The organism is Acinetobacter sp. Q85-2, assembly GCF_013420555.1.
Classification (GTDB): Bacteria; Pseudomonadota; Gammaproteobacteria; order Pseudomonadales; family Moraxellaceae; genus Acinetobacter; species Acinetobacter indicus.
Genome location: NZ_VOXW01000005.1, coordinates 57,672 through 115,342 on the forward strand (window position 1 = coordinate 57,672; position 57,671 = coordinate 115,342).

45 protein-coding genes, 6 tRNA genes and 2 pseudogenes (2 of these 53 cut by a window edge) are annotated in these 57,671 nt (G+C 48.6%); 28 read left to right on the top strand and 25 right to left on the bottom strand.

Translation table 11 applies throughout. The annotated features are described in order from the left end of the window. From ubiH to FTT68_RS03780, 3 genes are all read left to right on the top strand, one after another. A protein-coding gene (ubiH, locus tag FTT68_RS03770; protein ID WP_180056491.1) for a 2-octaprenyl-6-methoxyphenyl hydroxylase crosses the window boundary here: on the top strand, nucleotides 1–185 show its end. 1,024 nt of this gene lie to the left of the window's left edge; the window shows 185 of its 1,209 coding nt (coding positions 1,025–1,209); its start codon lies beyond the left edge, outside the window; the stop codon is at nucleotides 183–185. Continuing rightward, nucleotides 182–1,423 (top strand): FAD-dependent monooxygenase, encoded by a 1,242-nt coding sequence (locus tag FTT68_RS03775; protein WP_180175217.1) that lies wholly within the window; start codon nucleotides 182–184, stop codon nucleotides 1,421–1,423. Before ubiH ends, FTT68_RS03775 begins: the two co-directional genes overlap by 4 nt. A gap of 176 nt (nucleotides 1,424–1,599) precedes the next feature. Further along, nucleotides 1,600–1,848: a hypothetical protein gene (locus FTT68_RS03780; protein WP_005179228.1), complete on the top strand. Its 249-nt coding sequence runs from the start codon at nucleotides 1,600–1,602 to the stop codon at nucleotides 1,846–1,848. A gap of 53 nt (nucleotides 1,849–1,901) precedes the next feature. On the opposite strand, the gene rsmI is transcribed toward FTT68_RS03780, so the two are convergent. After that, nucleotides 1,902–2,747 (bottom strand): 16S rRNA (cytidine(1402)-2'-O)-methyltransferase, encoded by an 846-nt coding sequence (rsmI, locus tag FTT68_RS03785; protein ID WP_104470024.1) that lies wholly within the window; start codon nucleotides 2,745–2,747, stop codon nucleotides 1,902–1,904. 11 nt (nucleotides 2,748–2,758) lie between these two features. On the opposite strand from rsmI, the gene FTT68_RS03790 reads away from it, so the two are divergent. The 4 genes from FTT68_RS03790 (at nucleotide 2,759) to FTT68_RS03805 (ending at nucleotide 5,769) form a co-directional block, all read left to right on the top strand. Further along, the gene (locus FTT68_RS03790) at nucleotides 2,759–3,727 is read left to right on the top strand and encodes a penicillin-binding protein activator (protein WP_160242956.1); all 969 of its coding nucleotides are present in this window, start codon (nucleotides 2,759–2,761) and stop codon (nucleotides 3,725–3,727) included. Next, nucleotides 3,728–4,150: a YraN family protein gene (locus FTT68_RS03795; protein ID WP_075167708.1), complete on the top strand. Its 423-nt coding sequence runs from the start codon at nucleotides 3,728–3,730 to the stop codon at nucleotides 4,148–4,150. Nucleotides 4,151–4,211: 61 nt separating this feature from the next. Then, nucleotides 4,212–4,895, top strand: coding sequence for a BON domain-containing protein (locus FTT68_RS03800; RefSeq protein ID WP_016659235.1), 684 nt, complete (start codon nucleotides 4,212–4,214; stop codon nucleotides 4,893–4,895). Further along, nucleotides 4,885–5,769: an alpha/beta hydrolase gene (locus FTT68_RS03805; RefSeq protein WP_104470026.1), complete on the top strand. Its 885-nt coding sequence runs from the start codon at nucleotides 4,885–4,887 to the stop codon at nucleotides 5,767–5,769. The genes FTT68_RS03800 and FTT68_RS03805 overlap by 11 nt, the downstream gene beginning before the upstream one ends. Nucleotides 5,770–5,780: 11 nt before the next feature. Here the strand turns inward: FTT68_RS03805 and nudC are convergent, their stop codons facing one another. The 3 genes from nudC to dnaQ form a co-directional block, all read right to left on the bottom strand. Beyond that, entirely contained in the window at nucleotides 5,781–6,548 is a 768-nt protein-coding gene (gene nudC / locus FTT68_RS03810; protein ID WP_075167710.1) for an NAD(+) diphosphatase, read from the bottom strand. Next, nucleotides 6,548–8,191, bottom strand: a complete 1,644-nt coding sequence (locus FTT68_RS03815; protein ID WP_005179216.1) for a hypothetical protein — start codon at nucleotides 8,189–8,191, stop codon at nucleotides 6,548–6,550. The genes nudC and FTT68_RS03815 overlap by 1 nt, the downstream gene beginning before the upstream one ends. 125 nt (nucleotides 8,192–8,316) lie before the next feature. Continuing rightward, complete coding sequence (gene dnaQ, locus FTT68_RS03820; RefSeq protein ID WP_005179215.1) at nucleotides 8,317–9,804, bottom strand: DNA polymerase III subunit epsilon; 1,488 nt, start codon at nucleotides 9,802–9,804, stop codon at nucleotides 8,317–8,319. 206 nt (nucleotides 9,805–10,010) lie between these two features. Here dnaQ and FTT68_RS03825 point away from each other — a divergent pair, with 206 nt between their 5' ends. From FTT68_RS03825 to FTT68_RS03850, 6 genes are all read left to right on the top strand, one after another. Continuing rightward, complete coding sequence (locus FTT68_RS03825) at nucleotides 10,011–13,220, top strand: LysM peptidoglycan-binding domain-containing protein (protein ID WP_180175218.1); 3,210 nt, start codon at nucleotides 10,011–10,013, stop codon at nucleotides 13,218–13,220. Between the two features lie 27 nt (nucleotides 13,221–13,247). After that, complete coding sequence (locus tag FTT68_RS03830) at nucleotides 13,248–15,086, top strand: extracellular solute-binding protein (RefSeq protein WP_005179213.1); 1,839 nt, start codon at nucleotides 13,248–13,250, stop codon at nucleotides 15,084–15,086. Nucleotides 15,087–15,115: 29 nt separating this feature from the next. Next, complete coding sequence (locus FTT68_RS03835; protein WP_180056499.1) at nucleotides 15,116–16,186, top strand: microcin C ABC transporter permease YejB; 1,071 nt, start codon at nucleotides 15,116–15,118, stop codon at nucleotides 16,184–16,186. Continuing rightward, nucleotides 16,186–17,199: an ABC transporter permease gene (locus FTT68_RS03840; protein WP_180056501.1), complete on the top strand. Its 1,014-nt coding sequence runs from the start codon at nucleotides 16,186–16,188 to the stop codon at nucleotides 17,197–17,199. Before FTT68_RS03835 ends, FTT68_RS03840 begins: the two co-directional genes overlap by 1 nt. After that, nucleotides 17,174–18,760 (top strand): ABC transporter ATP-binding protein, encoded by a 1,587-nt coding sequence (locus FTT68_RS03845; RefSeq protein ID WP_180175221.1) that lies wholly within the window; start codon nucleotides 17,174–17,176, stop codon nucleotides 18,758–18,760. The genes FTT68_RS03840 and FTT68_RS03845 overlap by 26 nt, the downstream gene beginning before the upstream one ends. 100 nt (nucleotides 18,761–18,860) lie before the next feature. Further along, nucleotides 18,861–20,105, top strand: coding sequence for an NADH:flavin oxidoreductase/NADH oxidase family protein (locus FTT68_RS03850; protein ID WP_075174999.1), 1,245 nt, complete (start codon nucleotides 18,861–18,863; stop codon nucleotides 20,103–20,105). A gap of 256 nt (nucleotides 20,106–20,361) precedes the next feature. On the opposite strand, the gene FTT68_RS03855 is transcribed toward FTT68_RS03850, so the two are convergent. From FTT68_RS03855 to pyrC, 11 genes and pseudogenes are all read right to left on the bottom strand, one after another. Then, nucleotides 20,362–20,437 (bottom strand) — tRNA-Glu (locus FTT68_RS03855). A 44-nt stretch (nucleotides 20,438–20,481) separates the two neighbouring features. After that, nucleotides 20,482–20,557 (bottom strand) — tRNA-Glu (locus tag FTT68_RS03860). A 24-nt stretch (nucleotides 20,558–20,581) separates the two neighbouring features. After that, a tRNA-Glu gene (locus FTT68_RS03865) sits at nucleotides 20,582–20,657 on the bottom strand. Between the two features lie 133 nt (nucleotides 20,658–20,790). Continuing rightward, a pseudogene (locus FTT68_RS03870) lies at nucleotides 20,791–21,695 on the bottom strand (alpha/beta hydrolase). Between the two features lie 90 nt (nucleotides 21,696–21,785). Then, complete coding sequence (locus tag FTT68_RS03875) at nucleotides 21,786–23,204, bottom strand: amino acid permease (protein ID WP_005179201.1); 1,419 nt, start codon at nucleotides 23,202–23,204, stop codon at nucleotides 21,786–21,788. A 113-nt stretch (nucleotides 23,205–23,317) separates the two neighbouring features. Further along, nucleotides 23,318–23,393 (bottom strand) — tRNA-Glu (locus tag FTT68_RS03880). A 229-nt stretch (nucleotides 23,394–23,622) separates the two neighbouring features. Continuing rightward, the gene (locus FTT68_RS03885; RefSeq protein ID WP_168382599.1) at nucleotides 23,623–23,781 is read right to left on the bottom strand and encodes a hypothetical protein; all 159 of its coding nucleotides are present in this window, start codon (nucleotides 23,779–23,781) and stop codon (nucleotides 23,623–23,625) included. Between the two features lie 83 nt (nucleotides 23,782–23,864). Beyond that, the gene (locus tag FTT68_RS03890; protein WP_180175219.1) at nucleotides 23,865–26,360 is read right to left on the bottom strand and encodes a TonB-dependent siderophore receptor; all 2,496 of its coding nucleotides are present in this window, start codon (nucleotides 26,358–26,360) and stop codon (nucleotides 23,865–23,867) included. Between the two features lie 155 nt (nucleotides 26,361–26,515). Beyond that, a tRNA-Glu gene (locus FTT68_RS03895) sits at nucleotides 26,516–26,591 on the bottom strand. A 20-nt stretch (nucleotides 26,592–26,611) separates the two neighbouring features. Further along, nucleotides 26,612–27,271 carry a ribonuclease T gene (rnt, locus tag FTT68_RS03900; RefSeq protein WP_075167718.1) on the bottom strand — a complete coding sequence of 220 codons (660 nt, stop codon included), beginning with the start codon at nucleotides 27,269–27,271 and terminating at the stop codon, nucleotides 26,612–26,614. Then, the gene (gene pyrC, locus FTT68_RS03905) at nucleotides 27,256–28,290 is read right to left on the bottom strand and encodes a dihydroorotase (protein WP_034597856.1); all 1,035 of its coding nucleotides are present in this window, start codon (nucleotides 28,288–28,290) and stop codon (nucleotides 27,256–27,258) included. Before pyrC ends, rnt begins: the two co-directional genes overlap by 16 nt. 148 nt (nucleotides 28,291–28,438) lie before the next feature. On the opposite strand from pyrC, the gene FTT68_RS03910 reads away from it, so the two are divergent. Further along, a complete protein-coding gene (locus FTT68_RS03910; protein WP_005179187.1) occupies nucleotides 28,439–29,710 on the top strand; it encodes a GGDEF domain-containing protein in 1,272 nt (423 codons plus the stop codon). 58 nt (nucleotides 29,711–29,768) lie between these two features. On the opposite strand, the gene argG is transcribed toward FTT68_RS03910, so the two are convergent. Next, nucleotides 29,769–31,109 (bottom strand): argininosuccinate synthase, encoded by a 1,341-nt coding sequence (gene argG, locus FTT68_RS03915; protein WP_005179184.1) that lies wholly within the window; start codon nucleotides 31,107–31,109, stop codon nucleotides 29,769–29,771. A gap of 221 nt (nucleotides 31,110–31,330) precedes the next feature. On the opposite strand from argG, the gene FTT68_RS03920 reads away from it, so the two are divergent. From FTT68_RS03920 to FTT68_RS03935, 4 genes and pseudogenes are all read left to right on the top strand, one after another. Further along, the gene (locus FTT68_RS03920) at nucleotides 31,331–31,684 is read left to right on the top strand and encodes a hypothetical protein (protein ID WP_005179182.1); all 354 of its coding nucleotides are present in this window, start codon (nucleotides 31,331–31,333) and stop codon (nucleotides 31,682–31,684) included. Between the two features lie 104 nt (nucleotides 31,685–31,788). After that, nucleotides 31,789–33,825, top strand: a complete 2,037-nt coding sequence (locus FTT68_RS03925) for an NADPH-dependent 2,4-dienoyl-CoA reductase (RefSeq protein WP_180036460.1) — start codon at nucleotides 31,789–31,791, stop codon at nucleotides 33,823–33,825. Between the two features lie 87 nt (nucleotides 33,826–33,912). After that, nucleotides 33,913–34,002, top strand: a tRNA-Ser gene (locus tag FTT68_RS03930). A gap of 173 nt (nucleotides 34,003–34,175) precedes the next feature. Next, nucleotides 34,176–34,583 (top strand): annotated as a pseudogene (locus FTT68_RS03935) (Arm DNA-binding domain-containing protein); the annotation flags it as partial. 228 nt (nucleotides 34,584–34,811) lie between these two features. Here FTT68_RS03935 and mobR read toward each other — a convergent pair. After that, nucleotides 34,812–36,485 carry a phenol degradation transcriptional regulator MobR gene (mobR, locus tag FTT68_RS03940; RefSeq protein ID WP_180056511.1) on the bottom strand — a complete coding sequence of 558 codons (1,674 nt, stop codon included), beginning with the start codon at nucleotides 36,483–36,485 and terminating at the stop codon, nucleotides 34,812–34,814. Nucleotides 36,486–36,879: 394 nt separating this feature from the next. Here mobR and FTT68_RS03945 point away from each other — a divergent pair, with 394 nt between their 5' ends. Genes FTT68_RS03945 through FTT68_RS03970 form a run of 6 tightly spaced genes read left to right on the top strand, consistent with a single transcriptional unit; the run spans nucleotide 36,880 to nucleotide 41,553 of the window. Continuing rightward, on the top strand, nucleotides 36,880–37,170 hold the full coding sequence (locus tag FTT68_RS03945; protein ID WP_104489758.1) for a phenol hydroxylase subunit: 291 nt from the start codon (nucleotides 36,880–36,882) through the stop codon (nucleotides 37,168–37,170). Nucleotides 37,171–37,188: 18 nt separating this feature from the next. Then, nucleotides 37,189–38,193: an aromatic/alkene monooxygenase hydroxylase subunit beta gene (locus FTT68_RS03950; protein ID WP_168384574.1), complete on the top strand. Its 1,005-nt coding sequence runs from the start codon at nucleotides 37,189–37,191 to the stop codon at nucleotides 38,191–38,193. Between the two features lie 11 nt (nucleotides 38,194–38,204). Continuing rightward, the gene (locus tag FTT68_RS03955) at nucleotides 38,205–38,474 is read left to right on the top strand and encodes an MmoB/DmpM family protein (RefSeq protein ID WP_075168171.1); all 270 of its coding nucleotides are present in this window, start codon (nucleotides 38,205–38,207) and stop codon (nucleotides 38,472–38,474) included. Between the two features lie 59 nt (nucleotides 38,475–38,533). Then, a complete protein-coding gene (locus FTT68_RS03960) occupies nucleotides 38,534–40,060 on the top strand; it encodes an aromatic/alkene/methane monooxygenase hydroxylase/oxygenase subunit alpha (RefSeq protein ID WP_075168172.1) in 1,527 nt (508 codons plus the stop codon). Between the two features lie 57 nt (nucleotides 40,061–40,117). Further along, nucleotides 40,118–40,480 (top strand): phenol hydroxylase subunit P4, encoded by a 363-nt coding sequence (locus FTT68_RS03965; RefSeq protein ID WP_075168173.1) that lies wholly within the window; start codon nucleotides 40,118–40,120, stop codon nucleotides 40,478–40,480. Between the two features lie 11 nt (nucleotides 40,481–40,491). Beyond that, nucleotides 40,492–41,553: an NADH:ubiquinone reductase (Na(+)-transporting) subunit F gene (locus FTT68_RS03970; RefSeq protein ID WP_180056513.1), complete on the top strand. Its 1,062-nt coding sequence runs from the start codon at nucleotides 40,492–40,494 to the stop codon at nucleotides 41,551–41,553. 170 nt (nucleotides 41,554–41,723) lie between these two features. On the opposite strand, the gene FTT68_RS03975 is transcribed toward FTT68_RS03970, so the two are convergent. Beyond that, nucleotides 41,724–41,918, bottom strand: coding sequence for a heavy-metal-associated domain-containing protein (locus FTT68_RS03975; RefSeq protein WP_005179178.1), 195 nt, complete (start codon nucleotides 41,916–41,918; stop codon nucleotides 41,724–41,726). A 152-nt stretch (nucleotides 41,919–42,070) separates the two neighbouring features. Between FTT68_RS03975 and FTT68_RS03980 the strand changes: the two genes are divergently transcribed. Both FTT68_RS03980 and cueR read left to right on the top strand, forming a co-directional pair. Continuing rightward, nucleotides 42,071–44,539, top strand: coding sequence for a heavy metal translocating P-type ATPase (locus FTT68_RS03980; RefSeq protein ID WP_104473198.1), 2,469 nt, complete (start codon nucleotides 42,071–42,073; stop codon nucleotides 44,537–44,539). A gap of 72 nt (nucleotides 44,540–44,611) precedes the next feature. Next, nucleotides 44,612–45,004, top strand: a complete 393-nt coding sequence (gene cueR / locus FTT68_RS03985; protein WP_005179173.1) for a Cu(I)-responsive transcriptional regulator — start codon at nucleotides 44,612–44,614, stop codon at nucleotides 45,002–45,004. 69 nt (nucleotides 45,005–45,073) lie between these two features. Here cueR and FTT68_RS03990 read toward each other — a convergent pair whose 3' ends face one another. Next, the gene (locus FTT68_RS03990) at nucleotides 45,074–45,706 is read right to left on the bottom strand and encodes a class I SAM-dependent methyltransferase (RefSeq protein WP_180056515.1); all 633 of its coding nucleotides are present in this window, start codon (nucleotides 45,704–45,706) and stop codon (nucleotides 45,074–45,076) included. A gap of 233 nt (nucleotides 45,707–45,939) precedes the next feature. On the opposite strand from FTT68_RS03990, the gene FTT68_RS03995 reads away from it, so the two are divergent. Both FTT68_RS03995 and epmA read left to right on the top strand, forming a co-directional pair. Beyond that, on the top strand, nucleotides 45,940–47,007 hold the full coding sequence (locus FTT68_RS03995; protein WP_180056517.1) for a 4-phosphoerythronate dehydrogenase: 1,068 nt from the start codon (nucleotides 45,940–45,942) through the stop codon (nucleotides 47,005–47,007). Further along, the gene (gene epmA, locus FTT68_RS04000; protein ID WP_180056519.1) at nucleotides 47,004–47,978 is read left to right on the top strand and encodes an EF-P lysine aminoacylase EpmA; all 975 of its coding nucleotides are present in this window, start codon (nucleotides 47,004–47,006) and stop codon (nucleotides 47,976–47,978) included. The genes FTT68_RS03995 and epmA overlap by 4 nt, the downstream gene beginning before the upstream one ends. A 97-nt stretch (nucleotides 47,979–48,075) precedes the next feature. On the opposite strand, the gene FTT68_RS04005 is transcribed toward epmA, so the two are convergent. The 6 genes from FTT68_RS04005 to ahcY all read right to left on the bottom strand — a co-directional run. Then, nucleotides 48,076–49,308: a multifunctional CCA addition/repair protein gene (locus FTT68_RS04005; protein ID WP_104488290.1), complete on the bottom strand. Its 1,233-nt coding sequence runs from the start codon at nucleotides 49,306–49,308 to the stop codon at nucleotides 48,076–48,078. Between the two features lie 89 nt (nucleotides 49,309–49,397). Beyond that, complete coding sequence (locus tag FTT68_RS04010) at nucleotides 49,398–51,677, bottom strand: NADP-dependent malic enzyme (RefSeq protein ID WP_104488292.1); 2,280 nt, start codon at nucleotides 51,675–51,677, stop codon at nucleotides 49,398–49,400. A gap of 135 nt (nucleotides 51,678–51,812) precedes the next feature. Further along, complete coding sequence (locus FTT68_RS04015; RefSeq protein ID WP_035363240.1) at nucleotides 51,813–54,689, bottom strand: EAL domain-containing protein; 2,877 nt, start codon at nucleotides 54,687–54,689, stop codon at nucleotides 51,813–51,815. Nucleotides 54,690–54,849: 160 nt separating this feature from the next. Next, nucleotides 54,850–55,566 (bottom strand): 16S rRNA (uracil(1498)-N(3))-methyltransferase, encoded by a 717-nt coding sequence (locus FTT68_RS04020; RefSeq protein WP_180056521.1) that lies wholly within the window; start codon nucleotides 55,564–55,566, stop codon nucleotides 54,850–54,852. Nucleotides 55,567–55,590: 24 nt separating this feature from the next. After that, complete coding sequence (metF, locus tag FTT68_RS04025; RefSeq protein WP_016659212.1) at nucleotides 55,591–56,427, bottom strand: methylenetetrahydrofolate reductase [NAD(P)H]; 837 nt, start codon at nucleotides 56,425–56,427, stop codon at nucleotides 55,591–55,593. A gap of 190 nt (nucleotides 56,428–56,617) precedes the next feature. Beyond that, nucleotides 56,618–57,671 carry the 3' portion of an adenosylhomocysteinase gene (ahcY, locus tag FTT68_RS04030; RefSeq protein WP_005179150.1) on the bottom strand. It continues 329 nt past the right edge of the window, so only the last 1,054 of its 1,383 coding nucleotides appear in the window; its start codon lies off the right edge, out of view; the stop codon is at nucleotides 56,618–56,620.

The following is a 57,671-nucleotide window of genomic DNA, read 5'->3' on the forward strand; positions in this document are numbered from 1 at the left end:
ATTATGAAAAATCCCGTCTGACCGATCAGCAGCGCGTGATCAAATTCTGTGACAGCGTGGTGCGTGGCTTTAGTAACCAGAATCCGGTGCTGAAACTGCTCAGAAATACCGGTCTGATTGCCTTTGATACCATTCCGGGAATTAAACCACTTGTTGCCAACTATGCCATGGGACTAAAAGCATGAACCAGACAGCACACGTATTAGATGCCGTTATTGTGGGTGGTGGTTTGGTCGGTGGCTTAACTGCATTATTACTGGCCCAAGGTGGGGTGCAAGCCACGGTGCTGGATGCCGCCCCAATTCTGGATGCAGAAAAAACCTTAAGTATGGCCAATCCGCGCGTACTGGCTTTAAGTCAGGCCACCATCCATCTGCTAAAAACCGTCGGTGTTTGGGACAGACTGGCGCGTCAGCAGTCTTATACTGGCATGCAGGTCTGGAATAAAAATGGCTATGGCGAAATCAATTTTGGTCAGCCGGCAGAAAAAACACCCGGAGTAGACCAGGCGCTGGGTTCGATGGTGGAGCCCAGCATTTTAAATCTGGCCATTCAGCAAACCATGCTGACGCAGATTCAGGATTATCGTACCCAGGTCAAAGTGACCCGGATTGAGCAGGGCATTGGCGTCTGGCATATTTTCCTGGCCGATGGCACAAAACTGACGACCACACTGTTAATTGGCGCAGATGGGGCCAATTCCTTTGTCCGCGAACAGGCCTTTATTGATCTGGATGTGCTGGATTATCAGCAGGCAGGCATCAGTTGTGCCATCCGAACTGCCCAGCCGCATCAGCATGTGGCGCGCCAGATTTTTCTGGAAACCGGTCCGCTGGCATACCTGCCGATGAGCAGCCTCAAGCCTGAACAGGATGGCCATTGGCAATCTATTGTCTGGACGCTACCAGAGGATTATGCAGAAGAATATACTGCATTATCCGATCAGGAATTTACCCAGCTGTTGACCCGTGAAAGCCATCATATGTTGGGTGAAGTACTGGAAGCTACACCACGTGCCCGTTTCCCTTTAAAAGCCCGTGCTGCGCAGCACTATGTCGAGCCGGGACTGGCACTCATTGGCGATGCGGCGCATGTGATTCATCCACTGGCCGGGCAGGGCGTCAATATTGGCTGTCTGGATGCCGCAGTCTTGTGTGATGTTCTGCTGCATGACCGGGCACGTGGGGTCTGGGCGCATGAGCAGACCTTGAAGCGTTATGAGCATCGTCGTAAAGGTCAAAATGATGCAATGATGCACAGCATGTCTGCAATAGGCTGGCTGGAAACCACCCAGTTATTCCCGCTGGTCTGGGGACGTAATTTTGGCTTGAAGCAGGTTGAACAGCTGCCGGTGTTAAAGGATGCTTTTATGGCGCAGGCCAATGGTTTGCATCTGCTGAAAGACACGCGGTATGCGGTCTAGCTAGAAATAGTTATTTTTTAAACATTCATTAATACATGATTACGAATTTGGTTAAAAAAGACACGATTTTTTTGTCTTTACCTCTAGGCGAAAGGCGCAGAGATTGATAAATTTCTTCCTAATTGCATGACAACGTTCACCAGGACTCAATTGAGGTCATTTGCGGGGAGATTAAAATGACGGATATGAACGATTATGATGATGTAGAAGATACCACCGTCGATGACGATGAGGCAAAAGCGGCTGAAAAAGGTGCACTGGACAGCGAAGATGCCGTAAACGATGGTGATGTGGCGGAAGCAGAAACCTTAACCGTAACCGCTAAACAGAAGCAACGCCAAGCGTTAGAAGATGAAATTGCGGCCTTCTTGGCACGTGGGGGAAAAATTACTGAAGTCCCACCAGATGAGGCTGCACGCCAATAAGAAAAAAGCATCACTCCGGTGATGCTTTTTTTATTGCGAATCAACAGCCAGAATCAGTCATCATTGTTCTGGTTCAGTTCCAGCGCACGCTGATAGGCCACTTTTTTCTTGATTCCGGTTAAATCGGCGGCCAGTTGTGACGCTGCTTTCACCGATAAATCCTGCAATAGTCGGGTCAGCAGCTGATCCAGCTTTTCCTGCTCCAGATCTTTTTCCGCGGTTGCACCACCAACCACCAGTACAATTTCACCTTTTTGCTGATGATGATCAGCTTCAATAAAACTGACCAGCTCACCCAGTGTCATCTTCTTGATGGTTTCAAAGGTTTTGGTAATTTCACGGGCAAAACCGACCGGGCGCTCGGCCCCGAAAATATTGGCCATATCTTTAACGCTGTCCAGAATCCGGTGTGGCGCTTCATAAAAAATCAGGGTCGCAGTCTGGTCTTTAAGTTTTTCCAGACTCAAGATACGCTGTGACTGTTTTGACGGTAAAAAGCCTTCAAAGCTAAAGCGGTCACTCGGTAAACCAACCGCACTCAGCGCTGCAATTGCGGCACAGGCTCCCGGAACCGGAATCACCCGGATATTGTGTTCTTGGGCGGCGCGGACCAGTTTAAAACCGGGGTCGCTAATTAGCGGAGTACCGGCATCACTAATCAGGGCCATATTTTCGCCGTTCAGCAGGCGCTGAACCAATATATCAATTTTGTTACTTTCATTATGTTCATGGCACGCCGTTAACGGAGTTGATATATTATAGTGCTTTAATAATTGAGCGGAGGTCCGAGTATCCTCTGCCGCAATAATATTTACAGACTTTAGAACATCAATCGCCCGATAGGTCATGTCGTCTAAGTGCCCAATTGGGGTGGCTACAACAAATAACTGAGCACTCATTAGGTTTCTCCATGTTTAGGCAAATTATTAATAACAATAAAAGACAGCTTCAAAAAGTAATTATCACCACGGCGCTGTTGGGCGCAGGACTTTCAGTTGCCCAGGCCGAGATTCTGGTCATTCTACCTGAATCGGGTCCTATGGCGCGAGCCGGTTTCAGTATTCAGCAGGGTTTTATGCACGCTTATCAGGCATCGGGTGAGAAAATGCCGGTTAAATTGATTAATTCCGAGCAGCGCAAAATTGGTCCCTTGCTGCGTCAGCATGTCAATGCCAAGACCCGGGTGGTGATTGGACCTTTGGCACGTGCCGATGTCGAACAGTTAGTTGCACTGCGGCCCAAAGTGCGTACACTGGCTTTAAACGAGGTGATTCAGCAGCATCCACGGGTGTTACAGTTTAGCCTGTCAAAAAAAGATGATGCGCAGACCTTAAAACAGCTGTTCCAGAAAGATCAGATCAATCATTTGTATATTCTGCGTGAACCCGGCACCGAAGCTGAACATGAGCTGTTATTGATGTCTCTGGTGTCGCAGCTGGATTATCCGGTGGAGGTGGTAGACAGTCCGCCGAGGTGGCTGAAACGTCAGCAGGGGGTGTTATTGCTGGGTTCGAATGGCTGGATCAATCGCCAGAACAGGTTGCCCAAAAAGCGCTTATACAGTCTGGCCAATGCCGTCGAGTCACAGCAGCAGTTACCGCAAGGCCTGCAGTTTTGTGATGCGCCGGCTTTATATCAGTCCCAATGGGCAGATGTACAGGCCGGGATTCAGGCGGCCAAGGCGGAACACTTTTCTTTTCAGCGGCTGGTGGCCTTTGGTGGAGATGCCTGGCAGATCGCCAATTATTATCTGAAACAGCCACAATTAAACCGCATCGAGTTTGAAGGGCGAACCGGTTTAATCCGGATTCAGGACAACCAGATTCAGCGTATTCCGAAATGTTATGTGCAGCAGAAACAGCTGGTGCAGATCCTGTAAATGGCCAGTCAGCGCGCGCGTCTAGGCCAGTGGGCCGAACAGCAGGCTGCAATGTTATTAGAGCAGCAGGGTTATCAGATTCTGGCGGCCAATTACCATTGCCGTTATGGTGAAATCGACCTGATTGCCCGGCAGGATCAGCAGCTGGTGTTTGTGGAGGTAAAGGCGCGATCTTTTAGCGATTATGGCCGGGCGGTGGAGGTGGTTTCCATCTCCAAGCAGCAAAAGCTGATAAAAACTGCGCTGACCTATTTGAGCAATTCTGCACAATTACAGGATTTTTATTGTCGATTTGATGTGATTTGTTTTGATTTTACTGAACAAATTGCAAAAACAGTACAGCAAGATTTTTCCAATTTCACGTATGATCTGCAATGGATTGAAAATGCTTTTACTTTTGATTCAGAGTTCATTAATCTTTGAAGAGAATTGAAGCAAAGATGCTTGAAAACAGAAATGAATAAGTAATGAGGAGTCTTGCTGAGTGTTAAATCGTATCGCAATCACAGTGCTGTGTGTGGCAAGTTTATCCGGCTGTGCAAGTTTTATTTCCAGTGGTACGGGTTCTGCACCTGTAGGAACGGAAAGTGGCGCACGCTCACTTGGCCAGGTCTTTATTGATAACTCCATTGAACGTACAGCAAAAATTAATTTATATAAGCTGGATGCCCGTTTTAAACAGTCACGCGTTAATATTGAAAGTTTCCACGGCAATGTATTGCTGACCGGTCAGGTGCCAGATGCACATCTGAAGCAGTTGGCGGAAGACAATGTACGCGCCATGAGCGATGTCAAAACCGTACACAACTATATTACCGTGGGCAACCAGATTGGTTATAGCACCATCATGCAGGACACCACCGTGACCGCCAATACCCGTGGCCTGATTATGAAAGCGCCGGTGGTTTCTGACAGTAAAGTGCGAATTCACACCGAAGATGGCGTGCTGTATGTGATGGGCCGTTTGAATAATGCGGAAATCGCCGATTTAAATCAGGTGTTACAGCAGGTTGGTAATGTCACCAAAATTGTGACCTTAATTGATAATATTGAAGCCTCACAGGCCACATCTTCTGGTTTTGCCAGTCCGATGATGAATGTGCAGCCAGATGTACAAACCCCGGTCGCCATTGATCCGGACCAGATCGAGCCAACGAATGCGCTCTAAGTTGTTCCAGTTTAAAACGCAGCTGCAATATCGTCTGGTTCAGGCCAAAAGTGTATATCAGGAATTCCGTCTGTATGATTTTGGCAGTTATGCCCTGAACCGTTTGACTCCACGACAGGGCTATACGGTAGAGAACGATCTGGCTTATGGAGCGAATGAACGCCATCAGCTGGATTTGTACCGGACTGCCCAGCCACGTCCCCAGCAGCCGTTAATTGTTTTTGTCCATGGTGGTGCCTGGTCACGGGGTGATAAAAAAGATTATCGCTTTGTTGGAGAAGCTTTTGCCCAACAAGGTTTTGATGTTGCCGTCATTAATTATCAACTGGCGCCGCAGAATATTTTTCCGGTCTATATTGATGACCTGACTTTGGCACTGAACTATCTGCATGATCAGCAGGCAGAGTTAAGGATTAACACTGATCAGATTATCCTAATGGGGCACTCGGCCGGTGCGTTTAATATCATGTCGGTGCTGTATCATCCGCAGCCTTATGCGCTGAACTGCCGAGACAATATTCGGGCTGCGATTGGCTTGGCTGGTCCCTATCATTTTGACTATAAAGATGATCCGCTTTGTGCCGATGCATTTGATCAGACCATTCCTTATCATGATGTGATGCCGTATTACTTTGTGGAAAGTAATCACATTCGTCACTATTTGCTGGTGGCTGAGAATGACCAGATTGTGCATTTGAGTAATGCGGTTGATTTTGATCATGTGCTAAACAAGCATGGCAATCATAGTCAGCTGATCACCATTTCACGCACCGGGCATGTCAGTATTATGGGCTCGGTATCGAGTCTGTTTAGCCGTTATTTCAAGACCAAGCACACGATTATGCAGGCGTTGGAAGAAACGCTAAATTCCTGAGTAGTGTCTCTTTAGAGCCAGGCTTTGCTGTCGTCGGCGACGGCAGAGCCTTCGGTCACGTGTTTGATCATGGCATGGGCGATACTGCCTTTGAATGGAATATTCGGCAGCTGATCAAATTTAAAGAATTGTGCGTCGCTGATTTCTTCTTCCTGTAACTGCAGTTCACCACCGGCATATTCGGCTTTAAAGGCAATCATCAGGTTGCTTGGAAAAGGCCAGGGCTGACTGGCCAGATACTGAATATTCTTTAGCTGGATACCGACTTCTTCCGCGGTTTCACGGCGTACCGCTTCTTCCAAGGTTTCTCCCACCTCAACAAAACCGGCAATCAGGCCATACATATTGGTGGTGTTTCGCGCATTTTTGGCCAGTAGAATTTCATCTTCACCACGGGTAATGACGGTAATGACACAGGGTTGTACACGTGGATATTGGCGATACTGGCAGACCGGGCAAACCATGGCATATTCGGTGGCATGCGCTTCGGTTGGATGGCCGCAGTGGCTGCAAAAACGGTGATTACGACGCCATTCTAGCAACTGGATTGCACGGCTGGCCTGTTCAAATTCGGCACTGTTCCAGAACTGTAACAGCTGGCGAATTGGCAATAATTGATAGCCTTCAGGAATGGGCTCATCGGGGAGTAAGTCGCGGGCAATCACCTGATTGCCCGTAGACAGGTCACTTGCTAATTTTTCAACTCGGGGCAGTTGAAACTGTTCATCGACCAGCAGTTGCTGTTGGTGAAAAATATAGGCAAGTGAGAGTTCAGACATTAGGCTACAGCTTTCAGTTTTTCGCTACTTGCCAATGCTACATCAAACATCGACTGTAAAACAGGCTGTTTGTTTTTTAAATTGTCAATCAGCATGTCGGCACCGGCCAAGGTGTCTAACACGGCATTCAGCTCGTCACTACTGAGCGTTTCACCGGCTTCGCATTTACGATAGATAAAGTCAGCGGCAGTCAGCAGCGCCTGCTGGCCTTTTTCTTCATTCAGGAACAGCAGGGCACCGGCCACTTCACGCAGCTGGGTACAGGTGTTTTCCAATAAACGCACATCCTGATCCTGAACGTGCTGCACCAGAATCTGCTGAGCCAGATCAATTAAGGTTTTGGTTTCGCTCAGCAATACTTCATGCGCTTCATCTAAACGGTCCAGCGAAATGTGCATGTTGTTAACGCGCAGCTGTAAACGGCTAGAGGTATGATGACGCTCCAGCACCCCAATCGAGTTCATCGCTGATAAAATGGTGTTCATCAGCTGCTGGGCAAAGCTTTCTTCTTTGAGCACTTCGGCCTGACTCAAGGCGTCGGCCTGAACCAGCAGATCACGGTGGGCTTCATTCAGGTTCAGTACTTTAAAGATGTTGGCCAGATCTTTGAGCTTGGCTTGCAACTCCTGGGTTTTTTCAGGGGTCATGTTCTGGTAGTTGTATTCGATGTCATTGCGAATCTGCGCCATTTCGCTGGTCGCCAGAGCACTGATGGTCTGCATGGTTTCAAAATCCGGACCATACAGATGACGGCTGAAGACCTGTAACTGGGTGTCAGTCAGCAGGTCTTCACCAATATTCAGCTGTTCGCGGATGTGCTGGGCCACCTGATCTTCCTGGCTAATGCACAGGCTCAGGATGTTGGCCAGATCACTTAACTGGGCCTGGAAGCTGTCTGGTGCGGCAAAGTATTGACGCATATTCAGTTCAATACTGATTAAGGTGCGTAAACGTGGTTCATTCAGCAGCAGGTTATCAATCTGGTTTAACGCCACATAGACCAGATTCCAGTATTGTTGGCTTGGATGCTGGGCGGATAGACCGGCTAAATAGGTGCCGACCAGTTTCATGGCTTGCAGATCCAGCTCGGATTCTTCCTGCTTCAGCAGTTTGTACAGTGACAGTTTATACAGCTGATGCACATAGCCTGATTTTTCCAGACCGGGTGCTTGTGGCAATTTGAATTCCGGGTGAATACAGTCCAGCAGAGATTCAATATGCTGGCCTTCCTGGGTGAGTGGTTTACCCAAGGCACGTTCCAGACGGTTTAAGGTATCGAGCAGGAACTGTGGAATTTTAACTTCGCGCAGACAAATAAATTCGATGTAGCGCTTGAGCATGGTGGTGCCTTCACTTAAGGCAATTACGTCTTCAGTTTTAATTTGCGCCGGATTCCCCATAATCTTGCGCATTAATTCTGCTGAATATTGGGCAATTTTTGCCAGGCTCGACATATCAATCAGGGCCAGTACCTGGGCACATTGCTCAAACTGGTTAAGGGCATCATCAATCCCGAAAGGTAAAGTCTGATCTTCTGCCAAGGTGCTGACTGCGGATTCCACCAATTTGATTGAATTATCAACCTCATTTTTTATTATCAGTAACGCAGTCGGATCAAAATGAATAGAGGTTTGGTAAGACATGTATCTGCACCTTTCCTAGTGTTTTATCTGTTTATGGGCCTGCTGCAAAAACAGCAGACCTGTTTATCTTAACTATAACTGAACTAGGAACAGATTAAATACAAAAAATTACAATCGTCGGTTTTTTATTTGGCAAAAAAGCAGGGCTGTCCATGCTTTTCTTCAAATTGTTTGACCCAATTCTCATGTGCTTCCAGCTCTGCGGCGGAAGGCAGAATCACCGGCAATTCCACTTCAATGCTGCGACGACCCGATTCACCGCTTTGTTCTTCATGATGAGCTGACAGGGCATCCATATCAAAGGATACCTGGCCACCGGTCATGGCTAGATAGACATCGGCCAAAATTTCAGCATCGAGCAAGGCGCCGTGGAAGGTACGGTCACGCGCCGGAATTTCATAACGCTTCACTAAGGCATCGAGCGAGTTCTTTTGTCCCGGATGCTTGTTTTTGGCCATTACCAGGGTATCGGTGACTTCACACACCGCCGATAAATCGCCTAGACCACAGCGGTTAAACTCCATATCCAGGAAGTTCATATCGAAGGTGGCGTTATGCGCAATAATTTCCGCGCCTTTTAAATAGTCATACAGCACTGCAGCAATTTCGGCATACTTCGGCTTGTCTTTTAAAAACTCATCCGAAATACCGTGCACCACTTCCGATTCACCGACCGGTTTTTCCGGGTTGATATAAATATGAATCGAGCTGCCGGTCAGTTTGCGGTTGACCATTTCAATCGCGCCGACTTCAATAATCCGGTCACCATCCTGATAATAAAAACCGGTGGTTTCCGTATCCAGAATCAGCTGGCGTGGACCATAAGCCTGAACCGTGGCCGGGGTAATCACAATATGGGGATGCGATGACGTGTTTGCTGGCGCTGTTGCACTCTGGTTCTGGGTTTCATCTTGGATCAGGACTTCGTTCTGATTCGGGCTGTCATTTTGACTGAGGGTTTGCGTCACGGTAATGCTGTGCTGGGTCAGACTGAGATGATCCTCCTGCACCATTAGCAGTTCTTCTTCGACTTCAACGTCTAGTTGGCTGTCGTCTAGATCGAAGCCAAAAGGGTCGTCGAGCAACCAGTCAGATTCTGCTTTTTTTTTAGCCGTGCCCGGCGGGATGACTTCAGACTCAGCGCTTTTATCTTCAGTAATGATTTGTACCGGCGTCACTTTGACCTGCTGTGCAAATACCAGATCGGCCCCTTTGTTGGCCAGCTGATCGGCCATTTCATTGCCAGCATGGCCAGCGTGACCTTTAATCCAGTGCCATTCAATTTCACGACCCTGACAGATGGCATCCAGTTTTTGCCATAGGTCCGGATTTTTCACATCTTTCCAGTTTTTCTTTTTCCAGCCGGCAATCCATTCGGTCATGCCGCGTTTGACATAGTTGGAATCGGTCCAGAGAATCAGTTTGGCCTCTGCCGGGCAGAACTGAATGCCTTCAATGGCTGCCGTCAGCTCCATACGGTTGTTGGTGGTTTCCAGTTCCCCGCCATAGAGTTTGTGCTGCTGGGTTTCTGTAATGACATATGCACCCCAACCGCCCAAGCCAGGGTTTCCACGACAAGCACCATCCACATATAGTGTGATTGTTTGAGACATAAGCCAGATCCAAAAAGAGCCAAATAAAAACCGAGCCGCTATTGTATAACGCAATTGCAGATCAGAAACGCCGAAGACGTCAATTTTTTAATTTCTTGTAACATTTATATTAGAATCGCGCTAGAGTAAAACCTTGTGTCGTAGTGATGCTTCACTACAATGTCAAATCTAAAAAATAATTTATAGACGAGTTGTTTGGATTTCCTATGTATAAACCAACCACACGCATGTGGCAGCCTATGGTCCCGGCACTATTTAAAATTACAGTTTTGGGTTCAGCGCTGGCCGCGCTCGGCATCAGCACCGGCTGTACCTCTACACAAAGTGCCAGCAAAGCGTCAACGTCGAGTCAGGTTGGTTCAGGTTATCTGGACGCCAGCAGTTTAGATTCACTGGAAGATTTATTGTCGGCCACCGACATGCGCGCGGTAGAAGGCGACCGTTTACTGATTTTAAAACACGGTGATGTCTGGAAGCGTATGACCGTAGGTTTCAAAATGGATCTGGAACACTGGAATCCGCGTATTGAAGCGCAGCGCGGCTGGTTTATTTCACGTCAGCCGTATATTGACCGTTTAAGTGCGCGTGCTTCACGTTATCTGTATCACACAGTTAAAGAAGCCGAGCGCCGTGGCATGCCGACCGAACTGGCATTATTACCAGTCATTGAAAGTTCGTACGACCCGGCAGCAACCAGTAGCGCTGCTGCAGCCGGTTTATGGCAGTTTATTCCAAGTACCGGACGTATTTATGGTCTGAAACAGACCCCGCTGTATGATGGCCGCCGTGATGTGGTCGAATCGACCCGTGCTGCCTATGAATTCCTCGGTAGCCTGTATAACCAGTTTGGTTCCTGGGAGTTGGCTCTGGCCGCTTATAATGCCGGACCGGGCCGTATTCAGCAGGCGATTAACCGTAACAAGGCTGCCGGTTTACCGACCGATTACTGGTCACTGAAATTGCCACAGGAAACCATGAACTATGTGCCGCGTTTCCTGGCAGTGGCGCAAATTATTAAAAATCCAGGTGCCTACGGGGTGCGTTTGCCGCCAATTGCCAACCGTCCCCATTTCCGTGAAGTGACGGTCGGAGCGGTGAATTTAAATGATGTGGCCAATATTACTGGTCTTAGCCGTGCCGAGTTATATGCACTGAACCCGGGCCATCGTACTGACCGAATTGACAGTGCCAGCCCGATGCGGATTCTGATTCCAGCCGATTTAAGCCCAACAGTCGATGAACGTCTGAAAAACCTGCAAGGTGGTGGATTGCTGGCCAGCAACACTCGTCCTAGTGTGACGACGCAGACCACGACCAGTGCCCCAGCTACAAAAACCACCACACCCGCTTTGACGGCCAGTGTGACTCAGCGTACTGCTACGACTACACCAGCGAGCACAGCCAAAACTGCTAGCAGCACGACTACAACCAGCACCAAACGGATCAGTACGCCACGCGGCTCATCGGCTTTGGCCTCTTTTGCGGCCAATTCAGATATTCCAAGTGCTCCACGTATTCCGGTGGCCATTACCCCGGCACAGAATATTCAGCCGGTGAAGGTCGAACCGCCAATTTCAGCAGCAGAACGTGAACAGATTCTGGCGGCAGTGAAAACTGAAGACCAGAACAAAACGGTAGAAGAGGTGTTGCAGCCGGTGGCCTCTCAGGCTGAACAGGCGCAGGTGGTGGCCGAGTTAAAAGAAATTGCACCACAAGGCACTGAAATTGTCGATCCTTATGATGGCAAAATTAAGCTGACCGCGATTCAGACCAGTCTGTCGGTGGCCGAGCAGCAAGGCAAAGAGCTGACCAAAGGTTTTGCTTACCCGAAAAGTGTCGCGGATAGCACCCGTCCAGATTCAGATGAAGCCCAGCGGAACCAGGGCAAGAACGTAATCAAGACCGACACTGAAGTGGTGGTGGTGCCGCCAAAAGGCAAGCGCAGTACCTATACGGTACAGGCCGGCGATACCCTGGTGCTGATTGCCATGAAAAATGGGGTGAACTGGCGTGATGTGGCAAAATGGAACCAGATTGATCCAAACTCGACTTTATATGCCGGTACCACCATCTATTTATATGATGCCAAACCACAAGCTGCCGCGCCAGCCAAAGCCAAAGAGCAGCCGGAATCCTATGTGGTTAAAGCTAACGATACCTTAACCGGCGTGGCCAATCAGTTTGGTTTATCGGTCAAGCAACTGGCGGATTACAATAATCTGAACACAAGCAGTGGCCTGTTTGTCGGCCAGAAGCTGAATCTGCAAGAAACAGCAGAGATGCGTGCCAAGGCAGCTGAGCAGAAAGCGGCTGAAACCAAAGTGGCCACGCAAAGCTATACGGTGAAGCGCGGTGAATATCTGAAACTGATTGCGGACCGTCATGGCTTGTCCAATGCAGAACTGGCAGCCTTAACTCCGGGTCTGACTGCGGGCAGCAGTTTGCTGGTTGGACAGCGGATTAATGTGCCTGTAAGTGACTCGAAAGCCGAAGCAAAAACTGAAACGGCCGCAGAGAGTCGTCGTGCAGTGCCAAGTACATCAACAGCTGAGATTAAAACGGAAAACTATACTGTCCAGCGCGGAGACACCTTATCGAGTGTGGCCGCACAAAGCAAAATGAGTCTGGCTGATCTGGCCGCCTTAAACCAGATTTCGACCAATACCGGCCTGCGAATTGGGCAAACTTTAAAAATTCCCGCCGGTTCGACCATCCCGGATAGTTATACAGTACAGTCGGGAGATACCTTAACTGCCATTGCCAACCGCTATAACCTGAGTCTGGAGCAGATTGCCAGTTTAAATGGCATCAGCCGGACTGCCGGTTTACGTACCGGCCAGCGCCTGAAACTCAGCGGTGAGCCAGCGCTAGTGGAAGAAAGCAAGGCCAGTACAACTGCGGTAGCCTCGGACATTCATATTGTAAAATCGGGTGAGACCTTAAACAGTATTGCGCGTAAATATCATTTGCAGCTGAACTATCTGGCTGCGCTGAATGATCTGCCACGTACTGCTGCACTGCGGATTGGTCAGCGTTTAAAAATTGAAGGTGATCTGGACAGCAGCAGCAACCGTGCCGCGGAAAGTGCAGCGGTAAGCAGCGCCAGCACGGGTAAAGCAACCGATGCCTATACCGTTAAAGCCGGTGAGTCCTTAAATGCCATTGCCAGCCGTACCGGTATTTCGGTCGCTGAACTGGCAGCCTTGAATGGCCTGAGTCCGCGTGCCGGTTTAAGAGTTGGCCAAACCCTGCAGTTGCCAAAAACTATGACGGAATATAAAGTCAAGCGCGGCGATACCCTGATTGGGCTGGCCAGCCGTTATGGTCTGGAAACCAGTGAACTGGCTGATATGAACGAGATTAAACCGAATACGCAGCTGCGTATTGGAGAGATCATCAAGGTTCCGAACCTGTAATTGCCGGGCACAAGGAGTCGTGACCGCATGAACAGATCTTTATATGGCTTGAGTGCTGTGGCAACAGCACTGGCCTTGACCTCAAGCTGGAGTTGGGCTGCGCTGCAGACTACGCCGTATATCGCGCTGCACAGCAGCCCGAAATACAGCCAGCTTGCGGCCATGCCCTATGCCAATCCGCAAGCACCGAAAGGTGGCATACTGAGTCAGTCCAGCAATGGCACTTTTGACAACCTGAACAGCATGAACGGTAAGGGCAGTGCGACCGATGGGGTGAATTATCTGTTTGATTCGCTCATGACCAGCTCGCTAGATGAGCCGGGGGTGATGTACCCACTGCTGGCAGAAAAAGTGACTTATGATCCGAAGCAGACCAAGTTTGTCATTTTTCATCTGAATCCAAAAGCACGTTTTAGTGATGGCACACCGGTCACCGCGGCTGATGTCAAATTCAGTTTTGATACCTTCCAGAGCAAATCTAATCCGGGTTTGCAGATGTATATTGCCGATTTGGATAAAACCGAGGTCTTATCCAGACATCAGGTCAAAATGACCTTTAAATCCGATAACAACAGTGAAATGCCGCTGATTTTATCGGCCTTACCGATTTATTCCCAGAAAGACTGGCAGGGCAAGGACTTTAGCCGGATTACCTTGCAGCCGATGCTGGGGTCAGGCCCGTATCTGATTGAACGGATTGATGCCGGACGCAGTATTACTTATAAGCGCAATCCGAACTATTGGGGCAAAGATCTGCCGGTAAATAAGGGCCGTTATAACTTTGACCGGCTTAAATTTGTCTATTACCGCAATATGGATGTGGCCTTTGAAGGCTTTAAGTCGGGCCAATACACGCTGCATGAAGAATATACCGCGCGCAAATGGGTGACGGAATATCAGTTCCCGGCAGTGAAAGCGGGGATGGTGGTGAAATATAAGTTCCGGCATGAAAACCCGGTGCCAACACAAAGTTTTGTGTTTAATACCCGGCGTGCACCGATGCAGGATATTCATTTCCGTCAGGCGCTCAGCCATGCCTATGATTTTGAATGGCAGAATAAAGCCCTGTTTTACGGACAGTATCAGCGTTTGCAAAGTTATTTTAGCAATAGCGAACTGGAAGCCAAAGGTCGTCCAAGCGCGGCGGAGCTGGCACTGTTAAAGCCGTATTTAAAACAGTTGCATCCGGTGCAGCGTCAGGGGGTGCTGGCCAACTGGAAATTCCCGGTCAGTGATGCCAGCGGTTTTAACCGCAGCGGTCTGCTCAAAGCCCGGCAGATCCTGCTGAATGCCGGCTATCGCTTCAAGGATGGCCGTTTGCTTGATCCGAAAGGCAACACCATCCAGCTGGAATTTTTAATTCATCAGGATGGCTTGCAGCGTACTTTAATGCCTTTTGTGCGCAATTTAAAACGTCTGGGGATTGTGGTGAATATCCGTCAGGTCGATGTGCCGCAATATATTGAACGGATGCGCCGGGCAGAATTTGACTTAAGCACCATGGTCTTGCCACAGTCCTTAAGTCCGGGCAATGAACAGGCGCAATTCTGGAGCAGTGCCGCGGCAGATCAGCCGGGCAATTATAATTATGCCGGCATCAAGAATCCGGTCATTGATGACATCATTCAGAAAATTATTTACGCGCCTGACCGCCAGCAGCTGATTGTCCGGACCAAAGTGCTGGACCGCTTATTACGCGCTGGTTATTACCAGATTCCGACCTATGGCAAAGGCGAGCACTGGCTGGCCTACTGGAATATGTACCAACAACCGAAAATAAAACCAAAACTTTCCATTGGACTTGATTACTGGTGGAGTGATGCAGCCGGGGCGCAAAAAGTAGCCCAGTATCTGCGTAAACAATAAGCTGGCTTTGCCACAAGGATGCTGAGCGCATGGGAACCTATATCCTGAAACGTGTGTTGCTGATTATTCCCACACTGTTTCTGATTTTGCTGATTAACTTTATTGTGATCCAGATTGCCCCGGGCGGTCCGGTCGAGCAGGCAATTCAGCAGGCAGAAGCCTTTCAGGGCATGGGCGGGAGTGGCAGTGCCGAAACTGCTGCGGCCGGTTCAACGCCCTATCAGGGCGCCAAAGGTCTAAGTGATGAAATGGTGGCTAAAATTGAAGCGCAATATGGGTTTGATAAACCAATTCATGAGCGTTTCTGGCTAATGCTGAGCAGCTATCTGCAATTTGATTTTGGCACCAGCTTTTTTAAAGACAAGCCGGTGACCCAGCTGCTGTGGGAAAAACTGCCGGTATCGCTGTCTTTAGGATTGTGGAGCACCTTGCTGATTTATCTGGTGTCTATTCCACTCGGGATAAAAAAAGCCCGTCAGCATGGTCTGATCTTTGATAAAGCCACGTCTATTTTGCTGGCCGTTGGCTATGCCATTCCGGCCTTTGCTTTTGCGATTTTATTGATTGTATTTTTTGCCGGTGGTTCCTATTTTCAGTGGTTCCCGCTACAGGGATTGGTCTCGGAAAACTTCGATCAGCTGAGTCTGCTGGGTAAAATCAAAGACTATTTCTGGCATATGACCTTGCCGCTGCTGGCGATGGTGATTGGTGGATTTGCCGGGTTGACCTACTTAACCAAATATTCGTTTATGGAAGAACTGAATAAACAGTATGTGCTGGCGGCACGCTCCAAAGGCCTGACCGAATCGCGGGTGCTGTATGGCCATGTTTTTCGTAACGCCATGCTAATTGTGATTGCTGGCCTGCCGGAAGCATTAATTGGGATTTTCTTTGTCGGTAACCTGTTTATTGAAATTATTTTTAACCTCGATGGTCTGGGATTGCTGGGCTTTGAAGCGATTGTACAGCGTGATTATCCAGTAATTTTTGGCACCCTGTTTATTTTTACCTTGTTAGGATTAGTCCTCAGACTGATCAGCGATGTGCTGTATCAGGTCATTGATCCACGGATTAATTTTGAATCACGGGGGGCCAAATAATGTCTCCCTTGATGCAGGCGCGGCTCCAGCGTTTTAAACAGAACCGGCTGGGATTTGGCTGTTTTATCGCCTTTGCTCTGATTTTTATTTTGTCCTTAGCGGCCGAGCTGATCGCCAATGACAAGCCGCTGCTGGTCAAATATGAAAACAGCTTATATATGCCGGTGTTCAAGGCTTATCCTGAAACCACTTTTGGCGGGGTCTTTGAAACCGAGGCGGAATATAAGGACCCGGCTGTGCAGCAGCTGATTCAGGACCAGGGCTGGGCCATCTGGCCACTGATTGAATATTCTTATCAGTCACCGAATTTAGAGCTGGCTGTGCCGGTGCCGTCACCACCGACCAGCGATAACTGGCTCGGGACCGATGATCAGGGCCGAGATGTACTGGCGCGGATTCTCTATGGCCTGCGGGTATCACTGCTATTCGGATTTGCCTTAACGCTGGCCTCTGCTGCACTTGGCATTATCGTCGGGGCGATACAGGGCTATTATGGCGGCTGGGTCGATTTGCTGGGACAGCGGATTCTGGAAGTCTGGGGCGGTTTACCAATGCTGTTCATGGTAATGATTCTGGTCAGTATGTTTAGTCCGAGTGTGTACTGGCTGTTTCTGATTATGCTGCTGTTTGGCTGGCCGACCTTGGTCGGACTGGTCCGGGCCGAATTTTTAAGGGCACGTAATTTTGATTATGTCCGTGCTGCCCGCAGCCTGGGTGTGAGCGACCGTACCATCATGTTCCGGCACATCTTGCCCAATGCCATGAGTTCAAGTCTGTCACAACTACCCTTTATGCTGACTGCGAATATTACCGCGCTGACTGCACTGGATTTCCTCGGTTATGGTTTGCCGTCCGATGCTGCATCTTTAGGCGAACTGCTGCTACAGGGCAAGAATAATTTAAATGCGCCGTGGCTGGCATTGTCGGGCTTTTTTACCCTGGCAATTGTTTTATCTTTACTGATTTATATTGGAGAGGCGACCCGTGATGCATTCGATCCAAGACGCCAGTAAGCGCACGCCGGTGCTGACGGTACAGCAGCTCCAGATTCAGCATCAACAGCAGCTATTGGTGCACAATTTAAATTTTGAATTGCACGCTGGCGAAACACTGGCGCTGGTCGGTGAAAGTGGTTCGGGTAAATCGGTGAGTAGTCTGGCCTTGCTGGGCTTGTTGCCGAGTCAGCTACAGATTCAGGGGCAGGCACTGTTTCAGGGGCAGGATCTGCTACAGCTGAATCCGGTACAACTACGCCAGATTCGCGGCCAGCGCATTGCCATGATTTTTCAGGAGCCGATGACGGCATTAAATCCGCTGCATCGGGTGGAAAAAATTATTAGCGAAAGCCTGCTGTTACAGGGGCATTCCAAGGCGGAAACCCGGCAACGCGTACTGCAATTGCTGCAAGATGTCGGCATTCCCCAGCCGGAAGATAAACTGAAGCGTTATCCGCATGAACTGTCAGGTGGGCAGCGCCAGCGGGTGATGATTGCCATGGCCTTGGCGCTTGATCCGGACATCCTGATTGCCGATGAACCGACCACTGCGCTGGATGTAACTTTACAGGCGCAAATTCTGGATCTGCTGCAAAGCTTACAGCGCAGCCGGCAGATGGCCATGATTTTAATCAGCCATGATTTGAATCTGGTGCGGCATTATGCCGATCAGGTCATTGTCATGAACAAAGGCCAGGTCGAGGAGCAGGGGCCGGTTGAACAGGTCTTTCATGCGCCGCAGCAGGCCTATACCCGGGAACTGCTGCATCATGATTTTGGTCAGGCTTTACAGGTAGAGGCGACTCAGCCTTTATTGCAACTGCAACAACTGGGTGTGAAGTTTCCCATTAAGCAGGGTTTACTCAATCGGGTCAAAAATTATTTTGTTGCGGTGGAGCCGCTGGATTTAAATCTGGCCCAAGGCGAATCCATCGGTATTGTCGGGGAAAGTGGTTCCGGTAAAAGCTCGCTGGCGCTGGCGATTTCGCGTTTAACTGCCAGTGAGGGCAAAATTGATTTGCTGGGCCAGGACTTGAACCAGCTTTCGGAAAAGCAGCTGCGGCCATTACGCAGTGAATTTCAGATTGTATTTCAGGACCCGTTTAGCAGCCTGAATCCGCGTTTAAATGTCGAGCAGACCATTGGCGAAGGGTTGGCCTTACAAAAGCTGTCAGCATCCGAAATTCAGCAGCGTATTGATCTAGCACTGGAAAAAGTTGAATTGCCGGTCAGTTTTAAAACCCGTTATCCGCATGAACTATCCGGTGGACAGCGGCAACGGATTGCACTGGCACGTGCGCTGGTGCTGAAACGGAAACTGCTGATTCTGGATGAGCCGACCTCGGCGCTGGACCGCACCACACAACGCGCCATCGTTAAACTGTTGCGGCGTTTGCAGCAGCAGGAGCAGATGAGCTATCTGTTTATCAGCCATGATTTGCAGGTGGTCAAGGCCTTGTGTCAGAAGGTATTGGTGCTGAAACATGCCAAGGTGATGGAATTCCAGCGTACTGAAGATCTGTTTGCACAGCCACAAACTGACTATACCCGGCAGCTGATTCAGGCCAGTCAATATTGATCTGTGACTATTTTTGACAATACGAGTTGTCAAAATTTGCTTGACCATTGGGGTAATTCAATGGAGTATTTGCTCTAGACCACAATGTCAGGATTGACCAATGAGCCAGATTGCAGATCAGCTTCAAATTAGAAAGACCACATTTAAAAACCGCATCATTAAAGGCGCTATGAGTGAGGCGCTGGCCAATACGGCTGGTCAGCCGAACCAGTTACATTTGGGCTTATATGAGGCCTGGGCCAAGGGTGGGCTGGGCTGTGCCATTACCGGCAATGTCATGGTGGATATTCGTGCCAAAAATGAACCGGGCGTGGTGGCCATTGAATCAGAACGTGATCTGGCCAAGTTGCAACAGTGGGCACAGATTGGCAAGCAGTATGGCATGGTGCAACTGGTGCAGCTGTCGCATCCGGGACGGCAATGTCCGAAAGGCCTGAACAAAGAAACCGTCGCGCCTTCCGCCGTACCGTTTAGCCCGGCCTTGGCCACCACCTTTGGCACACCGCGTGAACTGCGTGAAGATGAGATTCTTGATATTATCCAGCGCTTTGCCCGCGCAGCGCAGATCTGTGAGCAGGCCGGTTTTGAAGGGGTGCAGCTGCATGGCGCACATGGCTACTTAATCAGCCAGTTTTTATCACCGCTAACCAATAAACGCCAAGATCGTTGGGGTGGCTCGATTGACAACCGGATGCGCTTTTTGCTGGAAATTTATCAGGCGGTGCGCGCTGCGACCTCTGAAGATTTTATCATCTCAGTCAAGCTGAACTCGGCGGATTTCCAGCGCGGTGGTATTAGTGAGGAAGATGTGATTCAGGTCTTTAAAGCGATTGATGCTGCCGGAATTGACCTGATTGAAGTATCGGGGGGGACTTATGAAGCACCGGCTATGGCTGGAGTGAAAGCGGAAAAACGCAAAGCCTCAACTCTGGCGCGTGAAGCCTACTTCTTGGAGTTTGCAGAACGGATCCGTCAGGAAGTTCGTTGTCATTTAATGGTGACCGGCGGTTTCCGGACCGTACAGGGCATGAATACGGCACTGGCCAGCGGCGCCTGTGATTTTATCGGGATTGCTCGCCCATTTGCGGTGGAGCCAGATCTGGCGCATCGTTTGCTGGCAGGGCAAGATGTGCGTTATGGTGTCGATAAAATTAAGACCGGCATTCCACTGGTCGATAAAATGGCAATTATGGAAATTATCTGGTATGCCGCGCAGTTTAAGGACATTGCCCAAGGCAAACAGCCGAATCCAAAACTCTCGCCTTTAAAAGTATTTTTTAAATATTTAAAAGGCAATTTGACCGCGGTAATTAAAGGGCAGATTAACTCGCGTAAATCGGCCTAAACAGAAATGGGGAATGAGGGTGATCCATCCCGATTCCCCATCTACGCTTTATTCAGCCTTTTTGAGCATTTCCATCCATATTCACAGGAGATTGTATGAAGTGGATGAGGATCTGGGTGCAGGTGGTATGACTGTTTTAAACGGGTGATAGTATTTTTCCTAGCTCCCGTTCTGTACAAATAAAAAGTTGCAGCAATAAAAAAGCCCAAGTCGCAATGCTTGGGCTTTTTTATGAATCACGTGTGTGACCCGAATATGGCGTCCCTACGGGGATTCGAACCCCGGTTACCGCCGTGAAAGGGCGATGTCCTAGGCCTCTAGACGATAGGGACAGTGCAGAAGAATATTTTAAACCGCTTCTTTTGATTGGAAGGAGTGGCGTCCCTACGGGGATTCGAACCCCGGTTACCGCCGTGAAAGGGCGATGTCCTAGGCCTCTAGACGATAGGGACTTAATAAAATATTACTTCTGAAATTGGCGTCCCTACGGGGATTCGAACCCCGGTTACCGCCGTGAAAGGGCGATGTCCTAGGCCTCTAGACGATAGGGACGTTTCAGAGGTGGGCGTATATTAGGGTGAAAAAAGGAGGGTGTCAAACGCTTTTCTACAATTTTCTGGCTGCAAGGCTTTTAAGCGAATAAATTTAGAACAATTTGCATAAATCAGGTGAAAATTCCCTCAATTTAAGCACTTTCTGGCAGTAACTCGACCAAGGCCTCTAAGACTTGGGGATGCTGCAAATAGCCATAGACTTCATGAGGACGATCTACCGGAGTTTGTACCTGCCGGTTCAGAATGGCCGGTTTAAAATGAAACGGTGGTTCCGACAGTGGAAAGGCGGTCAGAAAATCATCCGGAGAATAAAAATTAATCCAGTCGCCATGCAGGGCAGTGGGGCGCTGAATCGGCTGTTGTAAATGCTCCTGAATCACCCGAAAGGCCAGCGGCGAATCGAGGGTAATAAAGCGTGCAATATTCAGTTCCGGATGCTGAATTAACAGATTATAGGCAATTACCGTGCCTAAGGAATGCGCCAGAATAATATGGGTGTTATCCTGACAGAGCTGGGCATAAATCCGGCTGTGTACCTCTTGAATAAAATGCGGATCGGCCAGGTATAAATAGGCTTCGACCAGAAATTTATGCAACAAGCTGGCATGCAGTTTGGGAAAATAATTGATCAGCCGGGCAAAATCACGCAGTGCAATATCCCGGCTTAAAGCACTAAGCCATTTCAGTTTCTGGTTAAAGTTGAGCGCATCATAGACTTGCAGATGCGGAATATTGCAATCGCCGGGGCGATGTTCTTCCACCATTGTGGTCGGTTTTTGAATTTTGACTGGATGTAGCAGTGGAAAATGCGGCCAGTGCTGCGGCATCAGGGTGCTGGCATTTAAAGTATTTTGCAGATGATGTTTGGAGAGCAGATCGCCATAAAACGGCATACAGATGGCCTGTTTTAAATCGGCAAAAAATGGGACTGCTGGCTGCGTTTTAAACCCTGCTCCAGTATTGATAACCACAGTCGACGCAGTGAATCGGCAGTCTGGTGTTGCTGATTCATCCCATGAATGCAAATAATATTCATTGTAGGGCCAGCATGTGAATAAGAATGGCTTTATTTAACAGTATAGATAAAAAAAGAGCGGCCGGGGCCGCTCTTTACTGCAAATCCTGATCAGATTTTTTTATGATAAAAACGGTAATAGCTGATATAGCAGGCTGCAATAAAGATTAAACAGCCAAAGAAACTGATGCGCATGGATGGATCAAACACCATACTCAAACAGGTAATCAGACAGAATACAAAGCCCAGAATTGGCACAATCGGGAACAATGGTGCGGCAAAGCCCAGCTCTTTCACGCTACGACCCTGTTTATACCATTCACGGCGGAAGTTGAAATGACTTAAGCAGATACTCATCCAGACCACCACCATGGTAAAGGCCGCAATACCGAGCAGGTTGGTAAAAATCAGCTCAGGTGCAAACTGCTCAGACAGCAAGCCTGGCATTGCGCCCAGCATGGTGACCATCACTGCCACATAAGGAATACCACGCGAGTTGACCTTGGAGAAAACCTGCGGCAACTGCTTCTGATACGACAATGACCACATCATCCGCGATGCTGCAAACAAACCTGAGTTGGCGGCAGACAGTAAGGCGGTAATAATCACGAAGCGGATAATATCTTCTGCGTATGGAATCCCGATGTGCTGGAACACGGTCACAAATGGACTGCTACTCACGCCCTCAGCGGCCAGACCGGCTTCCTGATGCGGCAATAACGCAGTCACAACCAGAATGGTTCCGACAAAGAAAATCAGCAGGCGGAAAATTGCGGTGTTGATGGCTTTTGGAACGTTTTTGGCCGGGTCTTTGGTTTCACCAGCGGCCACACCAATCAGTTCGGTGCCAGAGAAGGCAAAGTTCACAATCAGCATGGTGGTGAAAATCGGGAATAAACCTTCCGGGAACCAGCCCTGTGCGGTTAAATTGCTAAACAGCGGCGCAGATTCATAGCCCTGATAGCCGATCACGCCGAAAATGGCCAGCAGACCGAGCAGAATAAAGGCCACCACGGTCACGACTTTGACCAGTGCCAGCCAGAATTCGGATTCAGCAAACCAGCGGCTAGACACCATATTTAAGGTAAAGACAAATACCCCAAAAATAATGGTCCATAACCACATCGAGATGTGCGGGAACCACTCCTGCATCAGCAGGGCGGCTGCGGTAAATTCAGTCCCCAGGGTGACTGACCAGGTTAGCCAGTACAGCCAGGTGACGGTATAGCCTGTTCCGGGTCCAATATAACGTTTGGCATAAGCACCAAAAGAACCGGATTCAGGCATATGGACAGCCAGTTCGCCCAAACACAGCATAACCATGTAAGCGATCACGCCGCCCAGAAAATAAGCAAGAATGGCACCTACAGGCCCCGTTTGTGCAATGACTTCACCCGAACCTAAAAATAAACCAGTTCCGATTGCACCACCAAGTGAAATCATAACCAGATGTCGAGTACTCATAGCGCGTTTTAAAGGCGCAGAATTGCCCTGATGCGTAGCATCATTCGGAGAATGAGATGTCTGCATAAGAGTAGGAGAATAAAAGAATAGAGAAGCAGGCTATTGTAGAGAAAAACTACAAATCTGCAATCAATAATCAAAACAATTGGGTTAGAAGTAATCGTCTGGCGCGATTTAGATGGCGTCCCTACGGGGATTCGAACCCCGGTTACCGCCGTGAAAGGGCGATGTCCTAGGCCTCTAGACGATAGGGACGTTGCGAGGTGAGGGCTATATTAGGGATTTGCCTCAAAGATGTCAATTTGATGACGGGAATAATTCCACGATTTGGATTTATTTGTCTAAAAAGTATCTGTTTAGGCTGTTGGAAAATTTATCGTTTGATGATGGCCACCCGGTTTTTAATAAGCACTTCAATCTGCACCGGATTTTAACCCATGAGCATCTGCACGACTCATCGTACTGGAGATAAAAAAGACCACATTTAGTGGTCCGGGGTTTGGTACTCAGGTGCTTGTGGCTGCGGCGCGGCCTGTTCAGCCGGTGCGGGCGCTTGCGGTGCTTTGCTATCACGCGACACAATGTACAGATAAAGCACCGAAGGCAGCAAAATAATCAGAACCAGAAAAATCTTTTTTAACATTGTCTTATAAAAAAAGCATGGGAAATTACTGCAATTATAGCGGATGCACAGTCTAAAAGTGCAAGCCTGTGCATATTTCCACGCTAGAATTTAAAGGTCACATCGGCAATAAACTGCCGGCCAATGTCGGGCTGGGCGCTGCCGCTGCTGTCAATAAAGCTGTTGGCGCGGTTGGTGACATTGTTAATAGTCAGACCCAAAATGGTTTGAGTATCTTTAAAAGATGGAATCCGGTAGCTGGCTTTTAAGTCCCAATAAAACTTGTTCTGGGTGGTGTACGGCGTATAGGCATCATGCTGCACGCCCTGTGCGTCGGTATAGCCTTTGGCCTCACGTTTTAGGGCATCAACTTTACCCTGATAACTCAGGAAATGGCTGAGCGTTAGCGGCAGGCGGTCAAACTGCATCTCCCAGTTCAGACGCACGGTCCACGGCACATGAAACTCATGGGCAGGGCGATCCTCGGCATCAATCAGTTGCCCCTTATAATAGACTTGCGGGGTGGCGGTCAGAATATCGGTACTGTCGTAATGATCAAAATTGCGCGTGGTTTCGGTATAGTCTGCATTCAGGGCCAGACGATGCTGTGCACCTAAAAATGCCAGTGGCGCCAGGTTGCGGATGGAAAGTGAATAAATATCGGATACAGAGCGACCGCGATTGTCATAGCTATAACTCAGATCTTCCAGATTCATTTTAGTTTTACGTAACTGGTCCTGATTGTCACGGTTGACCCATTTCAGGCTGAGTGCGGTATTGTTCAGTTTGGAACTCAGGCCGAGTACGGTTTCATCGCTATACGGGGTTTGTAGCTTGGAGCGATAGGTGAAACTGGTCTTTCCTGCGGTTTTGGGTGTCCAGCCTTGTTCCAGCTGCGTGCGTGTATATTTTTGCTCAAACTGGTCAATCCGGTCATTCAGTTCATTCACAAACGCATTTAGCCCGTAATAGCGGTTCCAGCCACCCAACAGGGTTAAGCGCTCATTACCAAAAGGACGGATTTCTAGTGCGGTTCTGGGGGCAACATTGTTCTGTTTATGGATGGAATCATAGTCACTCCGGAAGCCCAAGGTTGCGCTCAGATACTGATTCCAGTGAATCTGGTCTTCAATAAAGGCATGCCAGCGATCCTGACGGATATCCAGTTGACCGGCATAATAGCTGGTTTTGCTGCTTAAATACTGGCCTTGATATTTATCATCCAGACTTGGCGCAGTATCACAGGCATTATATAGAGTGCCATTATCAGACTGGCAGTCGGCGCCGCTTAAATTTAAAGGCGTGGCATATACGTGGGCAGTTTCAGGGCGTTGCCAGTAAGCAGCATAATGGCCATAGCCGGCCCCGATTTTAAACTGATGCCGCAAAGATGCGGTTTCAATCGGCTCAAACAGGGCTTTAATGGTGTATTCCAGCCGGCTTTCTTGCTGCTTTAAGCCGCCCATATGACCTTCAAAGCTATATTTGTCCTTGCCCCAGTTTTTGCTGCTCGAGTTGAGCCAGCTATAGTGATTCTGGGCAGCCTGACGTCCCGCTTGCTGGCGTTGATAGTTCAGCTGCTGGGTCAGCAAGACACTGTCGAGCTGGTTGTTCAGATTAAAATACAGGTTCTGGCTGTTCGAGTGCTGGGTCGATTCAGAATCACGGATATTGGATTTAAAATACAGTCCATCATTTTCCAAAAAGCTCGCACCCAGCTTAAACGAAGTACGTTCAGAGGGATCATAAAATAATTCCACACCGGCATTGCGGGCCTGACGCTGCTGTTCAAATTGCCCTGATTCGGCAAAATCTGTTTTTAAGGGAATGGCTGAATGCCGGTATGAAGCAAAGGCATTAAAACCCCATTGTTCACTGAGCCGGCCATAACTGTTCAGGCTGATGCCCTGTTTGGTGAAGTAGGGCTGTGCCGATTCATCGCTCGAATCTTCAAAAGCATCACGGCTGTCCTGAGAGGGGAAATTGACTTTTGACCAGGCATCCGAGGTGTAGTCATAACTGAGCGAACCGTGAATTTTACCAATTTCGGTTTGCGGAGCGCAGGTTTCGGCAGAAATCACGCCACCGGTAAATTCTCCATATTCCGCCCCGATATTACTGTCTAACACGGTCAGTTTGCACAGTAGGTCGGTATTGATGGCAGCGGCCTGTGAATTGCCCATTAGCTGGTTGGGATGATTGGATTGCTGTGCCCCCACCGGATTAATCGTATTGTTGATGGCGAGGCCATTGATCAGAATCTTGTTATCGTAAGCCAATCCGCCATTAATACTGATATCGGCCGCGTTCAGTTCACCTTGCTGCAAGCTGCTGCGAAAGCGGTGACCGAGCTGCACGTTCGGATTCACCTTTAAAAATTCGGTGATGTTCTTGCTGCTATTCGGGCTTTTCTTTAAATCTTCCTGATTATAGACTGTTTTTCCCAGCGCATTTTCCTCTTTGGCCTCGACCACAATGGTCGACAGTTTGAGCGAGGGAGATGGGGCGGTGTGTTCTGATTCTTGAATCTGTTCAGCAAAACTAAGGGAGCTGAAGCTACTTAAAATGGCCACAGACAAGCTGGAATAGGCAAAACGCATGAGATGTGTTTTTTGTAAAAGATAATGCAAGCGATTATCATTAACTTGATGGGCTTAATCAATAGAAATGAGAATTATTTGCAATAACAGCTTAAATAAACAACAGTGCTGTGCAAAGAAGAATAAATAAAAGAGGAGGAGGAGAGAAATGTAGATGGCGTCCCTACGGGGATTCGAACCCCGGTTACCGCCGTGAAAGGGCGATGTCCTAGGCCTCTAGACGATAGGGACGTTTAGAAGATGGCGGTATCTTATTGATCCGCCACCAAGGTGTCAAGTAGATGCGGGGTGAGTTTGTTTAAAATATAACAGAACAGTTCCGCGGTCTTTTGTGTGTCGTACAGGGCAGAGTGCGCTTCTTTGCCATCAAATTCAATGCCGGCCTGAATACAGGATTTGGCCAGTACCGTTTGACCGAACATCACTGCGCTTAAGGTTACGGTATCGAGTACGGAAAAGCTATGAAACGGATTCTGGTTTTTGGTACTGGTACGGGCAATGGCCGCCTGTAAAAAGCCCAGATCAAAATGCGCATTGTGGCCGACCAGCACTGCATGAGTACAGTTTTGCTGGCGACGCACTTCATTCACGGATTTAAAAATACGTTTCAGCGCCGTTTTTTCATCTTCAGCCATGGCCATACGCATCGGGTTGAACGGATCAATCCCGATAAAGTCGAGTGAACGACGGTCCAGATTGGCCCCTTCAAACGGATTAATATGCGCATGATAGGCCTGACCCGGAACAAAATGGCCTTCCGCATTAAACACAATCGGAATGGCGGCTATTTCAAGTAAGGCATCGGTTTGCGAATTAAAACCTGCTGTTTCGACATCGACCACAACAGGTAAGAATCCACGGAAACGCTGACCAATTAAAGGTAGAGTTTCGTCTGTCACACTTTTCTCCATTGGATGGTTTGACCGGCATATAGCGGAACAATCTGTTCACCATCCAAATAGTCTAAACTTGCAGGAATCACTTGGTCTTCTTTGACCAGGGTAATCGTACCAGTATTACGCGGCAAACCATAGAAGTCTGCGCCAAAGTGGCTGGCAAAACCTTCTAGGCGGTCCAGTTTACCGACCTGGTCAAAGGCTTGCGCATACAGCTCAATGGCAGTTGGTGCGCTATAGCAGCCGGCACAGCCACAGGCATTTTCTTTGGCATTTTTAGAATGCGGCGCACTGTCGGTTCCGAGGAAGAATTTTGGGTTGCCACTGGTTGCCACTTCCAGCAAGGTCTGCTGATGGGTTTGACGTTTTAAAATAGGCAGGCAGTAGAAGTGTGGTTTAACTCCACCAACCAGCATGTCATTGCGGTTAAATAGCAAATGTTGCGGAGTAATGGTAGCCGCTACGTTACGGTCCTGCTCCAGGACAAAGTGTGCTGCTTCGCTGGTGGTGATGTGTTCTAGCACCAGTTTCAGTTTCGGGAACTGTTTTAATAAAGGTGCCAATACTTCATCGAGGAAGCGTTTTTCACGGTCAAAAATATCGACATGCTGATGGGTCACTTCGCCGTGTAACAGCAGCGGCACCTGATGTTCTTCTAACTGTTCAATCACCGCATAGACTTTACGGATGTCGCTGACTCCATTGTCCGAGTTGGTGGTCGCACCAGCCGGATACAGCTTGATGGCATTGACATGCTCGGAGTCTTTAATTTTTTTCACTTCGGCTGGCGAAGTCTGATCGGTGAAATACAGTACCATGCGCGGATCAAACGCCACGCCTTCTGGCACATGCGCCATAATGCGTTCACGATAGCTGATCGCTTCTTCCACGGTTTTTACAGGCGGGACAAGATTCGGCATACAGATCGCACGTGCAAACTGTTTGGCAAGATCTGGAACTGTACGTTTTAATGCTAAACCGTCACGTAAGTGAGCATGCCAGTCATCTGGCTGTAAAAGAGTAATCGTATTCAAGGTGATGCCGATCGAAAAATAAATGGAATGATAATCTATAAACCTGACAATGATAACGTCAAATCTAGACAAAAGATGCCTTATATTGAATTAATTTTTATCATTTTGTGTTATTTTTAAGCGACTATAAAAATTATATTTTATGTCAATGGAATACAAATATAAGCTTGTCCAATTGCAATACGACAAGGAAAAAATAGAGGCACTGATTGCCCGGCAACGACGCAGCGCGGGTCAGGTGTTTCCGAAACAGCTGGAACAGGAATTCTGGCAGCAGTATTTGGAGCGGGCCCGGCATAATATTAACCAGTATTTCTGGTCGGGGGTGCTGGTCTATTTTATTCTGACCATGCTGGTCATTCCCGGGGATTACTGGATTATCCAGCCGCAACATTTCTGGCATGATTTTATCCGCTGTCTGCTCGGGCTACTCAATGGTGGCCTGTGTCTGCTGACGCTGTTTTTCTTTGCCCATTATAAAATCCTGCGGCGCTATTTTGCCTATGCCGCCATGGCGCTGGTGTTCTGGGCCATCCTGTCGATGACCTGGCTCACCATGACCGTGTATACCGAAGCACTGAAATATCAGGCCATGATGATCATCTGTATCATTTACATCATGGGCTATGTGCTGACCGGGGTAAAACCATTTCATATGCTGCTGACCGGATTAATGGCGGCAGTCATGACCATGGTCATGCTGTTTACCTTTTACATTCCAATTGATGTGATGGTGATGGCGCGGGTGCTCATCGGCAGCGTAGTGATGGGTTTTTTAATGAGTAAAATGCTGTGTACCCGAGAGCGGATGATCTTTCTGGTGATGCAGCAGGCGAAACTCGGCGAGAAAATTAACCGGATTAACAGTGAAGAATTGCTGCATTTAAGCCAGCATGATGCACTGACCAAAGTGTCGAACCGGCGCAACTTTGATGAAATGCTGAACAGCTATTATGAGCAGGCGCGGCATGATGAACGGCCCTTGTCCTTGCTATTTATTGATGTCGATTTCTTTAAGCTGTTTAATGATTTTTATGGCCATCAAAAAGGTGATGAAGTCATTTCATCAGTGGCCAAGTCCATTAAAGACGCGATTCGGCATATGGATTTTGTGGCGCGCTATGGTGGCGAAGAATTTGTGGTGTTGCTGCCTGAAACTGATGCGCATGGTGCTTATGCGGTGGCGTCAAATATTTTTAGGGCGATTGAACGGCTGGCCATTCCACATGAAAAATCCAGTGTGTCCGATATCATTACTATCAGCCTGGGTTTTACCGTGTATAAAGGCGAGCTCGAGATTTCCAAGGATGATCTGATTAGCCGTGCCGACCAGGCGCTGTACCGGGCGAAAAAACTCGGCCGGAACCAGATTTATTATCAGACCGCGCAGGTCAGCGATATTCTGCAAGGTTTAGAATAAATCCCAAACAGCAAGTACAAAAAAACCGCCCCGAAGGCGGTTTTTTCATAGAGACAACTTATTTCTTGTCTTTTAATTGTGGAACAGCAGAACCTGTACCCACGGCCAGTAAACCGGCACCGGTATAAATGCCAAGTTTTTGACGGGTATCGGTAATGTCCAGGTTACGCATGGTTAACTGACCAATACGGTCCATTGGCGTGAACATTGAATCACCTTTTTCCATGGTCAAACGCTCAGCTTCATAGGTGAGGTTTTCAGATTCAGTATTCATGATGGTGTAGTCATTACCACGACGCAGTTCTAAAGTCACCGTACCAGTAATGGCTTTCGCAACCCAACGCTGTGCAGTTTCACGCAGCATCAGTGCTTGAGAATCGAACCAGCGGCCTTGATACAGTAAACGGCCTAAACGTAAACCGTTAATACGGTATTGTTCGATGGTGTCTTCGTTATGAATACCTGTCACTAAACGCTCGTAAGCGATGTGCAGCAGCGCCATACCCGGAGCCTCGTAAATACCACGAGATTTCGCTTCAATGATACGGTTTTCGATCTGATCCGACATCCCCAGACCGTGACGGCCACCAATGCGGTTGGCTTCCAGAATGAACTCTACCGGATCTTCGATACGACGGCCATTCAGTGCAACCGGGAAACCTTCTTCAAAGGTAATTGAAACTTCTTCAGGTGCAATTTCAACGTCATCTTTCCAGAACGCAACGCCCATGATTGGCTCAACAATCTTGATACCGGCATTCAGGTATTCCAGATCTTTGGCTTCGTGCGTTGCACCCAGCATGTTCGAGTCAGTCGAGTAGGCTTTTTCTTTTGACATTTTATAGTCGAAGCCGTTGTCGATCAGGAACTGTGACATTTCTGCACGGCCGCCTAGCTCATCAATAAAGGTCTGGTCTAACCACGGCTTGTAAATTTTGAGCGCCGGGTTGGTCAGTAAGCCGTAACGGTAGAAACGCTCGATGTCGTTACCTTTATAGGTTGAACCATCACCCCAGATGTTCACGTCATCTTCTTTCATGGCAGTAACCAGCATGGTCCCGGTAACTGCACGGCCTAGTGGTGTGGTGTTGAAGTAAGGCACACCACCTGTTGAAATGTGGAACGCGCCACACTGAATTGCAGCAATACCTTCAAGTGCAAGCTGTAAACGGCAGTCGATTAAGCGTGCTTTTACTGCGCCATAGGCTTCCGCTTTCTTCGGAATAGCATCGTAATCATCTTCATCTGGCTGACCCAAGTTTGCTGTGTAGGCATAAGGTTCAGCGCCTTTTTGTTTCATCCACAATAAAGCAGCAGAAGTATCTAGACCACCAGAGAAGGCGATACCCACTTTTTTGCCTACTGGTACGCTTTGCAAGATCGTTGCATTATCAGTCATTGCGAGTCCTAACTTATGAATATAGGCAACCAAAATGGTGGCCAAGGAGAATTCGAAAATGGCGCTATTGTAGCACTTTTCCGAAACGATGTTTTCTGAAAAATTTGCTTTCTGAAAAAAGTTAGACTTTTTTCATCGGTTTCAGTTTATTTTCGGCCACAGCAGCCCATTCCTGGCTTGAGTATGATAGAACAATTCATAACCATAGAGAGGAAATGCCGATGCAGCCCAATGTCACACCGCCCCCATTGATCTCCAACAATAACCGCAATGAAACCCTGGCGCTGGTTCATGGTATTTATGCCGGTTTACTCAGTTTTAGTGCGGTGGTGTTCCTGTATCTGGAATATCAGCAGCGCAGTATTGCCACAGTCAATTTAGTGATTGTGATGGCCTTGATGCTGCTGTTGATTTATCTGAATATCAGCGCCTGTTTAAAAGTGAAACGGGGCGATGGTGAAGGACGCACACTGTCGCGTATTTTGGCCGTGCTAATGTTATTAAGCTTTCCAATTGGCACGGTGCTCGGTGCAATTGCACTATGGAAAAGCAGCAGCAAGCAGTGGCAGAACTGACATTGGCAGTTTGTCATGATAATTTTTTGAAAATGCCATAAACAAATAATAAAAAATCGCTACAGTATTATGCAACAAGTTGCAAAGCCAGCGTACAGGAATACATGATGACAACAAGCTATGCACATCTGCTCAGTCCATTACATTTAGGTTTTACTACCCTGAAAAACCGGGTGGTGATGGGGTCCATGCATACCGGTCTGGAAGACCGTTTTTATAATTATCCGAAACTGGCGGCCTATTTTGGTGAGCGTGCCAAAGGCGGCGTTGGCCTGATTATTACGGGCGGGATTTCCCCGAACCGTCAGGGCTGGTTATTACCGGCCGGCGGCACCATGAATACCTTGGGGGATATTGCACCGCATCGACTGGTGACACATGCAGTACATAAGCATGGCGCCAAAATCCTGTTGCAGATTCTGCATGCCGGCCGTTATGGCTATCAGCCTTTTGTGGTGTCGGCTAGCCCGATTAAATCGCCAATTTCACCATTTAAACCGCGCCAACTCAGCGATAAACAGATTTTAAACACCATTCAGGACTATGTGAAAACCGCCAGTCTGGCCAAAAAAGCCGGTTATGATGGCGTGGAAATCATGGGTTCTGAAGGCTATTTGCTAAACCAGTTTTTAAGCCGTCATGTCAATCAGCGCAATGACCGTTGGGGTGGCCCGATTGAAAACCGAATGCGCTTTGCTGTGGAAATTGTCAAAGCCATTCGTGCAGAAATTGGCGATAAGTTTATTATCTGTTTCCGTCTGTCGATGCTGGATCTGGTACATGATGGCAACACTATGGATGAAGTCATCACGGTAGCCAAAGCTTTGGAACAGGCCGGTGTGACTTTACTGAATACCGGTATTGGCTGGCATGAAGCGCGTATTCCGACCATTGTGACTTCGGTGCCGCGCGCGGCGTTTGTCGATTACACCGCAGCCGTGAAACAGCAAGTGTCGATTCCGGTGATTGCTTCTAACCGGATTAATATGCCAGATACGGCCGAAGAAATTCTGGCAGCGGGCAAAGCCGACATGATTCAGATGGCGCGTCCTTTACTGGCCGATGCTTTCTGGGTCAATAAAACAGCCACCAACCGGGTCGATGAAATCAATACCTGTATTGCTTGTAATCAGGCCTGTCTGGATCATACCTTTAAAAACCAGCGCGCGACCTGTCTGGTCAATCCGCGTGCAGGTTATGAAACCGAACTGGTCTATGTTAAAACCAAACAGCCAAAACGAATTGCCGTGGTGGGCGGTGGAGTCGCTGGTATGTCTGCTGCAACGGTGGCTGCAGGCCGTGGTCATCAGGTGACATTATTTGAAGCCAATGCCGATGTCGGCGGGCAGTTTAATCTGGCCAAAGTGATTCCGGGCAAAGAAGAATTCCACGAAACCATCCGCTATTTTAAGGTGCAGCTGGAAAAAACTGGCGTAGATGTACGTCTGAATACCAAAGTCAACCGCGAGCAGCTGGAACGTGAAGGCTTTGATGAGGTGATTGTTGCCACTGGCGTGGTGCCGCGTGCACTCAACATTCCGGGCAGCGATTTACCACAGGTTCTGTCTTATGCCGAAGTACTCAATGGCGCGCCTGTCGGTTATAAAGTGGCGGTGATCGGTGCCGGTGGCATTGGCTTTGATGTGTCCGAGTTTTTATTAAAACCGGAGCAGCAGCCACAGCCGCAACCTGTGGAGGACTGGAAACGCGAGTGGGGCGTCGATTTAAATCCACACTATATGTCTGAAGGTGGTATGCAGGCACCGGAAATTCATCCCCCTGTGCGTGAAATTTATTTGTTGCAGCGTAAAACCACGCCATTGGGTGCCGGCTTAGGTAAAACCACCGGCTGGGTGCATCGTGCACAACTGAAAAAGCACGGCGTACGCATGTTGCGTGGGGTGCAATATAAAGCCATTGGTGATGAAGGCTTGTGGGTAGAAATGGATGGCCATGACCAGTTATTGCGAGTCGATACCGTGGTGGTCTGTGCCGGGCAGGAATCTGTTAAAGAGATTATGCCGGCAACTGGCCAGCAGACCTTGGCGCAATATCACATTATTGGCGGGGCAAAACTGGCAGCAGAACTGGATGCCAAGCGCGCCATTCGCGAAGGTGCTGAATTGGCCGCCAAACTTTAAACATTTGATGAAACAATATTCATTTGAGTCACTTGAATGTAATTTTTACTTGTCAGATGGAAAAAAGCTTCGTATTATGGCGCACATGGAAGCGTGGCAGAGCGGTTTAATGCACCGGTCTTGAAAACCGACGAGGGTGTGAGTCCTCCGTGAGTTCGAATCTCACCGCTTCCGCCAAACAGCACTGTCCAACGTCACTAAACACAATATAAGCGGTTGATTATATTGGTTAAAGTTGGAATATAACGATACGACGCACGTTGACACTTGACGTAAATCGACAGTTATAAAGTAGTAAGAAATGTAGTAAGTTAAAACTTACTACATTTTTTTTTGCGTGGTTTTTTATTATGGCACGTACCCAGAATAAGCTCACAGCGCTACAAATTAAAAAACTTAAGGCTGATCCGCAAAAGAGTAAAAAAATAGGTGATGGTGGAAATCTCTACTTTCGTGTTGATCCGAATGGGAGTCGGTATTGGATATTTAATTATACTCGCCCATATACGAGCAAGCGTAATGAAATATCACTTGGTACATACCCTGAGATGTCTTTGGAAGAGGCTCGTAAAGTTTGAGATGAATATAAAGTGCTTATTCAAAAGGGCATTGATCCTGCAGCACAACGTTTGCAACATAAACACCAGCGTAAGCATGAGTTAGATCATACATTTCAGGTGATTGCAGGAAAATGGCTTGAAAAAAGAGCGATAGAAAAGAAAGAAGATAGTGAAACGATTCGTCGTTTAAATCATGATGGGCTTTGTTGCATAAATATGTAAGCATCTGATTTAAATAAATTTAATTTTGGATCAAAAATAATCAAAACTTTTAAAATCATATAATTATGAAATCTTTGTGCAACAAAGCCTATTCTTAAACTAAATACTCAATAGCTGCGATTAATATTAAATTATTGGTTTAAGGAGATATTGGCTCACCTAAATTCAGGTCCGAATTTGACCTGAACTTTGCTGTATTAAATTTTAAACCATCTGATATTTCTTTAACCGGTAATCCAGTGTTGCCCGACTAATCCCCAGTAAACGTGCCGCTTCAGAAATATTCTGCTGGCTACGCTGCATGGCGGTTAGAATAATTTCCTGCTCATGCCGTTCCAAAGAAAAATCCTCAGTCAACAGGGTTTCAATTGAATTGGAGGAGGTTGAATTTTCAGCCTGCTGCTTTAACTGCGGAAACAGGCAGCTTAGTTTAATTTCCTGCTGGTCATCGGTCAGTAAGGTGGCGCGTTCCAGCAGGTTTTCTAGCTCACGGATATTGCCGGGCCATTCATAACTCATCACATAATTTTTGGCTTTGTCACTCAGGCCAGGCAGGGCTTTGCCATACAGGTTTTCAAAGCGTTTCAGGAAATGATTGACCAATAGCGGAATATCTTCACGACGCTCGCGCAGTGGCGGAATCTGTACCGGAAAAATATTCAGCCGATAAAATAAATCGGCACGGAAACGGCCAGCTTTGACTGCCTGTTCCAGATCTTCGTTGGTGGCGGCGACAATACGCACATCGACTTTGCGGGTCCGATAATCACCAACCCGTTCAAATTCGCCTTCCTGTAACATGCGTAACAGAGCGGCCTGCGCACGCGGTGACAGTTCAATCACTTCATCCAGAAAAATGGTGCCGCCATCTGCGCGTTCAAACTTGCCTGCACGTGACTGGTTGGCGCCGGTATAGGCACCTTTTTCCACCCCGAACAGTTCGGCTTCAATCAGGTCGGGAGGAATACAGGCACAGTTGACTGCGACAAACGGTTGCTGGCGGCGCTGGCTGGCCTGATGAATCCCGCGGGCAAAGGCTTCTTTACCGACCCCGGTTTCGCCCTGTAGCAGGACTGCGACGTTACTGCCTGCGGCCTTTTTCAGGAGGTCGCAGACCTTGCGATAGGCCGCCGATTCACCGATAGCATTAAACATGGTGTAGTCGGCTTCAGCATCGGTGTAGATGGTCTGTTTCAGCTGGTTCAGCTCTGCCTGCAAGGCAATAATCTTGTCCGACACCGGATCGGGTGACATAAAGCGGATCAGTTCATTGGCATTTTCCCAGTCGGCCAGCGGTTTGCCGATAATCCGGCAGCAGTCATCGCCTTTGGCCACGCAATGGGTTTCCTGATAAATAATGGTTTGACCCATCACATAGCTGCTATAGCCGCAGGCATAACCGAGCAGCATCCAGCAGGCCGGTTCATCGGCTGCGCCAAATTCAGATAAATGCACTTCGGCTTCAAAAGAGTTAAGCCAGTTAAAATCGGCATAAAACTGATGCTGGTCATGACTTAAACGCAGGTCATTGACTGTAACCTGGACCATGCCGCGAATACCGTGCATCTGCGGGCCGGCCATAAAGGCTTCCACTTCATTTAAGTTCGGACGCAGTCGTGAGGTGACTTCGGCATCGCGCATCCCGGCCTGATAGCCGCAGCGGATAAAAAAGTGTTTGGTGCGTTCATAGCCCAGCATCTGATACAGGTCTTTGCGCAAATAGCCCATGATGCCGCTATGAATCAGCAGCATTCGGTTTTCTTCAAACCAGATCTGACCGTGTTCGGTATCAAACTGGATTTTGTCGAGCAGATCCTGAATGTCCTGATTGTGTTCCAGCAGCTGTTTGTAGTGTTTAAGGTCCTGGGTATGGGGCATAGCCAATCATCCATTTTGGCAAGTCACAAGCATGGATTGATCTTAACCAATTCCGACCACGGAGGTGAGGATTAAAAGCGCATAATCTTATACCTTTTAAATATAGTGCTCATAAATCAATAAGTTGAAATTTTAGCAATATACAAATGTCTAAAACTTCAGTATGCGTTTAAGTTCATCAAATGCTGAAATTCAGCAAAATATCTTTCAGCAAAACATGAAATTTCTCGTCCATCTCATCTCTGTATTTTTAAGCCAATTTAAATAAAAATATAAATATCAATAATTTATAAAAGTTGGCACGCCTTTTGAAATGCTTTAAGTAAATAAAGCTGCAAGCTCCGTGCTTGCCACACTGAAATGATTTTGGTGGCAATGAAAAAGGAAGGTCATGATGACGCACACTGCACGCCCAACGGCATTGACCAAATACATCCGGATTACCGGTGATCCACAGGCCAAATTTGTCGAATTTGATTTTGCCATTCAGGACCCGACGCTATTTGTCGAGCTGGTTCTGCCCCAGCAGGCTTTCCAGGAATTTTGTGCCATGCATCAGGTGGTGGAAATGAGCGCCGCACAACAGGCCTGGAATGATGCCCAGGAAGATAAATGGCGTTATGGCGTAGAACCGAGCATGGTGCGCCCGACACAGTATCTGTCAGATCAAGAAGATCAGTCTTAAGTCGATAAGGAGATAATGATGACTTTAGAAATTAAAACATCCAGCGTTGAACCCATCCGCCAGACCTATGCCTATATTGAACGCCGTTTTGGCAACAAGCCGGCCACACGTTATCAGGAAGTCAGCTTTGATGTGCAGGCGGCGGCCAATTTCCATTATCGTCCGCTATGGAAACCGGAAAAAACCTTAAATGATCCAACCCATACCGCACTGCTGATGCAGGACTGGTATGCCTTTAAAGATCCGCGCCAGTTTTATTATGGCGCCTATGTGCAGCATCGCGCGCGTTTGCAGGATATTGCCGAAAGCAATTATGCCTTTTTTGAAAAGCGCGAACTGGTGGCGAACCTGTCCGAGGCAGTTCAGCAAAAACTGATGCAGTGCCTGTTGCCATTTCGTTATGTCGAACAGACTGCCAATCTGCACATGATGTCGGGCAGTGCCTATGGCTATGGCACGGTTATCACCCAGGCCTGTATTTTTGCCGCAATGGACCGTTTGGGCATGGCGCAGTATCTGTCACGAATTGGTTTGCTGCTCGATGGCAATCGTGGTGAGGCTTTGCAGCACGCCAAAACTGCCTGGATGGAAGATGCCGCCTGGCAGCCGCTGCGCCGTTTATGTGAAGTCAGCCTGACCGAGCAGGACTGGTTCAAACTGTTTTTATTACAAAACCTGATGATCGACAGCATGTTGCAGCAGCTGGTGTATGGCGAGCTGGATCAATGGCTGGTCGAGCAGGGCGCACGCGATATTGCCATGCTGACCGAGTTTATGCAGGACTGCCTGAACGATTTACGTAAATGGTCTGACAGTGTGTTGAAAACTGCAGTCGCAGAATCGGAGCATAACCAGCAGCTGATTCAGGGCTGGATTGAAGAACTGCTGCCCCAAGTGGAACAGGCCTTTTCTAGCTGGGCCACGCTCGCACTGGGTAGTGCATCGGTGGAATCCGCCATGAACCTGATTCAGGAACGTTGCAAGAAAGCCGGTTTACAGATTCAACACGCCTCAGCCGCATAAGGAGATGCCTCATGAGCTCAAAAGTTTATTTAGCCCTGCAAGATAACGACACTTCACGCTATATCGTCGAAGCGATTGAACAGGATAACCCGGATGCCAGCATCCAGTATTTACCGGCCATGATCCGCATTGAAAGCGAAACCGGTCTGATTGTACGGGCTGAAACCGTGTCGGAAAAACTGGGTCAGGATTGGGACATCCAGGAATTACAGCTCAACATGATTACTCTGGGCGGCAATGTCGAGGAAGATGATGACAGCTTCCAGCTGAAATGGAATTAAACAGACAACATGCCAAGGCCTGAGTGCCTGCACTGGAAAAATTGAACAGGATGATCAAAATGAATACACAAGCCAAAACTGCACAGAAAAAACTGAATGCCAAAGACCGTTACCGGATGCTGACCCGTGATCTGGACTGGGATTTTTCCTATGCCGACCGTAAAGCCGCATTTCCGTATGAAGAATTTGAAGGCATTAAAATTACCGACTGGTCAAAATGGGAAGATCCGTTCCGTTTAACCATGGATGCCTACTGGAAATATCAGGCCGAAAAAGAGAAAAAACTCTACGCCATTTTTGATGCATTCGCGCAGAACAACGGTCAGATGAATGTCTCCAATGAACGTTATTTAAATGCGATCAAGCTGTTTTTAACCGCGGTTACCCCGCTAGAATATCAGGCCTATCAGGGTTATGCCCATGTCGGCCGTCAGTTCAGTGGCATTGGTGCGCGGATTGCTTCGCAAATGCAGTCGATTGATGAGCTGCGTCATGTACAGACCCAGATTCATGCCATGAGCCATTACAACAAGTTCTTTGATGGCTTTCAGGACTGGGCGCATATGCATGATCGGGTCTGGTATTTATCTGTGCCTAAATCATTCTTTGAAGATGCGCGTTCAGCCGGGCCATTTGAATTCCTGTTGGCGATCAGCTTTGCCTTTGAATATGTGCTGACCAACCTGCTGTTTGTGCCATTTATGTCTGGTGCGGCCTATAACGGTGATATGGCCACCGTGACTTTTGGTTTTAGTGCCCAGTCCGATGAAGCACGTCACATGACCTTGGGCCTGGAAATTGTCAAATTCCTGCTGGAACAGCATGAAGATAACGTGCCAATTGTGCAGGAATGGATTGATAAATGGTTCTGGCGCGGCACACGCTTATTATCAATTGTTGGCATGATGATGGACTACATGCTGCCAAATAAAGTCATGTCCTGGAAAGAAGCTTGGGAAACCTACTTTGAAGAAGCCGGCGGGGCACTGTTTAAAGACCTGGGCCGTTATGGCATCCGTATGCCGAAATATTCGGAAGTGATCGAGAAAGAAAAAGAGCATGTGTCGCATCAGGCCTGGTGGATTTTCTATAACTTTGGCCATGCTGCCGGTTTCCACACCTGGATTCCAACCGATGAAGAAATGGACTGGCTGTCGGCCAAATATCCGGACACCTTTGACAAATATTATCGTCCACGCTGGGAACTGGCCCGCAAGATGGAAGCCGAAGGCAAACGCTTCTATAGCGCCGGTTTACCGCAATTGTGTCAGGTCTGCCAGATTCCAATGACCTTTACTGAAATGGGCGGCGACCCGACCATGTTCAGCTATCGCGACAGCATCTATCAGGGCGAGCGTTATCACACCTGTTCCGATGGCTGCCACGACATCTTTGAACGTGAACCGGAAAAATATATTCAGGCCTGGCTGCCAGTGAACCAGATTTTACAGGGCAACTGTGGCGGGCCAGATCTGGAGAGCATCCTGCGTGATTATTATCACTTCAATGTCGGTGCAGACAACCTGGACATTGAAGGCTCGCCAGATCAGCAGCGCTGGAAAAAATGGAAAGGCGACGCCGCATAAAAAATGGAATCGGGTCATTGCTGCCAATGACCCGCTCAAGGAATTAGGAGATTTCTCATGACTGTACGTGCAATTCAAGACCATTATCAATTCGAACCGCGCGATGCCCAGCATCATTATGGCGACAACATGCTGTTGTATATTGGCTGGGATCATCACACCTTATATTGTGCGGCCCATGCCTTTGTGGTGTCACCGCAGCAGACCTTGCAGGATCTGATCGATCAGCAGATTCAGGCCGGTTTTCATCAGCATCCCGACTTTGAGCAGCTGGACTGGTCAACGGTGCAGTTTGTATTAAACCATGAACCTTTACAGACCGATTTTTCCAAAACTCTGGCCGAGCTGGGCTTTGACCACAAATCCCTGCTGCGTTTTGTTAGCCCGGAACTAAAAGGCTATCAGGGTGCCCACGTTTAAGGAGAATGCGCATGAGTTATCAAGTTACCATTGAACCGATTGGCACCACCATTGACGTGGAAGAAGACCAGACCATTCTCGATGCCGCTTTACGTCAAGGCGTGTGGTTACCCTTTGCCTGCGGGCATGGCACCTGCGGCACCTGCAAAGTCCAGGTCACGGACGGTTTTTATGATGTTGGAGAGGCATCGCCGTTTGCCTTAATGGATATCGAACGTGAAGAAAACAAGGTGCTGGCCTGCTGCTGCAAACCAGAATCTGACATGATTATTGAAGCCGATGTCGATGAAGATGAAGATTTCATGGGCTATCTGGTGGAAGATTATCTGGCCACGGTGCTGGAAATAAAAGACCTGTCACCGACCATTAAAGGGCTGCGTTTACAGATTGACCGTCCAATGCAGTTTCAGGCCGGGCAATACATCAATATCCAGTTTCCGGGTGTTGACGGCACGCGCGCTTTCTCGATTGCCAATGCGCCAAGTGAAGCCGGTATTATCGAGTTGCATATTCGTAAAGTTGAAGGCGGCGCAGCCACCAGTTATGTGCACGAACAACTGAGTGTGGGTGAAGAACTGCAATTGTCCGGGCCGTATGGACAGTTCTTTGTGCGTAAATCTGATGATCAGGATGTGATCTTTATTGCTGGCGGTTCGGGTTTATCCAGCCCACAATCCATGATTCTGGACTTACTGGAACAGGGTGACAGCCGGATTATTTACCTGTTCCAGGGCGCGCGAGATTTAAGCGAACTGTATAACCGCGAACTGTTTGAGCAGCTGGTCAAGGACTATCCGAACTTCCGTTATATTCCGGCGCTGAATGCCGCGCAGGCGGAAGATCAATGGACTGGCTTTAACGGCTATGTACATGAAGCAGTGGCGGATTATTTTGAACACAAATGCAGTGGTCACAAAGCCTATTTATGCGGTCCACCGGTGATGATTGATGCCGCGATTTCAACCTTAATGCAAAGCCGCCTGTTTGAACGTGACATCCACACCGAACGCTTCCTGAGTGCGGCCGATGGGGCATCCGGTTCGGCCCGTTCGGCGCTGTTTAAGCATATTTAAGTTTAAGCGTGTTTTGTTTTTTGTCCGGTTTCGAATGACCTATTGCATGTCCCGTTGTCCGTTATAGGTCATTCGTCTTTTGCCGCCTCCCTGATGCCCGCATCACGGAGGCGATTTTATTTGACGCTAGCAGTGTATTGGACAGTAGCGGTTTTGAGGGTGCCTGGAAATTATTGCACTTCTGGCGGGAAGCCATCTTCATTCAGCGCCGCCACCAGCTGATCTACGCTGGCACTGCTGTCAACGGTCACGATTTTACTGTCCAGATCAATGTCAACTTTGGCATTCGGGTCCACATCCTGAATGGTGGCTGTCACACCGCGGGCGCAGCCGCCGCAAGTCATATTGGCAATATGCAGTTTCATTAAGATGCTCCATGAGTCATGTGAAGATGTTTCCAGTTTAAAGCTTGTCATGATGGGAAGGTCAAGCCAAATTTTTATGCGCAGAGACTTGACCTTCCCATGATGTCAATCTGTATGCTGTAGGGAAATCCGGGTATTGGCCGAGGTAGGGCATGAGCATCTCAAATTCATCTGCTGTTTTTCGTGAAACATTGTCTATTCAGGGCATGACCTGTGCTTCATGCGTAGGCCGGGTGGAAAAAGCCTTAAAAAAAGTGGATGGGGTCGAGCAGGCCAATGTCAATCTGGCCACCGAACAGGCCGTGGTTGAATCGTCCGCGCCACTTGACCGGGCTGCTTTGGTCAAAGCGGTTGAGCGCGCCGGTTATGATGTGGTCGTCGCGGCACCCATCGAATTGTCAATTGACGGTATGACCTGTGCCTCCTGCGTGGCGCGGGTAGAAAAAGCCCTGAAAAAAGTGCCGGGTGTGCAGCAAGCCAATGTCAATCTGGCCACTGAACAGGCTTGGGTCGAAGCCGATACTACGGTCAGTGCCGATAAACTGATTCAGGCCATCCGTAAGGCTGGTTATGATGCCCAGCTGCAGACCACGACCACCACTGAACAGGCCGATCAGAAAGCCAGCGAGCAGCAGCAATTAAAACGTGATCTGATAATTTCCCTGGTGCTGGCCATTCCGGTATTTGTGCTGGAAATGGGCTCGCATTTAATTCCGGCTTTTCATATGTGGGTCATGCATCAGATCGGGCAGATGCCGAGCTGGCTGTTGCAGTTCGTGTTGACCACGCTGGTATTGCTATTTCCGGGCCGGCGTTTTTATCAAAAAGGCATTCCGGCCTTGCTGCGTTTCGCGCCGGATATGAACTCGCTGGTGGCAGTCGGAACCCTGGCCGCATACAGCTTTTCGGTGGTGGCGACTTTTATGCCACAGCTGTTACCGGAAGGCACGGTCAATGTCTATTTTGAAGCTGCCGCGGTGATTGTCAGCCTGATTTTGCTGGGACGCTATTTTGAAGCCAAAGCCAAAGGCCGCACCTCGCAGGCAATTCAGCACCTGATCGGCATGCAGCCAAAAACCGCCCGCATTGTACGTAATGGCCAAAGTGTGGAAGTACCGCTGGCTGAAGTCAGCTCGGGTATGCAGGTCGATATCCGCCCAGGAGAGCGGATTCCGGTGGATGGGGAAGTGCTGGACGGCCGCAGTTATGTCGATGAATCGATGATTAGCGGAGAGCCGCTGCCAGTAGAAAAAATGGCAGGCAGCGCCGTGGTGGGCGGCACCATCAACCAGAATGGCAGCCTGAGCATCCGCGCAACTGCGGTGGGGGCAGATTCGGTGCTGGCGCAAATTATCCGCATGGTCGAGCAGGCGCAAGGCTCCAAACTGCCCATTCAGGCGCTGGTCGATAAAGTCACCATGTGGTTTGTGCCAGCCGTAATGCTAATGGCTGTGCTGACCTTTCTGGTCTGGCTGATTTTTGGTCCTGAACCGGCGCTGACCTTTGGTCTGGTCAATGCTGTAGCGGTGCTGATTATTGCCTGTCCATGTGCTATGGGGCTGGCCACTCCAACCTCGATTATGGTCGGCACTGGACGTGGGGCAGAAATGGGCATTCTGTTCCGTAAAGGCGAAGCCTTGCAGCTGTTACAGGAAGCGCAGGTGGTGGCGGTGGATAAAACCGGCACCTTAACCGAAGGCAAGCCGCAACTGACCGATTTTCATGTACAGGCCGGTTTTGAGCAGACACAATTATTAAGCTGGGTGGCGGCGGTAGAAGCCAAGTCGGAGCATCCGATTGCCTTTGCTATTGTCGAAGCTGCCCAGCAACAAGGCTTATCTTTACCAGCTGTGAGCGATTTTGATTCGATTGTCGGGTCCGGCGTGAAAGGGCAGGTCAATGGTCAATGGCTGCATATCGGGGCCGACCGTTATATGCATCAGCTGGGTTTAAGTACCACAGCCTTTGATCAGGTTGCGGTACGTTTGGGGCAGGAGGGAAAAACACCACTGTATGTGGCGGTAGAGGATCAACTGGCGGCCATCATTGCCGTGGCCGATCCAATCAAAGACAGCACCTTTGCCGCGATTGAAGCCTTGCATCAGTTGGGCGTAAAAGTGGCAATGATCACCGGCGATAACCGGCATACCGCCGAAGCGATTGCCCGGCAGCTAAAAATTGATACTGTGGTTGCCGAAGTTCTGCCGGAAGGCAAAGTCGATAGTGTACGTGAATTGCAGCAGCAATATGGCCGTCTGGCCTTTGTCGGCGATGGGATTAATGATGCCCCGGCGCTGGCACAGGCCGATGTCGGGCTGGCCATTGGCACCGGTACCGATGTAGCCATTGAAGCCGCCGATGTGGTGCTGATGTCCGGCAGTTTAAAAGGCATTCCCAATGCGATTGCTTTAAGTCAGGCCACTATCCGCAATATCCGCCAGAACCTGTTTTGGGCCTTTGTTTATAACGTGGCCTTAATTCCGATTGCCGCCGGCGTGCTGTATCCGCTGTGGGGCATTTTACTGTCGCCGATGTTTGCTGCAGGCGCAATGGCACTGTCATCCGTGTTTGTGCTGGGCAATGCTTTACGCCTGAAGCGCTTTGCCGCGCCGCTGCAATAGCCGTTGGCGTCAGGACATTTTCGGTTTAAGATCGGAGGCAGGTCTTAAACCGCCGTATTGAGCGAGAAGCATGTGAATATTGGTCAAGCCGCAAAGCAGTCGGGCATCTCTGCCAAAATGATCCGTTATTATGAAAGTATCGGCCTGCTCACGGCTGCCCAGCGCAGTGCTGCCGGTTATCGGGTCTATTCCGAGCAGGATTTAAAAACCCTGAATTTTATTCGTCATGCCCGCGAGCTGGGCTTTTCTACCGAGCAAATGAAAGAACTGATTTCATTGTGGAAAAATAGCGGCCGCCAGAGTGCAGAAGTGAAAGCGCTGACCTTAAAACATATTGATGAGCTGAACCAGAAAATCCAGCGTTTACAGGACATGGTCAATTTGTTGCAGCAATCTGCGCAGCATTGTCAGGGCAATCACAGCGCGGAATGTGCCATTCTGGACCAGATTGAAAAAGGCGGATAAGCCAGTAAGCAGCAGGAATCGAATTGCAGGAGGATGAATCAATGCAGATTCATCCTCCTTTTTTATGCTTTATTTACGGATTTGAATGGCAAACTGAATCACATGCGACTTCCCCTGATGCAGCTGTCCTTCATGACGTTCCACTTCACCGACAAAGAAATGCAGCAGATGATCTTGCTGGAAGATCCCTAGAAAATCACGTGGATCATACAGCATGTCAGGATTGCCCGGGCCACCGGTGGCATAGGCCAGTTGTGCTTTGGAATAGACCTCGCCAATGAACCAGCCACCGGATTTCAGGCTATGACGCACGCCGTGCAGTAATTTCTGCTGGGTCGGCTGATTGACATGACCAAACACGCAAATCGCATGCTGAAACTGGTTTTCCGGCCATTCTACCTGACTTAAATCCACCGCGGCGGTGTCCAAGGTCAGCTGTTTGGCCTGGGCATGTTTTTGGGCTTTTTCAAGCGCAACAGTCGAATAATCCCAGAGTAGTCCGGCAAACGGCAGTTGCTGTTCACGGGCGCGCTCGGCCAGATAAATCAGGTTACGGCCTTCACCTTCAGCAATGCCCAGCGTAGCGCCAGAAATCGCTAACTGCTGGGCCATCTGCTGAATAAAAACGTTGGCCGCTTCGCCATATAAATGATCGGTGCTGTGGTAGCGTTCATCCCATGGATTGCTAAAGCGAGGTGTCATATGCAGGCCCTTCATTGGTTAAAAATAAACGGGGGAGAAGATTAAGACTGGCCTTGACTATAACATATTATAAAAACATATATTGTTTTATTCGGCTTCGGCAAGTTGTATTTGGGTGAAGCCTGATGGGCCGGCTTTGCTGCGGTTAATATTCAGTGTATTTACTGCAATAGCGCTTCATCCGCAGGGCCTTCAGGCGTTATCATGGACAGATCAAAGCATTGGATTGCCTTATGAAAATTATTGCCGATGAAAATCTGGCCTTTACCGATTATTTTTTTGCCGAGTTTGGTGAAATCTCCCATCGTCCGGGCCGGACCTTAACTGCGCAGGACCTGCACGATACCGAAGCCTTACTGGTGCGCTCGGTAACCAAGGTCAATGCCGAACTGATCCAGCACAGCAAGCTGCGTTTTGTGGGCAGTGCCACCATTGGTACCGATCATCTGGATATTGCCGCGCTGGAACAGCAGCAGATTCGCTGGTCCAATGCCGCCGGCTGTAATGCACAGGCGGTTGCCGAATATGTGATTACCGCCTTACTGCATGTGCGTCCAGCCTTACTGGAAGCAGGCCAGCAGTTCTGTCTGGGCATTATCGGACTGGGCAATGTCGGTTCGCGTCTGGCGGTAATGGCGGAACTGCTGGGCTGGAAAGTGGTGGCTTATGATCCTTTGGTGCAACGTGAAAGTGTGCAGCAACTGGCATTGGCAGACGTATTGGCTCAGGCCGATGCCATTTCGATTCATGTGCCGCTGACCAAAACCGGTCCGTATCCGACCTATCATCTGTTCAATGCCGAAACCCTGGCCCAGATGAAGCCGGATGCAATTTTAATTAACTCAGCGCGTGGTCCGGTGGTGGCAGAGCAGGCATTAATGACCGATATCCAGCAGACCGAGCGTGCGGTGGTGCTGGATGTATTTGAGCATGAACCGGAAATTTCTGCCGAATTATTACATCTGGTCACGTTGGTAACGCCGCATATTGCCGGTTACAGTCTGGAAGGCAAAGCCCGCGGCACACAAATGATTTATGCCGCTTTTTGTGAAGTCTTTGGGCAAGTGGCGCACAAATGCTTTGAAAGCCAGTTGCCGCCGTGCAGCGATTATTTTAGTGGTCAGCCGTTAAAAGCCGCACTGCAACAGCATCTGCCACAGATGTATGATATTGCCGCCGATGACGCCAAATTACGTGCCTGCTTAAAAGACGGCAAGGTCGATCAGCAGGCCTTTGACCATTTACGCAAGACTTATCCGCTGCGCCGTGAATGGGCTGCGCATGGAGGGCCAGCCGCATGAGCCTGAACTATCAGCCGACCTGTAGTCTTGAGGCTATGCGCGCCCGCGCCAAGATGTACGCCCAGATTCGCCAGTTTTTTGCTGAGCGCGAAGTGCTGGAAGTGGAAACGCCTATTTTGTCGCAGGCCGGTGTCACCGATGTACATTTAAGCTCGGTACAGGCCAAGCGTCATGTATTGGGCCAGCAGCAGACGCATTATCTGCAAACTTCGCCTGAATTTGCCATGAAACGCCTGCTGGCCAGTGGTAGCGGCCCGATTTACCAGATCTGCAAGGTGTTTCGTGATGATGAGCACGGCCGTAAACACAACAGCGAATTTACCATGCTGGAATGGTATCGCCCGGGTTTTAGCCTGAAAGAGCTGATGTTCGAAGTCACTGATTTACTCAATCTGACTTTGGCACAGCGTTTTGGTGAAGTGCGTCCGACAGTACTGAGTTATAAACATGCTTTTATGGACCGGCTGGATCTGAATCCGCTGCAAGCGACATTATTTGAACTGAAAGCCTGCTGCCAGCGTGTCGGGCTAAGCCTCGATTTAGGTGATGATCGTCTGGGCTATATCGACCTGTTGTTCTCGCATATGGTTGAGCCTAGTCTGGGTTTTGACACGCCGGTATTCCTGACCGATTTCCCGCCGGAACTGGCCTCACTGGCCAAAACCCGTGTCGATGAAGATGGCGAACTGGTTGCCGCCCGTTTTGAGCTGTACATTGAAGGGCTGGAACTGGCCAATGCCTATGATGAACTGGCTGATGCCGAGGTGCTCCGTGGCCGTTTTGAAGCTGATAATCAGGAGCGGGAAAAACTGGGCTTGCATGTGATGCCACTTGATGAATATCTGCTCAGTGCCTTGCCTCAGATGCCGCCATGTTCAGGTATTGCGCTGGGTATTGACCGTTTATTGATGGTTGCCACCCAGCAGATGCGTCTGGAACAGGTGATTAGCTTTCCGGCCGAACGGTCTTAAGGCGGCTTCATCCAGATCAGCACAGGGGGATGATTCATCCCTGATCAACAAAAATACCCGTGCACGACACGGGTATTTTAAATTTTATGACTCAATTTTAGCTTGCGGCGGTATATTCTGCTTTCAGCACTTCAATCGCTTTAATGCGGCGCTGAATCAGCATTTCACCAATATCGGGGCCTTTAATCTCAGGCGGTAAATCCTGCGCTTTAATGCCGCGCACCACCTGCATGGCTTTGAGCACATAATCGGCCTGCGGATAGTCCCGATCTTCCATACCTAAACGGCCACGCGAATCACATTCACAGGCCTGAACAAAGGCTTCTACCCGTTCCGGGCGACGCAACACATCCAGACGCTGTAGCAGACGCCATAAGGTGCCCGGTTTCAAGGTCAGGGCCTGATGGCATTTTAAATGTTCCTTGCACACCGCCAGTGCCAGCTGTTTGGTATAGGTTGGCACTTTCAGGCGGTCACACAGGTCAGTAACCGGCTGAATACCACGTTCTTCATGCATGATATGACGCGGTAATTCATCGGCTGGGGTCAGGGCCTTGCCCAAGTCGTGCACCAGCACGGCAAAACGCACATCCAGACTGTAATTCTGGCGGCAGGCCTGTTGCAGGGACATTAAGGTATGCACGCCGCAGTCAATTTCCGGATGATATTCCGGGCGCTGTGGAATCCCAAACAGGGCATCAATTTCCGGGAACAAGGCTTTTAAGGCACCGCAGCGACGCAGCACTTCAAAGTATTCATCGGCATGATCTTCCTGCAAGGCGCGTGCAGTTTCTTTCCAGACCCGTTCGGGGGTTAAGGTATCCAGCTCGCCAGATGCTGCCAGCGTGCGCATCAGGGTCAGGGTGTCATCGGCCACACGAAAGCCCAGCGCTTTATAACGCGCAGCAAAACGGGCAATTCTGAGTACACGTAATGGGTCTTCAACAAAGGCGTCGGAAACATGACGCAGCACTTTTTGCGCCAGATCCTGCTGTCCACCATAAGGATCATAGACCTGGCCGTTTTCATCCATGGCCATGGCATTAATGGTCAGGTCACGACGGATTAAATCTTCTTCCAGCGTGACATTGGGTGCAGTATAAAACTCGAAACCATGATAGCCCTGACCGGCTTTACGTTCGGTACGGGCCAGTGCATATTCTTCTTTTGATTCAGGATGTAAAAACACAGGGAAGTCTTTGCCCACGGGCTGATAGCCTTGGGCCAGAAGCTGTTCGGGTGTTGCCCCGACAACCACATAATCTTTTTCGTGATAGGGGTGCCCCAGCAAATGATCTCGCACCGCACCGCCTACTAAATAAACTTGCATGAAAAAACCTCTATTCTTGAGGTCATCATGCAACAGAATAGAGGTTTTCTCAAGTCAGAATGCCGAGCTTTTCACTCGGCATTCAGTTTTTATAGCGCGTCTTGTTCCGCTTGCTGAATTTCTGCCACGGTTAACGCAGTCATATTCACCACACGACGGGTGGTCGCTGTTGGCGTTAAAATATGTACCGGTTTCGCTGCGCCCAGCAAAATTGGACCAATGGTCACGTTGCTGCCTGAAGTCGATTTCAACAGGTTAAACGAAATATTGGCTGCATCCAGGTTCGGCATAATCAGCAGGTTAGCTGAACCTTTGAAGCGTGAGTTCGGGAATGCGAAATGGCGAATATTTTCGTCCAGTGCCGCATCACCATGCATTTCACCTTCCACTTCAAGTTCTGGTGCAATCTCAGACAGAATATCAAACACTTTACGCATTTTTTGCGCGCTGGCATCGTTCTGGTCTGAACCAAAGCTTGAATGCGACAGCAGGGCAATACGTGGTGTTACACCAAAACGGCGTACTTCTTCAGCGGCCAGAATGGTCATTTCAGCCAGCTGTTCAGCTGTCGGATTACGGTTGATGTAAGTGTCGGCAATAAACAGGTTACGATCTTCCAGCATCAGCGCATTCAGAGTGAAGAAAGTATTGTGACCTTCTTTCAGACCAATAATATTGCTGACGAAGTCTAAGTGAATGTCGTAGCTTGAATAAGTACCACATAACATACCGTCAGCCAGACCGTGTTTCACCAGCATTGCGGCAATTAGAGTCGAACGGCGACGTGCTTCACGCTGCGCATATTCAGGCGTTACACCTTTACGCTGCATGATGCTGTAGTAATCATCAGCGAATTTTTCGTAATCCGGGTTTTTCTCCTGATCAACAATAGTGATATTCACACCATGTTCCAGACGTAAGCCCAGTTTCTTGATATTCGCTTCAATAACCGCGGTACGACCCACCAGAATCGGTTGTGCCAGACCTTCGTCCACTGCAATTTGTACTGCACGTAAAACGCGTAAGTCTTCGCCTTCTGCATAGGCAATGCGTTTCGGATCGGTTTTCGCCTGCGCAAAAATTGGTTTCATCATAAACGCAGAGTTATATACAAACTCTGACAGACGTTGATGATAAGCCGAGAAGTCCTGAATTGGACGTGTTGCCACGCCTGAATCCATCGCTGCTTTGGCAACCGCTGGAGCAATTTCAAGAATCAGACGCTGATCAAGCGGACGTGGAATTAAATAGTCACGACCAAATGAAGCAGATTTCTCACCATAGGATGCCGCATCTGCTTCTATGTGCGCCATACGTGCAATCGCGTGTACGCAGGCAATTTTCATTTCTTCGTTAATGGTGGTTGCACCGACATCTAGCGCACCACGGAAGATGTACGGGAAGCACAGCGCGTTATTCACCTGGTTCGGATAGTCAGAACGTCCAGTTGCCATAATCACATCATCACGTACTTCGTGGGCATGTTCAGGCAGAATTTCCGGATCCGGGTTAGCCAGAGCGAAGATGATTGGATTAGCCGCCATCTGCTTGACCATTTCTTTGGTCAGAATACCGGCAGCAGAGAGACCGAGGAACATATCGGCACCGGCAATTACATCGGCCAGTTGGGTTGCTTCAATATCCTGTACGTAGCGTTTTTTCGACTCGTCCAGACCTTCACGTTTGGTGGTCAATAGACCGCGTGAGTCCGCCACAATAATATTTTCTTTTTTCGCACCCAGGGCACAAAGCAGGTCCAGGCACGACAGGGCAGCAGCACCGGCACCTGAAGCCACAATCTTGATTTCGGCAATGTTTTTGCCGTTCAGTTGTAGCGCATTCAGCAGCGCAGAACCGACGATAATTGACGTACCATGCTGGTCATCATGGAACACCGGAATGTTCATGCGTTCACGCAGTTTTTGCTCAATGTAGAAGCATTCTGGTGCCTTGATGTCTTCAAGGTTAATCCCGCCAAAGGTTGGTTCGAGTGCAGCAACGATATCAACGATTTTGTCTGGATCATTTTCAGCGATTTCGATGTCAAATACATCGACGCCGGCGAATTTCTTGAACAGAACGCCTTTACCTTCCATAACCGGTTTAGACGCTAAAGGACCGATGTTCCCTAAACCTAGTACAGCGGTACCGTTACTCACCACGGCAACCAGGTTGCCACGTGCTGTATACAGTGCTGCAGTAGAAGGATCTCGTTCAATCTCTAAACATGGTGCCGCGACACCAGGTGAGTATGCAAGCGCTAAGTCACGTTGGTTGACCAGCTGCTTACTTGGGGTAACGCTGATTTTACCTGGAGTAGGAAATTCGTGATAATACAAAGCCTGCTGTTTTAATGATTGATCGTCCATCTGAATCTCGTATGTTACTGTGTCCAGCGATGCTGGCGGTTTGTGCTAAATCTGCTCGAATATACCATTACTTACGCACTAAGCACAGTCAAAGCTGCGCATTTTTAGAACAAACTTAGAAGTTTAAGCTATAGATTAAGATTCACTAACAATAAGAGGTGTCTGCATTTTTTCACTCAGGAAGCGGGTCGCATCCTGTTGCGGCAGCGGTTTGGAGAATAAAAAGCCCTGGGCGATGTCGCAATCGAGCTTTCTGAGGTACTGAAGTTGATGTTCAGTTTCAATACCTTCAGCGACAATGGTCATGCCCATGGCTTTGCCCATGGCAATCATGGCACTGACAATGGCTTCCTGCTTGCTGTGGCCAATCTTGGACACAAAGCTGCGGTCGATCTTTAAAACATCTATAGGAAAATCGGTTAAGTAAGAGAGGGAAGAATAACCGGTACCAAAATCATCCAGCGAAATATGAATATGGCGCTTCTTGATTTCTTCCAGAATATATTTGACCTCGTCGGTATTTTCCAGCAACGACGATTCAGTAATTTCCAGTTCCAGGCTTTCACCGGAAATATGATAGGTATTGAGCGCCTCATCAATATCTTCCAGCAAATGTCCGCGTTGTAGCTGCTGCGCCACAATATTGACCGAAACCCGGATGTTATCAAAGCCCAGTGCCTGCCAGTCCCGAATCTGCTTGGCGGTTTGCTGAATTACGATATGGCCAATCTCTGAAATCAGGCTGGTTTGCTCGGCAATTGGAATAAATAAGCCGGGTGGAATCAGGCCTTTTTCCGGATGGTTCCAGCGTACCAAGGCTTCAAAACCGGAGACCTGCTGATCATGGAAATTGATTTTTGGCTGGTAATAGACGATCAGTTCATCATTTTTAATGGCCTGACGTAAATCGCGCTCAATGTGCACGTCCTGCTCTAACAGCTTGGTGGTTTCCAGCGAATAGTATTTGGTGGTATTGCCACCCAGACGCTTGGCTTCCGACAGCGCCTGTTCGGCACAGTTGTTTAAATAATCCAGCTGCCGGCCATGTTCAGGATATAAAGACACGCCCATCGACAGGGTAATAATATGGTCCTGACCCTGGATATTAAACGGCGCCGAGAAGGCTTTGGTAATACGTTCGCAATGCTGCTGCACCGATGGGCGAATATGTGACAGCTCATAAATAATGGCAAAGTCATCGCCATTTAAATGCGCCACCAACAGCGCTTCGGCATTAATGAGGCGTAAACGCTGTGCCACCTGTCTTAGCAGTTCATCGCCGCCATTATGGCTTAAATATTCATTCAGCACCCGGAACCGGTCGATGTTCAGACGAATCACCGCCAGTTGTTTAATCGAATCCTGATGGGACACCAGATACTGATGCAGCTGATAGTTATAATAAAACCGGTTAGGCAGATCGGTCAGCGTGTCATAATTTTCCAGATAGGACAGGCGCTGTTCCTGCCGGCGGCGCTCGGTTAAATCCGAGACAATCCCGACATAATGGGTAGAGCGGTTCTGCTCATTGCTGACGGTATTCATGTGCAGGCGGATGGTCAGCTCTTTGCCCGACAGGTATTTTTCATCCATTTCGCCATCATATTCGCCTTCTTTGAGCAGTTGCTTGACAATGGCATTGTGCATACTGCGCTGCCGTGATTTGTAATTGCTGGCAATATCAAACAGATGTTTGCCAATAATCTGCTCGCGACTAAAGCCGGTCAGCTGTTCAAAGCACGGATTGACCTCAATATAACGCAGGTCCTCATTCAGAATAAAAATCCCTTCTGCTGCCTGCTGTAGTACGCTGGCGGTCAGTTTCAGGCGTTCCTGATCAGTTTTTTCCTGATGGATGTCACGGCGGATACCGACCATGCGTAATGGACGCCGGGTTTCGGGGTCACGCTCAATCACACGGCCAACATCATGTACCCAGACCCATTTGCCATTGCTTTGCTGTACTCGGTAGGTCACTTCATAGCGGTCGGTCTGGCCACGCAGATGCTGCTTCATGGTGTTACGAAAATGCGCCAGATCATCCGGGTGAATCAGTTGCTGCAGTTTGTGATGATGGGCTTTAGAGCCGGACATTTTCAGCTGCTGGTGTTCATTGGTCAGGGTAATCAGGCGATGCTTGATGTCCCAGTCCCATGGTTTTAGCCCGGCCACTTCATGCGCCAGTACCAGATTGGCCTGTTGATCTTGTAAGGCTTTATGGATTTGCTCCAGATCAAAGGTCCGCTCTTTCACTTTCTGTTCCAGCATCTGGTTATTAAACTGCAGCTGCTGCTCAATGTCTTTGGAGCGGTTCATTTCCGTTTGCAGTTGCTGGCATAGCTGGTCGGTCCAGGCCACTTGCTGTTCGGCCTGTTTTTTCAGCTGATTATTCTTGAAATAGACGCTAGATAGCCGGCGATGCATGTGCATGGAGGTATTGGCACAAATCAGCAGACAGATTAAGGCAAAGTTGGTGGCCAGATAAAACAGCGGTTCGGTGTTGCTGTTAAAGAACAGTGGGGAAATTAAATACGGCACAATGGCCGGAATAAATACCAGCGAAAAATAGCTCAGGCGCTGGGTTAAAAAGGTGAGGGCAAAGGTCTGGCTAATAATCACCAGCAAAGCCGCCAGAATAATGGCCTGATAGGTGCTCATCTCCAGACTGTACTTCGGCAGGAAATAGTACAGCAGGGCAATGCCAATACCAAGGCTAATACCAACCAGCAGGCATACCAGCTTGATCCAGCGATGTGCCATTTGAATACTGTATTGACCGGGCTTAAAGCGCATTTCATTAAAGAACAGGCAGCCGGCCAGCCCCAGTTCACTCAGCAGGAACCAGGCATTAAACGCGAAAGTTGAAAAATTAAAAGAGTAGTGAAAAATAAAATAAATATAAAAACAGAGAATGAGGATGCTCAGCAAAAAGAAGCGCATCAGCCGGATTGTATTGGTGATTTGGGCAGCATACAAATACTGCTCCATGAGCTCATCCTGATGGTCTGACATATATCCCCAAAACCCTATAAATTACAGAGTATGTAAAAATCCATTTTATTTTATGAATAACCTGATATTAGGTGAAATTGTAAAATAATATTTTGAGATTAGTCAGTAAACTTTAAAAAAGCAATCATCTGACTCAGCATTCAGCTAAAAATAAGACGAATTACACGCTGAAGTTAAAATTTAAAATAGAAAGTGCGACCACAGGCGCAGTTTCAGTTCTTAACACGCGCTCGCCTATACACCAGTTCACAAAACCTTTCGTATTTGCGCTACTGATTTCAGCCTCGCTCAGGCCGCCTTCAGGCCCAATTAACAGGGCAAGTTCTGGCGTGGCATTGTGTAAGACATTCACTTCATCTTTGTTGGGTGCTAATACCAGTTTGGTGGCTGGCAGATCGGTATCGAGCCATTTTTCCAGCGACATCGGCGGGAGAATTTTAGGCACAATATTCAGACCACATTGCTCACAAGCAGCAATGGCGATACCTTGCCAGTGATCCAGTTTTTTCTGGTCACGGTCGTATTTCAGACGCATTTCGCAGCGTTCAGAGGTGAGGAGCTGAATCTCGGAAACGCCGAGTTCCACCGCTTTTTGAATGGCATAATCCATCCGGTCGCCCTTACTCATGACCTGACCGAGCAGGGCCTTGAATTTAGGTGTACGGTTGCCCGGATTAAAGCTGTTGACCATCACCGTTGCTGTTTTTTTCTGGACGTCGGTAAGGGTCACTTCATATTCGCCACCTTGTCCATTGAACAGGGTGGCTGTGTCGCCCACTTGTGCGCGCAGTACTTTACACCAATGGTGAAACACGGTTTCGGTCAGCGTGAGCTGCGTCTCAACCGTTAATTCAGCTTCAATATAAAAACGTGGCATAAAGTACAACTCGCAAAAAGAAAATTAGGCTAAACCAAGATCAGTCACAAGCTGACGGGTAGGCTCGGTATTGTTCATGGTGTAGAAGTGCAGACTTGGCGCACCACCTGCAATCAGGCGTTCACAGAATTTCAGCACCACTTCATGACCGAAGGCTTTAATCGATGCCGTGTCATCACCATATGTCGCCAGTTGCTTGCGAATCCAGCGTGGAATTTCAGCACCAGTACTATCGGCAAAGCGAATCAGGTTGCTGGCATTGGTAATTGGCATAATACCTGGCGCCACCGGAATATTGACACCGGCTTGCTGAATACGCTCAACAAAGTAGAAGTAGGCATCCGGATTGAAAAAGAATTGCGTTAAGGCTGCATTGGCGCCGGCATTTACTTTTTCAACAAAATGCTGAATATCTTTATCAAAGCTTTCCGCTTGTGGGTGCATTTCCGGATAGGCAGCCACTTCAATATGGAAATGATCACCGGAATGTTCACGAATAAAGCGGACTAGATCCTGTGCATATGGCAATTCACCCAAGCCAACCTGACCGGATGGCAAGTCACCACGCAGTGCCACAATACGGTCAATACCTTGTGATTTGTACAGGTCCAGCAATTCGGCAATACGGGCTTTATCATCACCAATACAAGACAGGTGAGGCGCAACCGGTGTGCCTTTGCCATTGAAGTCGTTAATGGTCGATAAGGTACGTTCACGAGTTGAACCACCAGCGCCATAGGTCACCGAGAAAAATTCTGGATTTAAAAGCTGAAGCTCTTGGTGTACGGTCTTGAGTTTTTCTGCACCGGCATCAGTTTTGGTTGGGAAGAACTCGAATGAAATCGGAATCTGTTTTGACATGTTGAAATCCTTTTTATAAATACTTTTTATTCACCCTCTCCCTGACCTCTCCCAAAGGGAGAGGAGTATTCATTACTGAATAACGCAGAGTCTTGGCTCAAATTACTTAAATTTCACAAGTAAAACTCGTAATGTAAATGATTTGAGAGTTCACCCTCTCCCTATGGGAGAGGGATGGGGTGAGGGCTAATTAATATTTATAAGCATCCGATTTAAACGGACCTTCAACCGCTACACCTAAGTAGTCCGCTTGTTCTTGCGTCAATTGCGTCAGAACGCCGCCAAAACCTGCAACCATTGCAGCTGCAACTTCTTCGTCCAATTTCTTCGGAAGCAGTTCAACGCGAATCGCGGCTTGTTTTTGATCTTCAGGAAGATCAGCAAATTTCTCAGCGAACAAGTGCATTTGACCTAAAACCTGGTTGGCAAATGAACCGTCCATCACGCGTGATGGGTGACCTGTTGCGTTACCCAGGTTCACTAAACGACCTTCAGACAGCAGGATCAGGTAATCATTTTCATTTTCTGAACGATACACCTGGTGAACTTGAGGTTTCACTTCAACCCACTTGTAACCACGTAGGTAGTTGGTGTCGATTTCAGTGTCAAAGTGACCGATGTTACATACAACAGCACCTGCTTTTAATGTATCCAGCATGGCAGCGTCACAAACGTGGTAGTTACCCGTTGTTGTTACGATCAGGTCAGTGTTTAAAAGAAGGTCAGCGTTAACGTCTTCTTTCTTGCCGGTTTGAACACCATTTTTGTATGGAGAAACCACTTCATAACCGTCCATGCAGGCTTGCATTGCACAGATAGGATCGATTTCAGAAACACGTACGATCATGCCTTCTTGACGAAGTGATTGCGCAGAACCTTTACCTACGTCACCGTAACCAATGACCAGCGCACGACGACCAGATAAAAGCATATCGGTTGCACGTTTGATGGCATCGTTGAGTGAGTGACGGCAACCGTATTTGTTGTCGTTTTTAGACTTGGTTACTGAATCGTTTACATTGATTGCAGGTACTTTCAGAGAACCGTCTTTCCACATTTCAAGCAGACGTTGTACACCTGTGGTGGTTTCTTCAGTAATACCGTGGATTTTCGCCAAAACTTCTGGGTATTTTTCGTGAACAAGTGCAGTTAAGTCACCGCCATCGTCCAGAATCATGTTGGCATCCCAAGGCGTGCCATTCACGTTAATTTGTTGCTCTAAGCACCACACGTATTCTTCTTCA

Coding starts and splice junctions, on each gene's coding strand:
- FTT68_RS03775 (WP_180175217.1), top strand. CDS start 182: ATGAACCAGACAGCACACGTATTAGATGCCGTTATTGTGGGTGGTGGT.
- FTT68_RS03780 (WP_005179228.1), top strand. CDS start 1,600: ATGACGGATATGAACGATTATGATGATGTAGAAGATACCACCGTCGAT.
- rsmI (WP_104470024.1), bottom strand. CDS start 2,747: ATGAGTGCTCAGTTATTTGTTGTAGCCACCCCAATTGGGCACTTAGAC.
- FTT68_RS03790 (WP_160242956.1), top strand. CDS start 2,759: ATGTTTAGGCAAATTATTAATAACAATAAAAGACAGCTTCAAAAAGTA.
- FTT68_RS03795 (WP_075167708.1), top strand. CDS start 3,728: ATGGCCAGTCAGCGCGCGCGTCTAGGCCAGTGGGCCGAACAGCAGGCT.
- FTT68_RS03805 (WP_104470026.1), top strand. CDS start 4,885: ATGCGCTCTAAGTTGTTCCAGTTTAAAACGCAGCTGCAATATCGTCTG.
- nudC (WP_075167710.1), bottom strand. CDS start 6,548: ATGTCTGAACTCTCACTTGCCTATATTTTTCACCAACAGCAACTGCTG.
- FTT68_RS03815 (WP_005179216.1), bottom strand. CDS start 8,191: ATGTCTTACCAAACCTCTATTCATTTTGATCCGACTGCGTTACTGATA.
- dnaQ (WP_005179215.1), bottom strand. CDS start 9,804: ATGTCTCAAACAATCACACTATATGTGGATGGTGCTTGTCGTGGAAAC.
- FTT68_RS03825 (WP_180175218.1), top strand. CDS start 10,011: ATGTATAAACCAACCACACGCATGTGGCAGCCTATGGTCCCGGCACTA.
- FTT68_RS03830 (WP_005179213.1), top strand. CDS start 13,248: ATGAACAGATCTTTATATGGCTTGAGTGCTGTGGCAACAGCACTGGCC.
- FTT68_RS03835 (WP_180056499.1), top strand. CDS start 15,116: ATGGGAACCTATATCCTGAAACGTGTGTTGCTGATTATTCCCACACTG.
- FTT68_RS03840 (WP_180056501.1), top strand. CDS start 16,186: ATGTCTCCCTTGATGCAGGCGCGGCTCCAGCGTTTTAAACAGAACCGG.
- FTT68_RS03845 (WP_180175221.1), top strand. CDS start 17,174: ATGCATTCGATCCAAGACGCCAGTAAGCGCACGCCGGTGCTGACGGTA.
- FTT68_RS03850 (WP_075174999.1), top strand. CDS start 18,861: ATGAGCCAGATTGCAGATCAGCTTCAAATTAGAAAGACCACATTTAAA.
- FTT68_RS03875 (WP_005179201.1), bottom strand. CDS start 23,204: ATGCAGACATCTCATTCTCCGAATGATGCTACGCATCAGGGCAATTCT.
- FTT68_RS03885 (WP_168382599.1), bottom strand. CDS start 23,781: ATGTTAAAAAAGATTTTTCTGGTTCTGATTATTTTGCTGCCTTCGGTG.
- FTT68_RS03890 (WP_180175219.1), bottom strand. CDS start 26,360: ATGCGTTTTGCCTATTCCAGCTTGTCTGTGGCCATTTTAAGTAGCTTC.
- rnt (WP_075167718.1), bottom strand. CDS start 27,271: ATGGAGAAAAGTGTGACAGACGAAACTCTACCTTTAATTGGTCAGCGT.
- FTT68_RS03910 (WP_005179187.1), top strand. CDS start 28,439: ATGGAATACAAATATAAGCTTGTCCAATTGCAATACGACAAGGAAAAA.
- argG (WP_005179184.1), bottom strand. CDS start 31,109: ATGACTGATAATGCAACGATCTTGCAAAGCGTACCAGTAGGCAAAAAA.
- FTT68_RS03920 (WP_005179182.1), top strand. CDS start 31,331: ATGCAGCCCAATGTCACACCGCCCCCATTGATCTCCAACAATAACCGC.
- FTT68_RS03925 (WP_180036460.1), top strand. CDS start 31,789: ATGATGACAACAAGCTATGCACATCTGCTCAGTCCATTACATTTAGGT.
- mobR (WP_180056511.1), bottom strand. CDS start 36,485: ATGCCCCATACCCAGGACCTTAAACACTACAAACAGCTGCTGGAACAC.
- FTT68_RS03945 (WP_104489758.1), top strand. CDS start 36,880: ATGACGCACACTGCACGCCCAACGGCATTGACCAAATACATCCGGATT.
- FTT68_RS03950 (WP_168384574.1), top strand. CDS start 37,189: ATGACTTTAGAAATTAAAACATCCAGCGTTGAACCCATCCGCCAGACC.
- FTT68_RS03955 (WP_075168171.1), top strand. CDS start 38,205: ATGAGCTCAAAAGTTTATTTAGCCCTGCAAGATAACGACACTTCACGC.
- FTT68_RS03960 (WP_075168172.1), top strand. CDS start 38,534: ATGAATACACAAGCCAAAACTGCACAGAAAAAACTGAATGCCAAAGAC.
- FTT68_RS03965 (WP_075168173.1), top strand. CDS start 40,118: ATGACTGTACGTGCAATTCAAGACCATTATCAATTCGAACCGCGCGAT.
- FTT68_RS03970 (WP_180056513.1), top strand. CDS start 40,492: ATGAGTTATCAAGTTACCATTGAACCGATTGGCACCACCATTGACGTG.
- FTT68_RS03975 (WP_005179178.1), bottom strand. CDS start 41,918: ATGAAACTGCATATTGCCAATATGACTTGCGGCGGCTGCGCCCGCGGT.
- FTT68_RS03980 (WP_104473198.1), top strand. CDS start 42,071: ATGAGCATCTCAAATTCATCTGCTGTTTTTCGTGAAACATTGTCTATT.
- FTT68_RS03990 (WP_180056515.1), bottom strand. CDS start 45,706: ATGACACCTCGCTTTAGCAATCCATGGGATGAACGCTACCACAGCACC.
- FTT68_RS03995 (WP_180056517.1), top strand. CDS start 45,940: ATGAAAATTATTGCCGATGAAAATCTGGCCTTTACCGATTATTTTTTT.
- epmA (WP_180056519.1), top strand. CDS start 47,004: ATGAGCCTGAACTATCAGCCGACCTGTAGTCTTGAGGCTATGCGCGCC.
- FTT68_RS04005 (WP_104488290.1), bottom strand. CDS start 49,308: ATGCAAGTTTATTTAGTAGGCGGTGCGGTGCGAGATCATTTGCTGGGG.
- FTT68_RS04010 (WP_104488292.1), bottom strand. CDS start 51,677: ATGGACGATCAATCATTAAAACAGCAGGCTTTGTATTATCACGAATTT.
- FTT68_RS04015 (WP_035363240.1), bottom strand. CDS start 54,689: ATGTCAGACCATCAGGATGAGCTCATGGAGCAGTATTTGTATGCTGCC.
- FTT68_RS04020 (WP_180056521.1), bottom strand. CDS start 55,566: ATGCCACGTTTTTATATTGAAGCTGAATTAACGGTTGAGACGCAGCTC.
- metF (WP_016659212.1), bottom strand. CDS start 56,427: ATGTCAAAACAGATTCCGATTTCATTCGAGTTCTTCCCAACCAAAACT.